The following is a 56138-nucleotide window of genomic DNA, read 5'->3' on the forward strand; positions in this document are numbered from 1 at the left end:
TGATGCGGCCGGCATAGGGCACCGAGATGGCGCCGTCGCGCCCGACGGGCTGCTCGGGGATGAGGGCGGACTTGGATCCGGCGGAGAAGCGGTCGGCGACGAGGGGTCCGGAGAACAGGCCGCCGGATCCGGCTTCCCAGACGGAGACCGAGACCATGTCGCCGATGCCGATCACCGGCTCGGAGGAGGGGCGATGGTCGCCGAAGGAGGCGAGCAGGCTGTCGAGGGGGCGGCCGCGCAGGGCCTCGACCACGGAGGGCGTGACGTCGATGATCTCGTAGCGGGCAAGGATCCCGCCGTCGGCCGTGGCGACCTCGGCCCCGGCCTGGATCGCGCCCGCCGTCGGACCCGCCGCGGGCATGTACGTGCAGCCGCCGGCAGATCCAGCCGCGAGGGCGGCCATCAGGGCGGTGCACGCCGTCTTACGCAGCATCACAAAGATTTCTCCTCGCCGAGCCCGCGCCATCGCTGGCCCGGGCCGGGATACCCAGTTTGACCGCCAAACGCTGCGATCGCTTTAACGACCGCGCCGGTGCGGCGGCCGCCGTGCGGACGGTCGCGCTATCCGCGGGCAATGCGTCACCAGCGTGGCACGGCCACGCTTATGCCGCGCAAGCTTAACCGTATCATGTCCCCGCGGCGATGTCCGCAGGTGCCGTCGCGAGGGCCCCGCGGAGCGCCCGACCGAGCTCGTCGGCGGCGATGTCGGCGCGGCGCGGGACCGCCTGCGGGCGGCCGAAGCGGAACAGGGCGTACTCGGTCGTTCGCCCGCCGAAGCCCGGCTTGCAGCTCGGCAGCGACGGTGCGTGGTCGCCGAACACGCAGAGCGTGATGGTCTGGCCGCGCTCGCGGGCGACGGCGTCCAGGCCCGCGACGAGATCCTCGACCATCCGCCCGGTATTGGCGACGTGATGGAGGTACTGCGCCTGCGGATCGTTGATGCCCGGCAGCCGCCCGGGCTTCCAGGGGCCGTGGTTCTCCATGGTCACGCAGAACAGGAACAGCGGCGCGCGCCGGGCCCGGACCTCCGCGAGGAGGCGCACGCCGAGGGCGACGTCCCCGACATAGGGCCCGACGCGCGGCGCCTCCGCGAACGCCTCGCCCATCACGAGATCGGCGAAGCCGAAGGCCTCCATCACCCGCGCCCGGCGGAAGAAGTCGCGGTGGAACGGGTGCAGGAACAGGGTCCCGTAGCCCCGACTCCCGGCGAGCCGGGCGAGGCTCGTCGGCTCGTCGCCGCTGCGGGACGTGTAGGGGTCGTAGCGGCCGAAGCCGAGGCTCTCGGACGGACGGCCTGTGAGCACCGCGTGCTCGCTGCGCATCGTGTAGGCGCCGTGCGCCGGAACCCGCAGGCGCCCGTACTGCGCGGCCCGGGTTCGGAACAGGTCCATCGCCGGCAGTTTCGCGCCGCCGAGCCGCTCCGGATCGACGAAGGATTCGAGCTGGATCACCACGACGACATCGTCGCCCGGGCCCTCCGGCAGCGTCGGCGCCGCGGGCACCGGCACGCCGCCCGCCATCGCGCGGGCGGTGTAGCCGAGGAGGCTCGCCGGGAGGCCGACCCGGGTCACGTCGGCCTCCAGGTCGGGCTCGGGGAACCAGCGGGCGATCAGCCGGGCGAGCGGCGGCCGCGGGGCGGCCTTGACCAGCAGCCAGAGCGCGAGCGGGAGGCCGAGCATCGCCAGCACCCGCGGCAGGGTCGCGGCGGGCAGCACGCTCGGCTCGATCCAGTACCACAGCGCGGTGAACGCCGCGGTGAGCAGGACCGGCACGGCGATGCGCGGGTCCCACAGGGGCGGGATGTAGTAGAGCTGCGGATGCCGCGGCACCTGGGGCAGCAGGGCGAAATCGCTGAACAGCAGCGGCTCGCCGATCACCGAGCGCTTCGCGCGGCTGACGACGATCAGGATCGCCACGGTGATCACGCAGGTCAGCCCCGCGAGCCAGGGCCGCCAGGAGAACTCGAACCAGAACAGCAGGATCAGCAGGTAGCCGAGCAGCCGCAGGCCGAGATCCCGGGGCGCGAGGCTCGCTCGGGTGATCGAGTCGCCCGCGAACACCTCCAGGGCGAGGCACACGGCGAGCGCGAGACCGGTGGCGATGAGGAACGTCGTCAAGACACGGGCACTCGGCGTGGGGCGGGCCTGCTCGCCGCCGGCATCCGGTCCGGCAGGAAACAGCGCGCGGGAGCAGGGGCTTGCGAGCCGTTCCTGATCCGGAATGATCGGAAACGGTCCCGGGGCGGGCGGTTGCGGGCGGACTCTAGCAGCGCGCGCTATCGCTTTGGTATCACATCAGGGTCTCGCGGAACCGGATTCGCGCCGCGCGCCCCGCCCTAGCGCGGTCCGCCGCCGGCCTCGCGGCCGACGCCGCGCCGGCTGCGCAGGGCCCGCACGACGGGATTGAGGAGGCCGTAGCGGGCACGCATCACCAGGTGGGCCGTCCGGCCGAGGGAGAGGGCGTTGCGCGGCGCCGCCGCCCGGGCCGCGCTGAGGCGGTCGAGGAGCTGTTCCGGCGTGCAGGGCTTCATCGCCACCGGGTCGAGGTAGCGCGCGTAGAGGATCATGGCGCCGGCCACCAGCTCATCGAGGCTCAGCCGGCGGCCGCGGTCGGCGCCCGGCGCGAGATCCTCCGACAGGCCCCAGCCGGAGTAGAACGGCCGGCCGTGGGTCGCCACGGTGAGGCCGCGGATCAGGGCCTCGAACCCGGCGAGGGACGTCATGGTCTCGACGTGATGCACCCGGTCGAGGAGGTCGACGATGCTGATGCCGCCCACGATCCGGTCGGCCAGGGTCAGGGCCTCCGCCTCCGGGATGAGGCCGGGCCGGAAGCCGGCCTCCACGTCGGGATGCGGCTTGTAGAGCAGGAACGCGTCCGGGTTGCGCCGCCGCGCCGCCTCCAGCAGCGCCCGGTTCGAGCGGACCAGCGGCGAGCCGTGGCGCACCGAGGCGTCGTCCTCCACCTGGCCGGGCACGAGGACGATCCGCCGGCCGGCCGGCCAGTCGAGCGCGGCGGCGTCGAGGCCGACATTGTACTTGCTGAGCCGGCGCGCCACGACCTCCTCGCGCAGGCGCCGCGCCCGGGCGACGAGGTCCGGGGTGAAGTCGGCTTCGGCGAGCAGCCGCTGCAGGCGGCTCTCCCGGCGCGGGTCGTAGTAGATGCCGAGGTCGTCCACCACGATGGAGGCGCCGGGCTGCAGGCTGGCGCCGAGCCCCACGGAGCGCAGGAACCCGTCCTCCACGCGGGCCAGCGGCAGGCCGGCCCGCGCGCAGGCTTCCTCGAGCTGACCGGGCGCCCGCGTCGCCCAGGCGAGGAGGCGGCCGCCGTGGCGCTGTCCCGCGGCGATCGCGGCCTCGGTGGTCATGGTGTGGATCGGCCGTCCGGCGGGGCCCGCGCCCAGGACGTCGAGGGCGGGCCGCTTCCAGCGCGACATCCCGACATAGACCACCCGCCGGTCGTTCTCGGCGAAGCGCGTGGCGAGCCACGCCACCCGCTCGGCGCAGGTCGCGCGGTCGATCGGCGCCCCGGTCCAGGGGTCGAGGTAATGGACGCCGCCCTCCCCGCCGAGAGGCGCCCCGTCGAGGGTGATCCGCAGGGATGCGAAGCCGGACTCCGGCGAGTCGTAGGGGCTCAGGAGCGGCCCGGGCGCGACCACGAGCCGGCGCCGCCCCGTCAGCGCCAGCAGGCGCCCGGCGAGGCTCCCCGCGCCCCAGGTCGCGCCGACGGCGCCGGGGCGCGCCGGACCGAAGGCGAGGCCCGTCGCGGCCTCGATCTCCGCCCGCAGGCGGCGGATCGTGCGGCCGGTCGCGTAGAGCGACGGGATCGGGTCAGCGGGCATGGTCGGTGCGTCCGGCTCCGGTCGGGTGAGGTGCGGAACAGGCCTGTAGCGCATTTTCGCCGGCATGGGATGGTGATGCAACGCGGGGACAACCTGAGCGCGCGTCGCCGTCGCCACGTCCTGGAAAGGATTTGGACATATCGTCGCCGCGATTGCCCGCCTATTCCGGAGGCTAGGCCGCAGACGCGGGACCGTTGCAGACGGGCCACGCCGGCGCGGAAACGCCATGCCGCGGCATGGCTTCGGATTGCGGGCTCGCCGGGCACCGTGCCACCTCAAGAGTCTCTCGCCGGTTCGGTTCATCCGGCCCAGGGTCAAGGACAGAAGCGCCGCGGAATGCAACAGCCCGCCCTCGACGCCCTCCGCGACCGCCCCGCGACCTTCCTCTTCCTGCAGGGCATCGCGACGCCGTTCTTCTCCGATCTCGGACAGGCGCTGCGCGCGCGGGGACACTCCGTCCGGCGCATCAATCTCTGCCCCGGCGACTGGCTGTTCTGGAGCGGCGAGGCCGACAATTACCGCGGTCGCCGCGAGGCCTGGGGCGAGTATCTCGACGCCTATCTCGACCGCGAGGGCGTGACCGACATCGTGCTGTTCGGCGATTGCCGGCCGTTCCACAAGGCGGCCCGCATGATCGCCGAGTATCGCGGCCTGCGGGTGCACGTGTTCGAGGAGGGCTATATCCGCCCGAACTGGATCACCTGCGAGCTGGGCGGCGTGAACGGCTTCTCGTCCCTCCCCCGGACGGCCGCCGAGATCCGCGCCCTGGCGCGGCGCCTGCCGCAGCCCGGCCGGGCGATGCCCTCCACGGGCGACATGGCCCGGCGCAGCGTCTGGGACGTCGGCTACAACCTCGCCAACGTCCTGTTCCCCTACCTCTTCCCCCATTTCCGCAGCCACCGGCCGACCCATATCGCGGCCGAGTATGCCGGCTGGATCAAGAAGTTCGCCCGCCGCGCCCATACCCGCCGCGAGGCGGCGCGCTGCGACGAGATCTACCGCGCGGTCGGCTGCGACTACTTCCTGCTGCCGCTGCAGCTCGACAGCGACTACCAGATCCGGGTCCACTCGCCGTTCCTCGGCGTCGAGGGATTCATGGACCGGGTGATCAAGTCGTTCGCGGACGGCTCGTCGGCGCCGACCCGGCTGCTGGTGAAGCTGCACCCGCTCGACAGCGGCCTGATCAACTGGCGCAAGTTCGCTCGCGCCTCCGCCCGCCGCCACGGCGTCAGCGACCGGCTCGACTTCATCGACGGCGGCGACCTGCCGGCCCTGATCAAGGGCGCGCGCGGGGTGGTCATCGTCAACTCGACGGTAGGGATGCTGTCCCTGGAGATGGGCTGCCCGACCCACGCGGTCGGCACCGCGATCTACAACATGGCCGGCCTGACCCATCAGGGCGACCTCGACAGCTTCTGGAAGAATCCGACGCCGCCGGAGACGGACTTGATGGCGGATTTCCGCCGCGTGGTCCTGCACCGGACCCAGGTCAACGGCGGCTTCTTCTCCAAGGAGGCGATCGACCGCGCGGTGGCCGGCTCGGTACCGCGGATGGAGGCCGCCCTCCCCGACGCGATGCTGGCGGCGGCGCGGGCGGTGAGTGAGGCGGCCGAGCGCGACGGCGAGCTCGCGCCGGTCTACTGACCGGGCTCGCCCGGCTCCCGGGCCGTCGCCATTCGGCGGCCTTTGAAGCGCGTTTAACCGCCGGTGAGCCGTTCCCGGCCTTGATCTTTCCCCGCGCGGCGGCGTAACCCGCCCCATGCCCCGCATTCTGATCACCGGCGCGTCGAGCGGCATCGGCGCCGCGCTGGCGCGCCACTACGCGCAAACCGGCGCGAGCCTCATCCTCGTCGGCCGCAACGCCGAGCGGCTGGAGGCGGTCGCCCGGGACTGCCGCGCCAGCGGCGCCGCCGTCGAGACCGCCCGCCTCGACACCCGCGACCGGGCCGCCACCGTGGCGCTGGTCCACCGGTCGGATGCCGAGGCCCCCCTCGACCTCGTCATCGCCAACGCGGCGGTGAACGGCGGCAACCAGGAAGGGCAGGTGGAGGCCGAGGACGTGGCCTTCGAGACCGCCGACATCAATTACACCGGCACGCTCAACGTGATCCTGCCCGCCCTGACGCTGATGCTCCAGCGCGGGCGCGGCCAGATCGTGCTGCTGTCGTCGCTCGCGGCCTACGCGCCGCTCCAGGACGCGCCGGCCTATAGCGGCGCCAAGGCGGCCCTCGTCGCACACGGCCTCGCCCTGCGCCAGAAGGTCGCGCCCCGGGGCGTGAAGGTCAACGTCGTCACCCCGGGCTACGTGAAGACGCCGATGGGCGGCGAGCTCAAGGGCTGGCGGCCGCTGGAGATCAGCGCCGAGGAGGCGGCCGTGCGGATCGCCAAGGGCATCGCGGCCAACCGCGACGTGATCGCCTTCCCGTACATCCTCACGGCGCTCGCCCGCACCGTGCTGCTCCTGCCCGAGAGCGTCCGCAAGGCCGGCCTCTACGCCTTCCGTTTCCAGCGCCGGAAGCGGCGCTGATGGCGCGTCCCCGGATCGCGCTGTTCGTCCTGGAGGCGCTGCCGAACGCCCGCGCGGTGCGCCGGCTCGTCGCCGATCTCCGGACCGACATCGTGCTGGTGGGGCTCTCGAACGCCGAGCGGCCGTCGAGTGGCGGCCTCACGGGACAGGTCCGCCGGCACCTCGCGCGCTCGGGCGCCGGGATCCTGCCCTACCTCGCGGCCAATTTCGGCCTGCCGGACCTGCTGCGGCCCCTGGCGCCCCTGACCCAGGCGGCGTCCGGAAGCGGCGACGCGCCGGAGGCGACGCCGCTCAGGACCCTGTGCCGCCGACTCGGCGTCCCGACCCTGACGGTCGACGACGTCAACGGTCCAGAGGTCGCGCGGGCGCTGCGGGACGCGGCGCCGGACCTGATCCTCACCTACCACTTCGACCAGATCCTGAAGCCCGAGATCATCGGCTTGGCGCGGCTCGGCGGCATCAACGGGCATCCCGGCCTGCTGCCGCGCCACCGGGGCCCGGTGCCGACGATCCACGCCCTGGCCGACGGGCCCGGGCAGTTCGGCATGACCCTGCACCGGCTGGCCGCCACGATCGACACCGGCGCGATCCTCGCCCAGGAGGCGCTGGCGCTTCCCGAGGGTACCACCGCGACCCGGGCCTCGGTGGCGCTCCACGCCCACGGGCGCGGGATGCTCGACCGGTTGCTCGAGGACGTCACCCGGAGCGGAACCCTGCCGGAGGGGCGGACCGCGCCGGTTCTGCCGTACTGCCCGTTCCCCGACCGCGCGATGCTGGCCGCGCTGCGCCGCCGCGGCCTTCGCCTGACCGACGGGCAGGATCTTCGGGACGCGCTGAGCCTCTCCGCGCGGGCGCCTTAACCACCGGTTAAGGCTGTTCGGAAAGGATTCGGTCAGATCCTCGCCGTCGACAGGGCCCGCGCATGCCGGATACCAGCGCCCTCAACTCGGCCGCTGGCGCCCTGGCCGCCGGCCGGCAGGTGCAGAGCGGGCGGATCCGCGCGATCTCCGAGAACCTCGCCAACGCCGATTCGGTCCCGACCACCCCGGGCGGTGCCCCCTACGCCCGCAAGATCGCGGTGTTCGCCCCGGTGGCGGCCGACAGCCCCCGCGACCCGGTCGGCCGGATCGTCCGCGACACCACCGGCTTCCGCACCCGCTACGACCCGACCAATCCCGGGGCCGACCCGAACGGCTATGTCCGTCTGCCGAACGTCAACGTCGCGGTCGAATCGGCCGACCTCCAGCGGGTGGTCCGGAACTACGAATTGAGCCTGAGCGCCTCGGCCTCGATCAAGACGCTCGCGCAGGCCACCATCAACCTGATCAGCTGAGCCGGCCGTGCCGCCGGCCGTAGCCGGCGTAGATCGCGAGGCCGATCGCCAGCCAGACCGCGAGGCGGATCCAGGTGTCGGCCGGGAGCGAGGCCATCAGCGTGACGCAGGACAGGATCCCCAGTCCGGCGATGAGGGTCACCGCCGGCACGCGGAACGGGCGCGCCCGGTCCGGAGCGGTCCGGCGCAGGATCAGCACCGTCGCGCAGACGAGGCAGAAGGCCAGGAGCGTGCCGATACTGACGATCTCGCCCAGGACGTCGATGGGCACGAGCCCCGCCACGGCCGCCGTGAACAGGCCGATCACCAGCTGGCTCGCCACGGGCACCCGCGTCACCGGATGGACCCGGCAGAAGATCCCCGGGAGGAGCCCGTCGCGGGCGATGGCGAAGAAGATCCGGCTCTGCCCGTAGAGGGCGGTCAGTGCCGAGGTGGTCAGGCCGATCAGGGCGCCGGCCTTGATGATCGTGGCGAAGCCCGTCAGGCCGATCACGTCGACCGCCTTGGCCACCGGGTCGGCGACGTCCAGGTCGCGATAGGGCACGAGTCCCGTGAGGACGGCCGCCATGGACACGTACAGGATCGTGGTGATCAGCAGCGACCCGATCAGGCCGACCGGCGCGTCGCGCTGCGGCGCCCGGCACTCGCCCGCGGCCGTCGCCACGGTCTCGAAGCCCACGAAGGCGAAGAACACCACCGCGGCGCCGCGGAACACGCCGCTCCAGCCGTAGGCGCCGAACGTTCCGGCATTCTCCGGCACGAACGGGTGCCAGAGTTCGGGCCGCAGATGGGCCACGCCGACGCCCACGAAGGCCAGGATGATCGCGACCTTGCAGGCGACCAGCAGGCCGTTGACCAGGGACGCCTCGGCGGTGGCGCGCATCAGCAGGGCGCTGAGCAGCAGCACGATCCCGGCCGCCGGGAGGTTGACGAGGCCGCCGGCGCCGGGCGCCCCGGCCAGGGCCGGCGGCAGGCGCAGGCCGAACTCCGCCGCGAGGGACTGCGCGTAGCCCGACCAGCCCACCGCCACGGTCGCCGCCGCCACGGCGAACTCGAGGACGAGGTCCCAGCCGATGATCCAGGCGGGAAGCCGCCCGAGGCTCGCGCGGGTGTAGGTGTAGGTCGATCCCGGCTCGGGGATCATGGCGGCCAGCTCGGCGTAGCACAGGCCGACGAGGCCGCAGGCGATGCCGCCGATCACGAAGGAGAGGCTGAGCGCCGGGCCCGCGTACTGCGCCGCCGCCGTCCCGGTGAGCACGAAGATGCCGGCGCCGATCGTGGCGCCGAGGCCGATGGCGACGAGGCCCGGCGCGGTGAGGCTCCGGGCGAGTCCGCGCCCCGCGCCCGCCCGTTCACCCGTGGTCACCGCGGACTCCGCCATCGCGTCCGTTCTCCCTCGCCCGGATCGTCATCCGGCACTTTTCATGCCCGGACGGCGGCCTCCGCGGAACCGCCCGGACCGGCGCCGCACCGTCCTCATCCCGAGTCGATACAGCCTACCGCCGCACCGCGCCCGCGGGATCGGGTTCAGGGGCGCCGCCGCGCGCTTCCGGGTCGCCCCCGCCGGGCGGGGACGGTGCGGCGGCGATCATCCGGGTGTCGGTCCGGAACGCCCGGGCGACGAGGCCGCAGAAGCGGATGAAGGCGCTGCCCTGCGGGGTGATGACGTAGCCGTCACCCGCTCGCGCGACGTTGCCGGAGGCCTGCTGCTCGGCCAAGCGCCGCTCCATCTGCCGGAACTCGCCGAGATAGACCCGCTCGAACACCGCCCGCGCCCGCTCAGGCGTGAAGCGCTCCCCGGGATGGGCGGCCATCTGCCCGAGCAGGAACACGCTGATCGACCGGTCGACCGTCACCGGCAGGATCACGAAGGCGCTGAGGTTCAGGGACAGCGACAGGACGCAGGCGCCGAGGGCGTCCCGTCGGCGCAATCCCCAGGCCCGGCCGAGCCCGGCCAGGGCCGCCGTGACCGCCAGGGTCAGCAGGAAGGCCACCGCGAGCAGGATCAGTCCGCGGTAGAACAGGATCGTCACGCCGGACCACAGATCCGTCTGGAACAGCAGCACGAAGCAGGCGAAGCCGACGACGACGGCGCCGGCCTGCAGCAGCGCCTGGGCGCAGAGCCAGCGCAGGGCCTGCCCGGCGCGCGGGCGGGTGGGTGCCGTGGGACTGGGTTCAGTCACGGAGATCCTCCACGGAGATCCTGGACCCGCAGGATCCGGACGAGCGGATCGGCGTAGACCGCGGGGCTGCGCCAGACCCAGGAATCCGGGCTGCTCCAGGGGGCGTCCTGCGCGGTGACGACCAGGGCGCCGATCCCGGCCGCTTCGGCGCGCCGCCGCACCTCGGCGCCGTCCAGGCGGTCGCGGAAGACCGGCGCGACGTCGGCGAGCCGCGACGTCACGGCGTCCGGCGGGGCGCCGAACAGGCGCGCCTCCGCGTCGGCCACGCCCGTCGGCTGGAGGCCGTAGAGCCCGAAATCGAACACCCGGTGCGGCACCGGCGATTGCTGCAGCACCAGGTCCCGGGGCAGGTGCGTGCCCGCCCAGGCGTAGGCCGCGCGCAGCGCCCGGTCGATATCGGGACGGCCGGCGAGGCGGGCGAAGGCGGGCCGGTCCGAGGCGGGATAGGCGCGCATCCCGACGAAGCCGTAGAGGGTCGTCGCGTAGCCGAGGATCAGCAGTGCGGCGAGGAGGCCGGGGAGCCGGAGCCGCCGCGCCTCGCTCAGGCGGGTCAGGGCCACCACGGTCCAGACCAGGGCCGCGACCTGCGCGAGCAGGACCACGCGCGCACCGAGGTCGTTGTTGAGGATCGCCGAGCGCAGGAAACCGCCGAGGAACAGGCTCGCCGCGGCGCAGAGCGTGAGCAGGCGCCCGGCCTCGCGCCCGTGCGCCTCCCGACGCGGCACAAGGCGCCAGAACAGCAGCGCACCGGCGGCGCAGACCCCCAGGGCCGTGTAGTAGTTCAGGGGCAGAAGGATCAGGCGGAGCGCGCTCAGGGCCGGCTCGTCGACGAGGCCGTCGAGCGGCCCGAATCGTCGGATCGAGAACCGGACCGGCGCGCCGCCGTCCGTCCGGTTGGCCAGGACGCTCAGCAGGTAGGGGGCGGCCAGTGCGGAGCTGAGCAGGCCGGCAACCGCCAGCCGGGCCGCGGCGCGCCAGCGGCGCTCTAGGCCGAGCAGCACCAGCCAGGCACCGGCCGCTCCCGCCGTGCCGAGGCAGACCCAGACGGACAGGCCCGCGCAGGCCGCGAAGGCGAGTGCCGCGACGCCGATCGCCGCCGTCTCCGCGCGCCTGTCCGGCCGTGTCCGGTCCGCGACCTCCGCCAGGGCCAGGAGTCCGAGCCACCCGGCCAGGGCGCCGGCGACGTGGTGCGGCACCCAGACCAGCGAGGCCGGCCAGTTGAGGACCTGCTCGTTCAGCCATTCCGGGACCGGCAGCCAGGTCCCGGACGTCGCTCGGTCGGCGAGGACCAGCAGGATGTCGAGGCTTCCGGCCGGCAGCAGCATCAGCACCGCGCGGCGCACGAGCCGGGGCACGGCGTCCGCGACGAGTCCGGTCGCCGCGAGCAGACGGTCGATCAGGCCGAGGAGCGCGAGGCCGGTCCAGAAGGCCATGCCCGCGAAGGCGGTCCGCCCGTCGACCAGCCGTCCGCCCGCCCAGTCGACCAGGGCGGTGAGCGTGTAGAAGCCGTAATAGTAGCCCGCCCGCTCGGGCCGGGCGAAGAACGGGTCCACCGGCGGTAATCCGTGCTCGACGATCGCGCGGGTCAGGGCGGCGTGCTTGACGAGGTCGATGATCGTCACGGGCCGGTAGAGGGCGGTGCCGGTATCGACGTCGATCAGTGCGTAGGCCACGACGCCGAGCCAGAGCAGCGCGAGGGCGAGCGCCGCCCGGTCGAGGGACTCGCGCAGGCTCCGCAAGACTGGCCGCAGTGCGGCGAGCCCGAGGGCGCCGGTCGCGAGGGCCGCGACCGGGACGCCGCCCGCCTGGATCAGCAGGCTGTCGAGGGCCGGCAGCAGCCCGATCCCGAGGAGCGCCCCGCACAGGAGGCGGTCGCCGGGCGCGAGCGAGCGGAACCCGAGGATGCCGGTCAGGCCGCCCAGGGCATAGCCCGGCAGGAGAACGAGGGGGATACCGAGCAGCGTCGCGACGGCGACGCCGCACGCATCCGAGAAGGTGCCGTTCATCGCCGGGCCGCGTCGCGTGAGCGGTTCCGGGTAGCACGGCGGCGTTAACCGTTCTTTGGACCAGCCCTGACAGCCGCGACGCGCCACCGCTGCGGCCCGCCCGGCTCGGGACTGGCATAACCGTCGGTTTCGTGTATGGATCGCGCGGCCTCGACCCGGGTTGCCGGGCGGGGCTTGAGCCGCTTGGCGCTGTGACCGTGCTGGACGACATCCCGGCACCGGCCGAACGCCGAGCCCGCGCGCGCCCGTTTGGGGCGCCGCATCCGACCAGCACAACCCGAAAGGCACGCGATGTCGATCACGGCAGAGCGCAAGACCGCGCTCATCAAGGAACACCGCAAGGACGCCAAGGACACCGGGTCCCCCGAGGTCCAGGTGGCGATCCTCACCGAGCGGATCACCAACCTCACCGGCCACTTCAAGACCCACGGCAAGGACAACCATTCCCGCCGCGGCCTCCTGAAGCTGGTCTCGCAGCGCCGCTCGCTGCTCGACTACGTCAAGCGCAAGGACGAGGCCCGCTACCGCGCCCTCATCGAGCGTCTCGGCATCCGCCGCTAAGGCACGTCTCGCGCGGTTCCGGGCCCGGCCCGGGGCCGCGTTTCACCATCGCGGGCTGCCGGAATGGGTCCGGCCTCCCGACAAACGGGCCGCTTCGAGGCGCCAGCGTCGGGGCAGGATCGCGAGACACTTCGCCGAGCGTTATCGGGCGCAGTGTCTCGCCGTCTTGCCCCCGGGCGGCGCCGGGCTTGGGCCCGCCGCAGGCAAGGAAGAGATTGAGAATGTTCGACGTTCAACGCGAAGAGCTGATGTGGGGCGACCGCAAGCTCGTCCTGGAGACCGGCAAGGTCGCGCGCCAGGCCGACGGCGCCGTCATCGCCACCTACGGTGAGACCTCGGTGCTCGCGACCGTGGTCGCCGCCAAGGAGCCGAAGCCCGGCATCGACTTCATGCCGCTCACCGTGAACTACCAGGAGCGCGCCTACGCCGCCGGCCGCATCCCGGGCGGCTACTTCAAGCGCGAGGGCCGTCCCTCCGAGAAGGAGACCTTGGTCTCCCGCCTCATCGACCGCCCGATCCGCCCGCTCTTCATCGACGGCTGGCGCAACGACACGCAGGTCGTCGTCACCGTCCTGACCCACGATCTCGAGAACGATCCCGACATCGTCGCGATGGTCGCGGCCTCCGCGGCCCTGACCATCTCGGGCGTGCCGTTCATGGGCCCGATCGGCGGCGCCCGCGTCGGCTACATCAACGGCGGCTACCGGCTGAACCCGCTGGTCACCGAGACCAAGGAAGAGTCGAGCCTCGACCTCGTCGTCGCCGGCACGCAGGACGCGGTGCTGATGGTCGAGTCGGAGGCCAAGGAGCTCTCCGAGGAGGTGATGCTCGGCGCCGTGATGTTCGGCCACAAGCACTTCCAGCCGGTGATCGAGGCGATCATCCGCCTCGCCGAGAAGGCCGCCAAGGAGCCGCGCGACTTCAAGGCCCCCGAGAACGCCGACGTCGAGAAGGCCGTCCTGGAGGTCTGCGAGGCGGAGCTCCGCGCCGCCTACACCAAGACCGTCAAGCAGGAGCGCTACGCCGCCGTCGACGCCGTGAAGGCGAAGGTGATGGCCGCCCTCTGCCCCGAGGGCGCTGAGAAGTTCCCGGCCGAGAAGGTCAAGGCCGCCTTCAAGGAGGCCCAGTCGAAGGTGGTCCGCTGGAACATCCTCGACAGCGGCGCCCGCATCGACGGCCGCGACGTGAAGACGGTCCGCTCGATCCTCTCCGAGGTCGGCGTGCTGCCCCGCGCCCACGGCTCGGCCCTGTTCACCCGCGGCGAGACCCAGGCCCTCGTGGTCGCCACCCTCGGCACCGGCGAGGATGAGCAGTTCATCGACGCGCTGGAAGGCACCTACAAGGAGCGCTTCCTGCTCCACTACAACTTCCCTCCCTACAGCGTCGGCGAGACCGGTCGGATGGGCTCGCCGGGCCGCCGCGAGATCGGCCACGGCAAGCTCGCCTGGCGGGCGATCCGCCCGGTCCTGCCGCCGGCCCACGAGTTCCCGTACACGATCCGCGTCGTGTCGGAGATCACCGAGTCCAACGGCTCGTCCTCGATGGCCTCGGTCTGCGGCGGCTCGCTGTCGCTGATGGATGCCGGCGTGCCGCTGCGCCGTCCGGTGGCGGGGATCGCCATGGGCCTCATCCTCGAGGGTGAGCGCTTCGCGGTCCTGTCCGACATCCTCGGCGACGAGGATCACCTCGGCGACATGGACTTTAAGGTGGCCGGCACGGACGAGGGCGTGACCTCGCTCCAGATGGACATCAAGATCGCCGGCATCACCGAGGAGATCATGAAGATCGCCCTCGCCCAGGCGAAGGACGGCCGCGCCCACATCCTGGCCGAGATGGCCAAGGCCCTGACGGCGGCCCGTCCGGAGCTCGGCGAGTACGCCCCGCGCATCGAGACGATGCAGATCCCGACGGACAAGATCCGCGACGTGATCGGCACCGGCGGCAAGGTGATCCGCGAGATCGTCGAGAAGACCGGCGCCAAGATCAACATCGAGGATACCGGCGTCGTGAAGATCGCCTCGGCCGACGGCAAGGCGATCAAGGCGGCCTACAACTGGATCCGCTCGATCGTGGCGGAGCCGGAGGTCGGCGTGATCTACGACGGCACGATCGTGAAGTGCATGGAGTTCGGCGCCTTCGTGAACTTCTTCGGCGCCAAGGACGGCCTGGTCCACATCTCGGAGCTCGCCGCGAACCGGGTCGCCAAGGTGACGGACGTCGTCAAGGAAGGCGACAAGGTCAAGGTGAAGTTCCTCGGTCAGGACGACCGCGGCAAGATCCGCCTGTCCATGAAGGTCGTCGACCAGCAGACCGGCGAGGACATCACCGAGAAGGTGAAGGCTCAGCGCGACGCCGACCGGGCCGAGCGCGGCGACGAGCCGCGCGAGCCCCGCGAAGGCGGCCGCCATCGTGGCGAGCGCCGCCGCGAGGCCGGCGAGTAAGCACGCGGGACGCCCGCGCCGGCCTCGGTCGGCGGGGATGTCTCAGACGGGCGCGGTCCTCCGGGGCCGCGCCCTTTTTGTTGCCCCGTCGAGGTCGGGTCACACCGGTCGTCGGCCGGGAACGGGGCGCCGGATGCCGCGTTCCCCCGCGACTTCCCAATCGGAGACCCTCATGGCCAACGACATGATGCACGACATCTTCAGCGGGCAGCCGAACCTGTCGACGACGGAGCGCGCCGTCTCGGTGGCGCTAGGCCTCGGCATCGCCGCCGCCGCCGCGCAGCCCCGTCCCAACAAGCTCCTGAGCCTGCTGGCGCTCGTGGTCGGCGTCGGGCTGGCGGTCCGGGGCGCGACCGGCCACTGCGCCGTGAAGGCCGCGTCCGAGCATCTCTGAGCCTCAGCCCTCGGAGGGCTTCGGCGCCTCCGTCTTTGCGAGCGCAGCGAAGCATTCCAGGCAGCGCGACGTTCGACGTCGTCGCGCTGCCCTGGGTCATGTCGCTGCGCTCGTTATGACGGAGAGCGCTGTGTTGAGACCCGCCACCGGAATGCGTCGGTCAAAAAAAGGGGCGCCCCGCGGGGCGCCCCTCGTCGTATCCGGACCTGCCGGACGGGTCAGTAGGTGGTGGTGCGGCGGCCGGCGATCATGCCGTAGATGAACAGCACCACCACGGCGCCCACGATGGCGCCGATGAAGCCCGCGCCCTGGTTGGGCCCGTACCAGCCGATGGCCTGTCCCAGGAAGGTCGCCACGAAGGCGCCGACGATGCCGAGGATCGTGGTTAGGATGAAGCCGGCGGGCTCGTTCGGGCCCGGCATGATGAACTTGGCGATGACGCCGGCGAGAAACCCGATGATGATGGTCCAGAGAATGCCCATGACTGACCCCAAGGCGTGATTGTCGATGGCGGCAGAACGCTTCGAGGCCCGCGACGGTTGCCCGCACCCCGGCCGCCGATGACGATTTTCCTCGGGTTCCCGCGGCGCGTGCGCGCGCGGCCCTTTACGGCCGGGCCGGTGCGGCGGCAGATACGCCGGTTCTCGAGGATGTGGAGACGGGTATGGACATTCAGCGGATCGAGCCAGGCAAGCGGATGTCGCAGGCCGTCACCTTCGGCGACATGGTCTACCTCGCCGGGCAGGTCGCGTCCGACACGGTCGGCACCGGGGTCACGATCCAGACCCAGCAGATCCTGTCGGAGATCGACCGGCTGCTCGCCGCGGCCGGCAGCGACAAGGCGCGGATCCTCTCGGCCACCATCTACCTCGCCGACATCGCGACGTTCGCGGAGATGAACGCCGCCTGGGACGCCTGGGTGTCTCCGGAGAACGCGCCGGCCCGCGCCACCGTCGAGGCCAAGCTCGCCGCGCCGGAGTACCTGGTCGAGATCGTGATCGTGGCCGCGAGGAGCCGGTGATCGGCCCGCGCCGGACCGTCCTGGCGGCGGCCGCGGCCGTCCTCGCGGGAGGGCTCCTGGCGGTCCTGCCCCTCGTGCGGCCGGCACCGGCCGCCGAGGAGCGGGTCGTCAACATCTACAACTGGTCGGACTATATCGACCCGCAGGTGCTCGAGGCCTTCACCCGCGAGACCGGGATCAAGGTCGTCTACGACACCTACGACAACAACGAGATCTTGGAGACCAAGCTGCTCGCCGGCCGGTCGGGCTACGACATCGTCGTGCCGTCGGGACCGTACCTGCAGCGGCTGATCCGGGCCGGCGCGTTCCTGCCCCTCGACAAGTCGAAGCTGAAGAACCTCGGCAACCTCTGGCCCGAGGTGACCAGCCGGCTGGCGGCCTACGATCCCGGCAACACCTACGCCGTCGACTACATGTGGGGCACGACCGGCATCGGCTACAACGTCGCCGCGGTGCGCGAGCGCCTGGGCGCCGGCGCGGCCGTGAATTCGTGGTCCGTCGTCCTCAATCCCGCTTCGGCCAACAAGCTGAAGGAGTGCGGGATCATGGTGCTCGACAGCCCCGAGGACCTGATCCCCAGCATGCTCCCGGCCTTCGGCGCGAAGGCGGATTCCAAGCGCTGGGACGACATGACCCTGGTGACCGACGCCCTCTACAAGGTGCGCGGCGCCGTGCGGAAGTTCCACTCGTCGGAATACATCCAGGCGCTGGCCAACGGCGATATCTGCCTGGCCGTCGGCTATTCGGGCGACATCATGCAGGCCAAGCGCCGGGCCGAGGAGGCCAAGAACGGGATCGACATCGCCTACGTCGTGCCCAAGGAAGGCGCCCTGATGTGGTTCGACACCTTCGCGATCCCGAAGGATGCCGCCCATCCGGCCGAGGCGCTGGCCTTCATCGACTACATGATGCGGCCCGAGGTGGCGGCGGCCAACACCAACTTCGTCTCCTACGCCAGCGGCAACCTCGCGGCGAAGAAGTTCGTGAAGCCCGAGATCCTGAGCAATCCCGGCATCTACCCGGACGAGGCGACGATGCAGCGCCTGTCCATCAACACCGCCTGGGACGACCGCACCCAGCGCTTCGTCACCCGCCTCTGGACCCGGGTCCGCACCGGGCGCTGACGCGGATCGGCGTCGGAGAGGGCCGTCAGCCTTCCGGATCCGCCGGCACGCCGCTGCGGGCGAGCCACGCGCGGACCGCAGCGCGGGTCTCGCGCCCGGAATCGTTCAGCAGGCGCTCGGGGGTGGTGAAGAAGTACGGCTGGAAGGTCTTTCGCTGCGCGTTGCGCAGGGTCGGGTCGATCCCGGCCTCGAGCAGCCTCAGCACCCAGGGATTGGCCGCGCCGACCTGTGCCGCCACGTGGAGCAGCGAGTTGCCGGTGGCGTCGACCCGGTTCGGGTCCGCACCGGCCCGCAGCAGCAGCGCGATCTGCGCCTCGCGCCGGTTCTGTACGGCGCGGAACAGCGGCGTCCACTGACCGCGCGGGCTCACCGGGTCGACCGGCGCGCCGTGGCGCAGCAGGATCTCCAGGTAGGTCGGATCCTCGACCATCGCCGCCATGTGCAGCGCGGTCTCCTGATCGAGCCCCGGCACAGACGGGTCCGCCCCCGCGTCGAGCAGGGCCGACAGCGCGCGCGGCCGCGCGTTCCAGATCGCCCATTCGAGCAGGGTGAGGTTCCGGCCGCCGCGGACGGAGAGATCCAGGCCGGGCGCCAGCGCGGCGATGCGCGCGACGTCACCGCGGGCGACCGCCGCGGCGATCGCGGCGAGCGGGGACGCCTCGAAGGCGCCGCTGTGGTCCCCGGTCGGGGTCTCCATGACCGTTCGCTCCTCGGCGTCGCCTGATTCGGCGCTGCGTGACGCGGGTCATGTGACCGATAAACACGGAGGCGCCGCAAGGCCCCCTCCGCAAGTGTCGCCGCCGATGCGCACCGCCGGCGCACGACGTGGTCAAGAAACGATCTCGCCGCGGCGCCGGTCGAGACCGTCCGCGGCGAGCCTCGTCGATCCCGGAATCGATGACCTAGTGCTTCAGATCGTCCGGAACCTTGCCGCCGTTCTCGGCGAGCTTCTGCATGACCTGCTTGTGCAGCCAGATGTTCATGCTGGCCGAATCGTCCTTGTCGCCGGTGTAGTGGAGCTCGTCGGCGAGCTGCTTGCGCGCGGCGAGGCCGGAATCGAGGCCCAGCAGCTTCATCAGGTCGACGATCGAGTGCCGCCAGTCGAGCGTCTGCGGGTTCTTCTCGGCGAGGCCGGTGAGCACCGCCGCGACGTCCACGGGCTCGCTGCCGCCGGCCGAGCCGGGGGCCGACGTGGAGGGCGTGCTCGTGCCGGCCTGGCCGCCGGAGCCGGCGTTGGGCGCGGGCGCGGCGTCCGCGGTGCCGCCACCGAACGGATGGAGGATCTTGCTGACGATGCTGCCGAGGAGGCTCATGGATCCGCTCCGATAATCGAGGCCCGATCTCCGCGTCGGGCGGCCATTCAACTGGCTGTGAGCCTTGGCGTTCCGCGATTCGGCAGGCTCGGGACGGTCGGCGCGGCGCGGCCCGGAGCGATCACGACCTCGGCCAGAGGGCGAGGACGAGCGCGGCCCGCTCCTCCGCGAGCGTGCCGTCCGGGACCGGGCGGCCCGCGCGGGCGTACCAGTAGCGCGCGTTGCCGTCGTCGCCCTCGACCCGGTGGAGATGGGCGTGGACCCAGGCCGCGTCGGACCCGCCGGCGTCCTGGACGAGGCGGTGCGCCCGCTCCCAGGCGGCGGAGGCCGGGCCGGACGCGTCCCGGGCGAGCCACCAGAGCGCGGCGAGCGGGGCGTCCCAGACGCTCGGCGGCTCGGACGCGGCGAGTGTCGCGGCGAAGGCGGCGGGGAGGCTCTCGGTCACGGCTGTCTCCTTCCCGGGCGTTTCAGCGGCCGGCGGCGCGCTCCGGCTGCCAGCGCCCGCGGCGCTGCCGGGCCGACCACGCGTAGCGGGCATCGCCGTCGAGGCGGTCGAGATGGTCGGAGAGGCGGTTGCGCTCGAGCCACGACAGGGCCGCCTCCAGCTCCGGGAGGGTCATGGTCGCGCGGCCCTTGCCGAGCACGCGCTTGAGAACGGCGTTGTAGCGGTGGGCGAGATTGCCGCCGCGGGGCACGCGCAGCGAGGTCTCGTCCTCGACCGCCTGGGCGGCCACCGCGGCGGCGAGCCGCTGGCGCAGGGTCCGCTCGGTGACGGAGGGCGGTTCGGGCGCGGGCGCCGCGGCGACCGGTTCGGGGAGGCGCGGGCGCAGCAGGGCGTAGCGCATCCCGATCGCGTTGCTCTCCAGGGGCGTGATCCCGCCCGGCTCGTCGTCGCGCCAGCGGGTCCGCTCCGGCACGACGGCGCTGGCCGGCCGCTCGCGGGGCGGCCGGACGCTGCTGCCCTGCTCAGTCTCGAGTTCCAGTCGGAACCGGGCGAAGAGCGGGTCGTCCGGGTGGAAGATCACTGCCTGCTGCCCGTCGTAGGGGCCGGCATGGGGATCGACCCGGGTGGCCCGGGCGAGCATCTGCTCGAGCCAGGGCCGGGAGCGGATATGGGTCAGGGCCGCGACCACCGCGACCTCCGGGGCGTCGAGCCCCTCGTACGCCATCGCCACCGTCACCAGCACGGCCGGTTCCGGCGTGAGCCGGAACGCTGCCAGAGCCGCGTGGGCGTCGCCCTGGCCGGAGGTCGCGAGACGGACATCGCGCGCGCCCTGCCCGGCCGGCATCCAGTCGCGCAGGGTCGCGAGATAGGCCCGCGCGCTCGCCTGATCGGGCGCCACCACGAGGAGCTTGCCGAGCCCCCGGGCCGGTTCGCCGGGCGGGAGATCGCGCTCCGCCCGGCGCCGGGCGCGCAGGCGCTTCGTGGCGAAGAACGCCTCGCTCAGAAGGTCGCGGGCGAAGCCGGTCCGCAGGGCAGTGAACAGCGCCGGCCGGGTGGTGATCCGGACCGCGCCCGCGCCGAGTCGGTGCGGCCCGACGCGCGGGCTGTCGCCGGCGATCCGGCCGCCCTCCAGCCAGCTCGCCTCGCCGTCGAGGGCGCCGAACGTCACCGGCAGCACCGCCCGCTCGGCCAGCGCCTGCGCCCGCGAGTAGCCGATGACCGCGAGGCCGGTCGCGTCGAGATCGAGTTCCGGTCCGCGGCCGGGCGCGGCGGGCTGGTAGGGCAGTCCGAGAATCCGCCGCCCGTCCGCCCGCTCCAGCGTCCCGGACAGGTACAGGCGCACGGTCGCCGCCTCCATGACGGGCAGCATCGCGCGGGACCACGCCCCCGCCTCGGCATCCTCCGCGGAGGCTTCGTCGGCGCCCGGGCGACCGGGGACCGGCAGGTGATGAACCTCGTCGACCACCAGCAGGGTGCGGTGCGCCCGCGCCTCCGCGAGGTGGAGCGCCGGGGCGGCGGCGACCGCCTGATAGGTGGTGACGTAGCCGGCCAGACCGCGCGCCGGATCGCGCTCGTTGTCGGCGGCCCGGACGCTGAGGGCGTGCCCGAAGGCCGCGCGCCACAGCGGGTCGGCGAAGGCTTCCTCGGCCTGCAGCCGCAGGGAATCCCGCGGCACCACCCAGACCACGCGCTCGACGAGCCCCGCCTCGATCAGCCGGTGCGCGGCGATGACCGGCAGCAGCGACTTGCCCCCGCCCGGCGTGACCGCCGCCAGGATCTTCCGGACATGGGCCGCCTCCCCGCTCGCCATGGCCGCGACCAGGGCCATCAGCGTGCGCTGGTGCGACCGCAGGGACGGGGCGGGACGGGTCAAGGGCCGGCGAAGCAGGGCGACATCGGCACACCGTGGCCGATCCGGATTCCTTTGTGAATCCCCGGAGTCGCGGAACGTTCGCGTTTTCGTCCCAATGGCGGAGCCGCGGGCACCGCGAGGCCGGAAGTGGGTCGACTCGGCAAGCGCGGCCGCCCGGATCGCGGCGACGCCGAGCGAAACCGTCCCGCTCTCCACGATTGCCGCGTCCGGCGAGGCGGATCGGTCCACCATAAGCGTTGACACCCGGCCCACCCCTCACCATAAGGGCGCCGCGGGCGATGCCCGCCTTGGGGGAATGTCCCGAGCGGCAAAGGGGGCGGACTGTAAATCCGCTGCGTAAGCTTCGTAGGTTCGAGTCCTACTTCCCCCACCAAGTTCTTCCCGATCCCGTCAGCCTTGTTTCGCCAGCGCGGCCTCGATGCGCGCGGCCGCGGCGGCCGAGAAGCCCTTCCCCTCGAGCCCTTGTCCCGCGGCCGCCTGACCGGTGAGCGAGCGGCGCTTGCCCCCCGGAAGGTGCGCCTGCCGCAGGGCGTGGGCGTCCCGGTGACTGGCATGGGTGATCGCGATGGCCAGCGCGTCGGCGGCGTCCGCGACGCGGAATTCGGCCTTCGGCAGGAGGAAGCGGACCATCGCCTGGATCTGCACCTTCTCGGCGTGGCCGGAGCCCGCGACGGTCTTCTTGATGAGGTTGGGGGCGTACTCGAACACCGGCAGTCCGGTGAGGGCCGGCACGAGCAGCGCCATCGCCCGCGCGTGGCCCAGCTTGAGCGTCGCCTGGGCGTCCTTGTTGACGAAGGTCTCCTCCACGGCGACCTCGTCGGGCCGCACGGCCTCGACGACGCGGCCGATCCCCTCGAACAGCTCCCGCAGGCGCAGTGCCAGCGGAAGCTCCCCGTCCGAGGTCACGACCCCGCAATCGCCGTAGGTGAGCTTCGTACCCTGCGCGGTGATCAGGCCCCAGCCGGTGCGGCGGAGTCCGGGATCGATGCCGAGAATGCGGACGGGGCTGGTCATGGGGCTCCACGGCTCGGTGAACGGCCCGAGGCTGCCGTACGTATCGTGAACGCTTGGTTTCACCAAGGTTCCGGCCGCGGAGGTTGCCACCTGTGGCCGTCCCGGCACGGTGCGCTGCCGCGCCGCTGTCACCCCCGGCGGCCGAGGAGGATCAGCGCCGTTCCGGCGAGGCAGACCGCGCTGCCCGCGAGGTCCCAGCGGTCGGGCCGCTGGCCCTCCGCGAGCCACAGCCACAGGACCGAGGCCGCCACGTAGACGCCGCCGTAGGCCGCGAAGGTGCGCCCCGCCGCCGGGCTGTCCACGAGGGTCAGCAGGGCCGCGAAGGCCGCCAGCGAGGCGAGACCCGGAAGCGTCCACCAGGCCGACCGTCCGAGCCGCATCCAGGCCCAGAACGCGAAGCAGCCGGCGATCTCGGCGAGGGCGGCGGCCGCGTAGGCGAGGAGGCTCATCGGGTCAGCTTGGCACGGCGCGCCGCGCGGCACGAGCCCGGCCCTGGGGGCGGACGGCGACCGGCATTAAGCTCCCGGCAACGCGGATCCGGTCGAGTGTCGCCATGAGCACGCACGCGAGCACGCACGAGACCCAGGGCGACCGGCTGCTGTTTCCGGGTGACGCCCGCCTTCGCGACGCCGTCCTGGCCTGGATCGAGGCGCTGGCGCGGGAGCGGCGGATGTCGTCCAACACCGTCGAGGCCTACGGGCGCGACCTTCGCCAGTTCCTCCACCACCTCGCGTCCCGTCAGGGGACACCGACGATCCCGATGCTGATCGGGCTCAAGGTGCGGGACATCCGCGGCTTCATGGCCGCGCGCCGGGGCGACGAGGTCTCGGGGCGCTCGCTGATGCGCATGCTGGCAGGCCTGCGCTCCTTCGCCCGCTTCCTCGAGCGCGAGGGCTTCGGCACCGTCTCGGCCCTGGGCGGCGTGCGCTCGCCCAAGGTTCCGCGGCGGCTTCCCCGTCCCCTGCCCGTCTCCGCCGCGGTGGCGCTGACCGATACCGCGATCCGCGCCGGCGAGGAGCGGGAGCCCTGGGTCCTCGCCCGGGACGCCGCCGTGCTGGCGCTGCTCTACGGCGCGGGGCTGCGCATCTCCGAGGCCCTGGGCCTGACCCGCCGTGACGCACCCCTGCCCGGGGTCGATCAGGTCACCGTGCTCGGCAAGGGCGGCAAGCAGCGCATGGTGCCGATCCTGCCCGTCGTGGCGCAGGCCGTGGCGGACTACGTCGCCGCCTGTCCCCTGCCGCTGCCGCCGGAGGGACCGCTGTTTCTCGGTGCCCGGGGCGGCCCGCTCTCGCCGCGCATCATCCAGTACACGGTCGCGCGCGCCCGCGGCGCTCTGGGCCTGCCCGAGAGCGCCACACCGCACGCCCTGCGGCATTCCTTCGCAACCCATCTCCTGGCGCGCCAGGGCGAACTCCGGGCGATCCAGGAACTCCTGGGCCACGCCTCGCTCTCCACGACGCAGCTCTACACGCAGGTCGACGCCGCCCGCCTCATGAGTGCCTACGCAGCGGCCCATCCGCGGGCTGGCCATTGAGCAAGATTGCTAAAAACTTCGACTTCGAGAGCCTTCATCATCGTCTATAGGCGCGTCTTCCGGTTCGCCCAGTGCAGAATCCCGCTCTTTAAGAGCTTCGTCACGATCTTCAGCCAATATGGGCAACGAACGGGATGGGGTTGGGCGGGCGTCATGGATCTTCAGGATGGGAGGGCGCCGGCACGTGTCGTAATCGCGGATTGCGATCCGGGCCGCCGCGCCTCCCTGAGAGAGATCGTCCTGCGATTCGATCCCAGCGCGGTGATCGATGAGGCGACCTCGGGTCAGGCGCTCTGCGACATCCTCCTCCGCCACCGTCCCACCCTGGCCTTCGTGGGAATGCAGCTCGACGATCTCAGCGGCCCCGAAGCCGTCGCCGTCGCGCGCCGGGCGGGTGCGGAGCCCCCGTGCCTGGTACTGGTGGCGACCCGCGTGCTGCCGCACTGGCAGGAGATCGCCACGAGCCTCGGCGCCTACGAAGTCCTGAAGACGCCCCTCGACCCGAGCCATATCGAGCCGCTGCTCCACGCGGATGCCCGCCGTCGCGCACCGACCCGGGCCCTGCTCGCCTGCTCGACTCCGGCCGGGCGGTCGGCCATCAGCCGCGTCGTGGCGCGCAGCGGGTTCGCGATCGAGCTCGACGAGACGGATGACGGCCGCCACGCCCTCAAGCAGCTGAAGCTCGCCGCCTACGACTTCGCCTTCATCGACGTGAAGCTCGGCGGCATCGACGGGCTCGAACTGGCCTGCCAGATCCAGCCCCTCGGCCTCCCGACCCGGATCACCCTGCTGACCACGTCCGAGCTGGAGCCCGTCGCTCAGGCCGGCCGCTACTTCGGCGTCGACGCCGTGCTGCGGATGCCGTTCTACGCCCGCGACATCGACCTCGCCCTGCACAACGCGCTGGGCCTGCGTCGGCCGTATCTGCTGAACGCCCTGACGGCCCCGCCCGCGCCGAGCGCGCTGCTGCGGATCGCCGACCTGCCGAATTCCAGGCGCAAGATCGCCTGACCCCGCGCCGGGTCGTCGCTCTGCGGGCCAGTCAGGTTCGAGGCGTGCGGTGTGTGACGGAACGCGAAGGCCCCCTTTCCCGCACGAGAGAGGGGGCCTTCGCGCAGGCGGTCGAGCCCGCCGAGGTAGCAATCCGCGCAGCCGTGGCCTGGCCCGTCAGACGTGGATGGCGCGCTTGTTGACCGCCAGCGCGGCTTCCTTGACGGCCTCGGTCAGCGTCGGGTGCGCGTGGCAAGTGCGGGCGATGTCCTCCGACGAGGCGCCGAACTCCATCGCGACCGCCACCTCGGCGATCAGGTTGCCGGCATCCGCGCCCACGATGTGCACGCCGAGTACCCGGTCGGTCTGGGCGTCGGCCAGCACCTTCACGAACCCGTCGGTGGTGCCGTTCGCCTTGGCCCGGCCATTGGCCGTGAAGGGGAATTTGCCGGCGTTGTAGGCCACGCCGTCCTTCTTCAACTCCTCCTCGGTCTTGCCGACCGAGGCGACCTCCGGGAACGTGTAGACCACGTTCGGGATCACGCCGTAATTCACGTGGCCGGACTGGCCGGCCAGCATCTCGGCGATCGCCACGCCCTCGTCCTCGGCCTTGTGGGCGAGCATCGGGCCGGCGATCACGTCGCCGATGGCGTAGATGCCGGTGACGTTGGTGGCGTAGTGGGAATCGGTGAGGATCCGGCCCTTGTCGTCCCGCTGGACACCGACCGTGTCGAGGCCGAGGCCCTCCGTGTAGGGCGTCCGGCCGATGCAGACGAGGACCACGTCGGCCTGCAGCGTCTCCGCCGCGCCGCCCGCGGCCGGCTCGACCGTGACCGTCGCGCCGCCCTTCTTGCCGACCTCGACGCCCGTCACCTTGGTGGACAGCCTGAAGGCGATGCCCTGCTTCGTCAGGATCCGCTGGAACTGCTTGCCGACCTCGCCGTCCATGCCCGGCAGCACCCGGTCGAGATACTCGACCACGGTCACCTCGGAGCCGAGCCGGCGCCAGACGGAACCCAGCTCCAGCCCGATCACGCCGGCGCCGATGACGAGGAGCTTCTTCGGCACCCGGTCGAGTTCCAGGGCGCCGGTGGAGGAGACCACGACCTTCTCGTCGATGGTGACGCCGGGCAGGCGCGCCACGTCCGAGCCGGTCGCGATGACGATGCTCTTCGTCTCGAGCATCTGGTTGCCGCCGTCCTCGGCGATGACCTCGACGCGGCCGGCGCCGGCGATCCGGCCGGTGCCGTGGAAGGTGTCGACCTTGTTCTTCTTGAGCAGGAACTCGACGCCCTTGGTGTTGCCGGCGACGCCCTCGGCCTTGAAGGCCATCATCTTCTTGAGGTCGAGCTTCGGCGTGCCGACGTCGATGCCGAGATCGGCGAAGTGCGTGTTGGCCTCCTCGAAGGCCTCCGACGCGTGCAGAAGGGCCTTGGACGGGATGCAGCCGACATTGAGGCAGGTGCCGCCGTGCGTCGCGCGCTTCTCGACCACCGCGGTCCGCAGGCCGAGCTGCGCCGCGCGGATCGCGCAGACGTAGCCGCCGGGGCCGGTGCCGATGACGACGAGATCGTAGGACATGAGGCTTCGCTTCCGCTCGGTCGTGCCGCGTGCGAGACGGGCAGGGAATGTCAGGTGGGGCTTGGCCTCAGCGGCCGCCGCCGATGTCGAGGATGGCGCCCGTGGTGTAGGAGGCCTCGTCCGAGAGGAGCCACACGATCGGTGCGGCCACCTCCTCGGCGGTGCCGGCCCGCTTCATCGGGACGCCGGGGCCGAGACGCTCGACCCGGTCCGGCTCGCCGCCGCTGGCGTGGATCTCGGTGGCGATGATGCCGGGCGCCACCGCGTTGACGCGGATGCCGTCGGCGGCGACCTCGCGGGAAAGCCCGATCGTCAGCGAGTCGATGGCGCCCTTGGAGGCCGCGTAGTCCACGAACTGGCCGGGGCCGCCGAGGCGCGCCGCCACCGAGGACAGGTTGACGATCGCGCCCCCTGCCCCGCCGCGCTTGATCGACATGCGCCGCACCGCCTCCCGCGCGCACAGGAAGCTGCCGACCACGTTGGTGGTCATCATGCGCTGCAGGCGGGCGACGCTCATGTCGGCGACGTCCGACTTCACGTCGACCACGCCGGCATTGTTGACGAGCGCCGCGAGGCGGCCGAGGCCGTCGGCCGCCTTGAACAGGGCGATGACGTCGGCCTCGTTGCCGACGTCGCCCTTCACGGCGAGCGCCCGTCCGCCCTTGGCCGCGATCGCGTCCACCACGCCCTGCGCGGCGGCGGCGTCCGACACGTAGCTCAGGCAGACGGCGTAGCCGCGCTCCGCCAGGAGGAGCGCCACCGCGCGGCCGATGCCGCGGCTGCCGCCCGTGACGATCGCGACCCTGTTCTCAGCGCTCGACATGGCTGCCTCAGAGGTCTAGCACGAGGCGCGCCGGATCCTCCAGCGCCTCCTTGACCCGCACCAGGAAGGTCACGGCCTCCTTACCGTCGACGATGCGATGGTCGTACGACAGGGCGAGGTACATCATCGGCCGCGCCTCGATCTTGCCGGCGCGGACCACCGGGCGCTCCTCGATGCGGTGCATGCCGAGGATGCCCGACTGCGGCGCGTTGAGGATCGGCGTCGACATCAGCGAGCCGTAGATGCCGCCGTTGGTGATCGTGAAGGTGCCGCCCTGCATCTCCTCGATGGAGAGCTTGCCGTCGCGGGCCTTCTTGCCGAAGCCGGCGATCTTCTTCTCGATGCCGGCGATCGACAGGTCGTCGGCGTCGCGCACCACCGGCACGACGAGACCCTTATCGGTGCCGACCGCGATGCCGATGTGGTAGTAGTTCTTGTAGACGAGATCCTGCCCGTCGATCTCGGCGTTGACCGCCGGCACGTCCTTGAGGGCGCCGATCACCGCCTTGGTGAAGAAGCCCATGAAGCCGAGCTTCGTGCCGTGCTTCTTCTCGAAGATATCCTTGTACTGGCTGCGCATCGCCATCACGGCCGACATGTCGACGTCGTTGAACGTCGTCAGCATCGCCGCGGTGTCCTGCGCGTCCTTCAGGCGGCGCGCGATGGTCTGGCGCAGCTTGGTCATGCGCACGCGCTCCTCGCGCGCGGCGTCGTCCGGCGCCGAGGGGGCGCGCGGCAGGGTCGGACGGGCCTCCTTGGCGGGCGCCGACGGGGCCGGCCCCTTGGCGATGGCGCCGAGCATGTCCCCCTTCGTGACGCGTCCGTCCTTGCCGGACCCGCTCACCGACGACGGGTCGACACCCGATTCCCGGGCGAGCTTGGCCACCGCCGGGCCGTTGTCGCCGACCGGGCGCTGCTGGGCCGCGGGGGCGGCGGCATCGCCGTGGTTGCCGTAGCCGGCGGACGATTCCTGGGCCGGGGCCTCCGCCTTCGCGGGCGCGGCGGCCTTCGGGGCCTCGCTCCGGCTCTCGGCCTTGGTCTCGGCGCTCTCCTTCGGGGCGGCCTTCTTGGCCGTGCCGCCGCCGGCTCCGGCCTCGACGATCGAGCCGAGCAGGGCACCGGGCTCCACGGTCTCGCCGTCCTTGACCAGGATCTCGCCGAGCTCGCCGGCCGCCGGGGCGTTCACCTCCAGGGTGACCTTGTCGGTCTCGAGCTCGACGATCGGCTCGTCGGCCGCGACCGTGTCGCCGGGCTTCTTGAACCAGCGGCCGATCGTGGCCTCGCTCACGGATTCGCCGAGGGTCGGGACGAGGATGTCGGTTGCCATGCTCTCTTCTGCCCCGCGGGGGGCCTCCTCTGGATGTCGGGCCGCGACGTCAGCGCCGCAGGATCAGGGATGGAACGGGCGAGACGGTGTACCGGAAGCCTGCCTGCGCCATCAGGACGGGATCTGCTTCGCCGAGCGCCTCGGCCCGGGCCGCGTCGTCGGCCTCGACCAGGGCCAGGCCCCAGGTGCCGCCGGACTCGAAGACGGGTCCGACCGCGATGGCGGTGCCGGCGGCCGCCTGCTCCATCCAGTAGCCGGAATGCGCCGAGAACAGCGCCTTCTCGGCCTCCGTCGCGTCGAACGGGAAGCTCGGGCGGGGCGGTTCCAGGCGGAGCAGGAAGTAGGCCATGGCCGGACGATCAGACCGCCAGGGCCTCGTTGAGGAAGGCCTGGAGCTGCGCCTGGTGCTTCGACATCTGGCCGACCGCCGTCGAGGCGGAGGCCGGACGGCCGACGTAGCGGGCGCGCTTCACCGCGGAGCCGGCCTGGCCGAGCACCCACTCGAGGTAGGGCTCGACGAAGGACCAGGCGCCCATGTTCTTGGGCTCCTCTTGGCACCAGATCACGTCGGCGTTGCGGAACCGGGCCATCTCGTTGGCCAGCGCCTTCAGGGGGAACGGGTAGAGCTGCTCGACGCGCATCAGGTAGATGTCGTTGAGGCCGCGCTTCTCCCGCTCCTCCAGCAGGTCGTAGTAGACCTTGCCGGAGCACAGCACGACGCGGCGGATCTTGTCGTCGCGCACGAGCTTGTTCTGCGCGCCCTCCTCCTCGGCGTCGTCCCAGAGGACGCGATGGAAGGTCGAGCCCTCGGCGAGCGCGTCGAGGTTCGAGACGGCGCGCTTGTGGCGCAGCAGCGACTTCGGCGTCATCAGCACCAGCGGCTTGCGGAAGTCGCGCTTCAGCTGCCGGCGCAGGATGTGGAAGTAGTTCGCCGGCGTCGTGACGTTGGCGACCTGCATGTTGTCCTCGGCGCAGGCCTGGAGGTAGCGCTCCAGGCGGGCCGAGGAGTGCTCGGGCCCCTGGCCCTCGTAGCCGTGCGGCAGCAGCAGCACGAGGCCCGACATGCGCAGCCACTTGCGCTCGCCGGACGCGATGAACTGGTCGATCACCACCTGGGCGCCGTTGGCGAAGTCGCCGAACTGGGCCTCCCAGAGGACCAGGGCGTTCGGCTCGGCGAGCGAGTAGCCGTACTCGAAGCCGAGCACCGCTTCCTCGGAGAGCATCGAGTTGATGATCTCGATCGCGGCCTGCCCCTCGCGGATGGCGTTGAGCGGCGTGAAGCGCTGCTCGTTCTCCTGGTCGATCACCACCGCGTGGCGCTGCGAGAACGTGCCGCGCTCCACGTCCTGACCCGACAGGCGGACCCGGTTGCCGTCGAGGAGCGTCGCCCCGAAGGCCAGGGCCTCGGCGGTCGCCCAGTCGATGCCGACCCCCGTCTCCACCGCCTTGGCGCGGTTGTCCATGAAGCGCTGGATCGTGCGGTGCAGGTGGAAGCCGGGCGGCGCCTGCGTGATCCTGCGCCCGATCTCCTGCAGGGTCCCGGCCGGCACGGCGGTGCGGCCGCGGCGCGGGTCGTCCACGTCCTCGTGCACGGCCTTCACGCCGGACCAGCGGCCGTCGAGCCAGTCGGCCTTGTTCGCCTTGTAGTTGTTGGCGACGTCGAGTTCGCTGTCGAGCATCCCGCGGAACTCGGCCTTGCGGGCGTCGAGCGCCTCCTGGGTCACCGAGCCGTTCTCGACGAGCTTGCGGCCGTAGCTCTCCAGCACCGAGGGATGCTTGCGGATCCGCTGGTACATCTTCGGCTGGGTGAAGGCCGGCTCGTCGCCCTCGTTGTGGCCGAAGCGGCGGTAGCACAGCATGTCGATCACGACCGGCTTGCCGAACTTCTGCCGGTACTCCACCGCGACCTTGGCGGCGAAGGTGACGGCTTCCGGATCGTCGCCGTTGCAGTGGAAGATCGGCGCCTCGACCATCTTGGCGACGTCGGACGGGTAGGGCGAGGAGCGGGAGAAGCGCGGATCGGTCGTGAAGCCGATCTGGTTGTTGATGATGAAGTGGACCGAGCCGCCGGTGCGGTGGCCCTTCAGGCCCGACAGGCCGAAGCACTCCGCCACCACGCCCTGGCCCGCGAAGGCGGCGTCGCCGTGGATCAGGAGCGGCAGCACCGTGCGGCGCTCGATGTTGGGCTTGGCCCACTGGTCCTGCTTGGCGCGGACCTTTCCGAGCACCACCGGGTCGACGATCTCGAGGTGGGACGGGTTGGCGGTGAGCGACAGGTGGACGTTGTTGCCGTCGAAGGCGCGGTCCGAGGACGCGCCCAGGTGGTACTTCACGTCGCCCGAGCCCTCGACCTCGGCCGGGGAGGCCGAGCCGCCCTTGAACTCGTGGAACACCGCCCGGAAGGGCTTGGCCATCACGTTGGTGAGCACGTTGAGCCGGCCGCGATGGGCCATGCCGAGCACGATCTCGCGCACGCCGAGCGCGCCGCCGCGCTTGATGATCTGCTCCAGCGCCGGGATCATCGCCTCGCTGCCGTCGAGGCCGAAGCGCTTGGTGCCGGTGTACTTGAGGTCGAGGAACTTCTCGAAGCCCTCGGCCTCGATCAGCTTGTTGAGGATCGCGCGGCGCCCCTCGGGGGTGAAGGAGATCTCCTTGTCCTTGCCCTCGATGCGCTCCTGGATCCACGCCTTCTCGGCGGGATCCGAGATGTGCATGAACTCGACGCCGAGCGTCTGGCAGTAGGTCCGCTCCAGGATGCCGACGATCTCGCGGACCGTGCCGAACTGCAGGCCGAGGACGTTGTCGAGGAAGATCGGACGGTCCCAGTCGGCCTCCTCGGTGAAGCCGTAATGCTGCGGGTGCAGCTCCTCGTGGTCGCCCCGCGGCGCGAGCCCCAGCGGGTCCAGCTTGGCGTGCAGGTGGCCGCGCATCCGGTAGGAGCGGATCAGCATGATCGCCCGCACCGAATCCTTGGTCGCCTGCTCCACCGACACGCCGGTGGTGGCGGTGACGCTGTCCTGCGGCTTGCCGGGCTTGGGCTCCTTGGCTTCCCGCGCGACGATCTTGTCGCCGATCGCCTTCTCCAGGGCGCCCCAGTTGCCGTCGAGCGCCGAGACCAGCTCGCCGTTGAGCGGCACCGGCCAGTGCGGCTTCTCCCAGGAGGCGCCGGCGGCGTTCTTCTCGACCAGGGTCTCGTCCTCGCCGAGCCCCTTGAAGAAGGTCTGCCACTCCGGATCCACCGAGGACGGGTTGCGGGCGTAGGCCGCCTGCAATTCCTCGATGTAGGCGGCGTTGGCGCCGTACAGGAACGAGGTTTCGAGGAGCGCTTCGTTCACGTCCTGGCGTGCCATGGTGCGTCCATCCTGATCGCGCGGGCAGGCTCCCCTGCCCTCCGGGCTCCCCGTCAGCGCGGCGGAGCGCCCTCGAACCGAAACGGGGCGGGTGACCGCCCCGCTGAGATCGTCTGCACGCCCGATATGGGCGTCGCAGCCCTGCGATGGCCGCGACGCAGGCGCGCGGGCCTTTAGCCCTTCAGCACCTCGACGAGCGTCGAGCCCAGCCGGGCCGGCGACGGCGACACGCGGATGCCCGCGGCCTCCATGGCGGCGATCTTGTCCTCGGCGCCGCCCTTGCCGCCCGAGATGATCGCGCCGGCATGGCCCATGCGGCGGCCCGGAGGCGCCGTGCGGCCGGCGATGAAGCCGACCATCGGCTTCTTGCGCCCGCGCTTGGCCTCGTCCTTGAGGAACTGGGCCGCCTCCTCCTCGGCCGAGCCGCCGATCTCGCCGATCATCACGATCGACTCGGTCTTCGGGTCGGCGAGGAACAGCTCCAGCACGTCGATGAACTCAGTGCCCTTCACCGGGTCGCCGCCGATGCCCACCGCCGTGGTCTGGCCGAGGCCGGCATTGGAGGTCTGGAACACCGCCTCGTAGGTCAGCGTGCCCGAGCGGGACACGATGCCGACCGAGCCGGGCCGGAAGATGTTGGCCGGCATGATGCCGATCTTCGACTCGCCGGCGGTGACGATGCCGGGGCAGTTCGGCCCGACGAGGCGCGACTTCGAGCCCGTCAGCGCCCGCTTCACCCGCACCATGTCGAGCACCGGGATGCCCTCCGTGATGCAGACGATCAGCGGCACCTCGGCGCTGATCGCCTCGCAGATCGCGTCGGCGGCACCGGGCGGCGGCACGTAGACCACCGAGGCCTCGGCGCCGGTGGCCTCGCGCGCCTCCGCGACCGTGTCGAAGACCGGCAGGCCGAGATGGCTGGAGCCGCCCTTACCGGGGCTCGTGCCGCCGACCATCTTGGTGCCGTAGGCGATGGCCTGCTCGGAGTGGAAGGTCCCGTTCTTGCCGGTGAAGCCCTGGCAGATGACCTTGGTGTTGGCGTCGATCATCACCGACATGATCAGGCTCCCTTCACGGCGGCGACGATCTTCTGGGCGGCGTCGTCGAGGTCGTCCGCCGGGATGACGTTGAGGCCGGAATTGCGGATGATGGCCTTGCCCTGCTCGACGTTGGTGCCCTCGAGGCGCACCACCAGCGGCACCTGCAGGCCCACCGCCTTCACGGCCGCGATCACGCCGTTGGCGATCACGTCGCACTTCATGATCCCGCCGAAGATGTTGACGAGGATCCCCTTCACGTTCGGGTCGGCGGTGATGATCTTGAACGCCGCCGTGACCTTCTCCTCCGAGGCGCCGCCGCCGACATCGAGGAAGTTCGCCGGCTCCTCGCCGTAGAGCTTGATGATGTCGAGCGTCGCCATGGCGAGGCCGGCGCCGTTGACCATGCAGCCGATCGTGCCGTCGAGCGCGATGTAGGCGAGGTCGTACTTGGACGCCTCGATCTCCTTGGCGTCCTCCTCGGTCTCGTCGCGGAGCGCCATGATGTCCGCGTGCCGGTAGAGGGCGTTCGAATCGAAGGCCATCTTGGCGTCGAGGCACTTGAGGTGCCCGTCGGCGGTCAGCACCAGCGGGTTGATCTCCAGGAGGCTCATGTCCTTGGCCACGAAGGCCGCGTAGAGCTTCTCGGTCAGCGCGGCCGCTTCCTTGGCCTGGGCGCCCGACAGGCCCAGCGCCTTGGCGACGGCGCGGCCGTGGTGGGGCATCACGCCGGTGGCCGGGTCGACCGCGATCGTGTGGATCTTCTCGGGCGTGTCGTGGGCGACCGCCTCGATGTCCATGCCACCCTCGGTGGAGACCACGAAGGCGACGCCGCCCGTGGCGCGGTCGACCAGCATCGAGAGGTAGAACTCCTCGGCGATCTGGGCGCCCTCCTCGATGTAGAGGCGGTTGACCTGCTTGCCGGCCGGGCCGGTCTGGATGGTCACCAGCGTCTGGCCGAGCATCTCGCCGGCGAACTGCTTGACCTCGTCGATCGACTTGGTGACGCGCACGCCGCCCTTGGCGCCCTCGGGCGCGCCCTTGAAGGTGCCCTTGCCGCGGCCGCCCGCGTGGATCTGGCTCTTCACGACCCAGACGGGGCCGCCGAGCTCCTTGGCGGCGGCCTCGGCCTCCGACGGGTTGAAGATGGCCACGCCGCGGGAGACGGGCAGGCCGAACTCCTTCAGCACGGCCTTGGCCTGATATTCGTGGATATTCATCGGAGCCTCGTAAGGAGGAGCGAATAGGTGGCAGCGGGCGGCGCGTAGAGAAATCGAGTGATCGAGATTCGAATCTCCGACCGCTACGCGCTGCCCGGTATCCGCTTACCGGTCAGGCGAGGCTGCTGTCGACGCCCTTGCAGGCCTCGATGAGTCCCGTCACCGAGGCGACCGACTTGTCGAACATGGTCTTCTCGGCCGCGTCGAAGGTCACCTCGAGCACGCGCTCCACGCCGTTGGCACCGATCACGATCGGCACGCCGATGAACATGCCCTTCACGCCGTACTGGCCGTCGAGGTAGGCGGCGCAGGGCAGGACCCGCTTCTTGTCGCGCAGGTAGCTCTCGGCCATGGCGATGGCGGAGGCGGCGGGCGCGTAGAAGGCCGAGCCGGTCTTGAGCAGGTTGACGATCTCGCCGCCGCCCTTGCGGGTGCGGTCGACCATGGCGTCGAGCTTCTCCTGGGTGGTCCAGCCGAGCTTGACGAGGTCGGTCAGCGGCACGCCCGCCACCGTCGAGTAGCGGGTCAGCGGCACCATGTCGTCGCCGTGGCCGCCGAGCACGAAGGCCGTGACGTCCTCCACCGACACCTTGAACTCCTCGGCGAGGAAGTGGCGGAAGCGCGCCGAATCGAGCACGCCGGCCATGCCGACGATCTTGTTGGTCGGGACGCCCGAGAACTTCTGCAGCGCCCACACCATGGCGTCGAGCGGGTTGGTGATGCAGATCACGAAGGCGTCCGGCGCGTGGGTCTTGATGCCCTCGCCGACGGCCTGCATGACCTTGAGGTTGATGCCGATCAGGTCGTCGCGGCTCATGCCGGGCTTGCGCGGCACGCCGGCGGTCACGATCACCACGTCGGCGCCCTTGATGGCGGCGTAGTCGCTGGCACCCGCGTAGGTCGCGTCGAAGCCCTCGACCGGGGCGGCCTCGGCGATGTCCAGCGCCTTGCCCTGCGGCACGCCGTCGACGATGTCGAACAGCACCACGTCCCCCAGATCCTTGAGGCCGGCCAGAAGGGCCAGGGTGCCGCCGATCTGGCCGGCGCCGATGAGCGCGATCTTGTTGCGAGCCATGTCGGATGTGTCTCCGCTGCGTTCGACTTTGGTGATGCGTTGCGCGAGGCCGGAGCCGCTCGTCCGTCAGGGTTCGAGGCCGGATTCGCCACTCTGAAATCTGCGCGGCTGTGTGGCCGAAAAGCACCGTGGCTTCAACCCGATGAGGGCCGCGCGGGCGGCGCGTCCGGGCCGTCGGATCGCCCTCGGGCGTCCCGACGGTGCCTCCGAAACGTCAACGTCGCGAGTGTTTTAGGTGCAGTGCACCCTGGCGCCGGACGGCCGCGAAGCCGTGATGACAGATCTGAAATCCTGTCATTTCGGGTCGCGGCGGGCGGCGTGCGGCGCGGGAGGGCGCACGAACGACGAAGGCCCGGACGGTCTGTCCGGGCCTTCGAGAGAGCCTGTGGGTGCGCGCCGGATCAGAGGATGCCGGAGCGCAGGACCCGCTGGATCGCGTGGATGACGGCCCCGAACCGGGCCTCGATCAGGTCGCGCGGCACCTCGGCATCGTGCTGGATCGCTAGCGGATGCGTGAAGCGGTAGCTCGCGTCGAAGATGTAGGCGATCGCCCGTTCCCGGTCCCGGGCCGAGAAGATCCCGGAGGTGATGCCCTCCTCGACCACGCGCTCGACGAGGCTGCGCAGCCGCACGCGGTGCCGCCGGGCGATCGGCCGTGCCGAGACGGTGGCGTCGAGATGGACCGCGAACAGGTTCGGCTCGTCGAACAGGGCGTCCCGCTGGACCGTCGCGAGGGCGGTCAGGAGGCGCTCGATCTTGTCGTCGGCGGGATCGGGCGCGTCGGCGATGCCGGCGAGCCGGGCTTCGACCTCGCGCAGCCAGCGGCCCGCCACCGCGTCGAGGAGCGCGTCCTTCGACGGGAAGTAGCGGTACACGTTCGCGTGCGTCATGCCGGCCTCGGCGGCGACGGCCACGACCGTCACGCGCTTGGGCCCGAGCCGCGAGAGGTGCTCGGTGGCGATCCCGAGGAGCCGCACGTCGGCCGCGACCGGCGCCCGCGGGCGGGCGGGACTGGCCGCCTCACCGCTCTCGCGGAGTGTGCCGGATTCGGCGTCGGCGACGGTGATCTTGGCCTTGGCGCTGAGCGCCTCCTCCTTGGACCCGTCGGACTCTGGCTTGAGGAAAGGAAGCGGAAGGCGGGAAGTGGACAGGTGGTAGGGCGAGACGGACCCCCATCATACCGGCTGAAGCGTCCCGGCGCTTCGCGTTGACGTTACGGCTTCCCCCCGGGAGCCCGGTTACCTGAGCGGATTAGGACCGCTTAAACACCCCTATGTGTCAGTTTGCCTTGAGAAGGCAACAAATTTTTCTCGTTATCACCTGCGTCAGAAGCGGTTCTTCCACGCCCGTAAGGCGACGAACACCGCCTCGGGATCGCTTTCCGGCGGAAGGTCGACGGATCGCGCCAGGGCCGGCTGCCCGCTGCGCAGGAACGGGTTGGTCGCCCGCTCCGCACCCATGGTCGAAGGGATGAGGAACCGCCCCTCCGCCTGGGCGCGCTCGGCCTCGGCGAGGCGCTTCCTCAGCTCCGGGTTGTCCGGATCGGCCGCCAGGGCGAAGCGCGCGTTGGAGAGTACGTAGTCGTGGCCGCTGAAGACCCGCGTCGCGTCGGGCAGGTCGTCGAAGCGCCGCAGGGAGCGGTAGAGGGTCTCGGGCGGGCTCTCCATCACGCGCCCACAGCCGAGGGTGAACAGGGTGTCGCCGGCGCAGACGAGGCCGGCTTCCGCGAACCAGTAGGTCACGTGGTCGGCGCAGTGGCCCGGCGTCTCCCAGACCTGCGCCCCGAGGCTGCCGACCGTGACCGTGTCGCCCTCCCGCACGGTCACGTCCACCTGCGGGACCGCGTCGCCGGCCCTGGCGGGGGCGACCACCCGGGCACCGGTCGCCCGCTTCACCTCCGGGATACCCTCGACATGGTCGGCGTGCCGGTGGGTCACGAGGATGTCGGTCAGCCGCCAGCCGGTCTCGTCGAGGGCCCGGAGGACCGGTCCGGCCTCCGGCACGTCGATCGCCGCGCAGGCGCCGGTCTGCGGATCGCGGATCAGCACGCCGATGTTGTCGCTGCGGCAGAGGAAGGTGCGAATCTCGGTCTCGGCGGCCATCGGACGGAGTCTCCCAAGAACGCGAACGGGCGCGAAGCGGCGCGAAAACTGTTGCCGTGAACAGGTGATGGTCCGGCGAGGTTCCTCCGGCGCTTGCCGCGCGGCGCGCGGCTCACCATTGGTTACGACGACCGTTCCGTCCGCGATCTCCTGTCCCTCCATGCGCCTCGACGTCAACGGCTTGCGGGCCTTCTACGCCAGCCCTCTGGGCCGCACGACGCACCGCGTGGTCGGCCGCGCGCTCCACGACTTCCTCGGCTCGGTCTCGGGGCTGCGCGTCCTCGGGATCGGCTACGCGACGCCGTATCTCGGGCCGGTCCACTGCATCGCCGAGCGCACCCTCGCCTTCATGCCGGCCTCGCAGGGCGTGGTGAACTGGCCGGGCACCGGGCGCTCCTGCGCGGCGCTCGCCGACCCCACCATGATGCCGCTGCCGGAGGCCGCCATCGACCGGGTCATCCTGGTCCACGCCCTCGAATCGGTGGAGAGCCCGACGGAGCTGCTGCAGGAGGTCTGGCGCACCCTGACGCCGGGCGGCCGCATGATCCTCGTGGTGCCCAACCGCCGGGGCGTCTGGGCCCGCCGGGAGGCGACGCCCTTCGGCCACGGCCAGCCCTACAGCCGCTCGCAGCTCGGGCGGCTCATGCGCGACACGCTGTTCTCGCCGGTGAGCTGGGCCGAGACCCTGTACATGCCGCCGGCCCGCTCGCGCCTGATGCTGCGCACCGGGCCCGCCTGGGAGTGGCTCGGCACCGGCCTGTCCCTGCCCTTCGCGGGCCTGCACGTGGTCGACGCGACGAAGCAGCTGTACCGGCCGGTGGCCGTCCAGCAGGTGCGGCGCGCCCGCCGCCTCGCGCCGGCCCGGGTGCTGGTGCCGGCCCCCTCCCCGGGCTGACCCCGATGAGCCTCGACTTCACCACCCAGCAGTTCCTGCTCGCCCTGTCGGCGCTGTTCTCGATCGTGAACCCGGTCGGGGGCGCCTTCATCTTCGCGCAGGTGGCGGGCGCCTTCAGCCACGCCGAGCGCGTGCTGCTGTCGCGCCGGATCGGCGTCTACGCCGCCCTGGTGATGCTCGGCGCCCTCTGGGCCGGCACGCCGATCCTGAACTTCTTCGGCGTCACCCTGGGCGCGCTGCGCATCGCCGGCGGCCTCGTGGTCATGTCGTCGGCCTGGACCCAGCTGAACCGGCCCGAGGCCCGGGAGGCGCGCAAGCAGGCCGAGGCCTCCGGGTCGGCGGGCCGCGGCCCGGCCCCCGCGGAGCCGCCGGGCGACCCGGCGCCCGGCCCCCTCTCCGACATCGCCTTCTTCCCCCTGACGCTCCCGTTCACCACCGGGCCGGGGACGATCGCGGTCGCCATCACCCTGGGGGCCAACCGGCCGGAGGCCTACGCGGAGCGCTTCGGCTTCTACATCGGCGTCACGCTGGCGGCCCTCGCGGTCGCCGCCACGGTCGCGGTTCTCTACGCCTCCGCCGACCGGGTCGTCGCCTTCATCGGCCCGGCCCGCGCCCGGGTGATGGGCCGCCTCTTCGCCTTCCTGCTCCTGTGCGTCGGGACCCAGATCCTGGTGAACGGCCTCATCGACGTGTTCGCCCCCCTCGCCGCGGCGCGGTGACGACCGGGTCACCGCCGACAGGGCCGGGCAAGGCCCGCATCCCAGATGACCCGCGCGGATTCCGGCCGGCCGAATCGATCGAATTGCGGACGATGTCCGGGATGTTGTGTGTTCATCCAGATATAATAGTCGTACTTCGCTCATCATTGCACCTTATATAAATATAAATCTTCATTAACGATCTCATACTAGAGCATTCGTCGAGAAAAGATCCGATTTTTCGCGGCTTGCGTCCTCCCTAGGTCCGAGCATGATCATGCATGGCCCTCGGCCGCGGCGATGAAGACTTGCGGCCGGGGCCGTCGGCGAAGCGGATCCAGCAACGGAGTGCAGATCGTGGCGACGGACGTCATCGCGGAACCCGAGCGTCGGCCGTCCACATCCGGGCCTCGAGCACGGAGTGGCCGCGCCTCTGCCGACCCGTGCGCGACCGGATCCCGCGCGTGATGCGACCGGCATCCCGGGCGCGCCGTCGAGCCCGCGCGCGCCGCGTCCCGCCCACGCGGGCCGTGCGGCCCGGCCCGAGCCCGTGAACCCCTGAGATCCCGCAGCCCGGTGCCGCGCGCGGAGCGCGCGCGTCCGGCGCCCACCCCGCGCGTATCAGCAAGGAGACACCGCATGACCGACACGACGCAGAGCAAGGTTCCGGCCTGGTACAGCCCGGACGAGATCCAGGACATCCAGCGCGATCTCCTGGGCGCCGCCGCGAAGGTTCTCGTGCTCTGCCTCGGCGGCAAGGGCGGCGTCGGCAAGACGACCATCGCCCTCCAGGTGGCCGATCTCTGCGCGGAGGTCGGTCCGGTCCTGGCGATCGACACCGACCCGGCCAACCGGCACTTCCACACGGCGCTCATGCAGGAGACCACGCCCGGCAGCGACAACTTCGTCCCGCGCCGTCCCGGCATCACCGCCATCCGGCAGCGCCTGCGCGCCGAGGACAGCACGGGCCGCGTCGACCCGACCCTGTGCCAGGACCTGATCGAGCGCGTGACCGAGGCGGCCGAGCGCCTCGTCGTGGTCGACTTCCCGGCCGGCGACACCGAGACGACCCGCCGCTGCACCGAGATCATCGTGGAGAGCTGCCGGGAGGCGAATGTCCGCCTCGCCGTGGTCGTCGCGGCCGGCGCGGTGGATCCCACAGCCCTGGAGGTCCTGCGCGAGCTCCGGCCCATGCTGATCGAGTGCGACCGGGCGATCCTGGCGAAGAACACCGCCCAGGCGACCAATTTCGACTATCTCGAATCGTCCGACCTCGTGCGATCCCTGCGGAAGCAGTCGAACTTTCGCGTCATCGAGATCGAGCGGATCGGCGAGCGGCTGATCGAGGCCCTGCGGGTGCAGAACACGACCTGGCAGGCCTTGGCGAACAGCGCGCCGATGCGCCTGCGGGTCGAGGGCCGCCGCCTGCGGCGCAACTTCCACACGGCGTGGCGGGATGCCCTCCGGCCGTGACCAACCTCGAGCGGTTCTACCGGTCGGTCCACGGCCGCGATCTCCAGCCCTGGGAGCGTCAGCTCGCCGTGCGGATCGCGGCCGCCCTCAACACCACGACGGACGACGACTTCGTCGTCCACCTGCTGCTGGTGTACATGTCCACCAACGCCATCACGAACATGTACAACGAGCTGGTGGCGGCGCGGAACGGTCTCGCCGAACACAACCGGGACCTCATCGGGACGCTGACGGCGGACCTGCGGCGCAACAGGCTGATCACCGCCGTTCTGCTCGGCGCGGCCGCCCTCGGCGTGCTCGTGAGCGTCGGGATCCTCTCCACTGTCCTCAACCTGTCTTACGGGTCCGCGGCCAGCGCGGCGCGCCTCGCCGCGGCGCTGGAATCCTGCGAGGTGCGCGGCCCGGCCGGCGCCCAGCGCGGCCTCGGTCGCTGAGCCGAGGGAACCCGCCGTCGGCTCACTCGAGGCGGACGGACACGCTGTCGCTGGCGCCGGTCGCGTCCAGGACCGAGATCCGCGCGAAGCCCGCGCCCCCCGGGGCCCACTCGGCCTTCCGCCGCGGCGTCTGCACGACCGGCTGACCGTCGACCAGCCAGGTGAGCGGCGGCACGCCGCCCAGGGCCTTGAGGGCGAGACCCGGGCCGCCCTCCGCGGCGCCGTGCCGGTCCACCGCGAGGCCGAGATCGATCCGCGCCCCGTCCGGCGGATAGGCGATCCGCAGCGCCGGTCCCGCCGCCTCGGCCGCCTCGCGCCGCAGGTGCCGCAGCGGCGGCGGCAGGCCCGCCGTCCCGACCACCAGCGCGTCCCGCGGCTGGGGGACCGGCTCGGGCTCGATCCCGAGGCGCGCGAAGGCGTCGAACAGGATCGGCGCCGCGACGGTGCGGCCCACGAGCCCCGGCACCGCGGCGCCGTCCGGGCGCCCGGCCCAGACGACGATCGTCGCGTGGCGGTCGAAGCCGGCGGCCCAGGCGTCGCGGTACCCGTAGGAGGTGCCGGTCTTGTAGGCGATGCGGTTCGGCAGGGCGTTCTCCGGCGGCGGTGTCCCGCGCAGGATGTCGGCGACGTACCAGGACGCCACGGGCTCGGCGACGCGGTGCCGGGATTCGGCCGCGACCCCGTCGGCGCGGCGCAGCAGGTCCGGAACCGCGCCGCCGCGGGCGAGCCCCGCGTAGAGCCGGGCGAGGTCGGTGACCGTGATGCCGAGGCCGCCCAGCGCGACCGGCAGCCCCGGGGCCGCCTCCCGCGGGAGCTGGATCCCGGCCCCGGCGGCGCGCAGCCGGGCGATGAAGCGGGCGGGACCGACCGCGTCCATCAGCTCGACCGCCGGCACGTTCAGCGAGAGCTGCAGGGCCCGCCGGGCCGTGACCGTGCCCTGGAAGGTCAGGTCGAAATTCTCCGGCGCGTAGCTCGCCGAGAAGCGCGCCGGGCGATCCTCCAGCAGGGTCTCGGGATGCGCGAGACCGTCCGCGAAGGCCATGGCGTAGACGAAGGGCTTCAGCGCGGAGCCGGGCGAGCGCACCGCCAGGGTCATGTCGATGGCGCCGCGCCGGGCGGGGTCCAGGTACCCGGCGCTGCCGACCTGGGCGAGCACCCGGCCGTCGCGGTTGTCGAGGACGAGGATCGCGGCCGAGAGGTCCGGGCCGGCGGCGGCGGCGCGCTCGGCCGCCAGGGTTTCCAGCCGCTCCTGCAGGCGCCCGTCGATCGCGAGGCGGATCGTGGCGGCACCGGGATCGGCCGCCACCGCCTCCTCGGCGGCGTGCGCCGCGAGCATCGGGAACGGCTTGCGCGTCGTCGGCACCGGCTCGGCCCGGGCGGCCTCGGCCTCCGCCGCCGTGAGGATGCCCCGCGCGACGGCCACCGCCAGGACCCGGTCGCGGGCGGCGCGGGCGCGCTCGGGGAACCTGTCCGGACGGCGGGTCTCGGGCGATTGCGGCAGGGCGACGAGCAGGGCCGCCTGCGCGGCGGTCAGCCGGACCGGCTCGCGCCCGAAATACGCGACGCTCGCCGCGCGCACGCCCTCCAGCGGGCCGCCGTAGGGGGCCAGCGCCAGGTAGAGGTCGAGCAGCCCGGCCTTGCCGAGGCGCCGCTCCAGCGCGACCGCCCGCACCATCTGGCGGAGCTTGGCCTCGAGCGACCGCTCGCGCCGCGGCTCGACGAGGCGCGCCACCTGCATCGACAGGGTGGAGGCGCCGGACACGATGCGGCCGCGCGTCAGCCACTGGCCGGCGGCGCGCAGCACCGCGGCCGGGTCGATGCCGGGATGCGCGGCGAAGCGGCGATCCTCGTAGGCGAGCAGCATCGCCCGGTAGCGCGGATCGACCGCCTCCGCGGTGACCGGCAGGCGCCAGCGCCCGTCCGTGGTCGCGAAGGGGCGCAGCAGCGTGCCGGACCGATCCAGCACCACCGTCGAGCGTGATTCGGCCGCGGCCAGGTCGAGGGGCGGCAGCGCGTCGGCGTAGCGCCAGAGCGCGGCGGTGCCGGCCCCCAGGAGGCCGAGACCGAGCGCCGTGGCCCCGAGGGCCGCGCGCAGGCCCCTCGCCCGCTCCCGGGGAGGCGCCGACGCGCGCGGATCCGACCCGTCGTGCGGCACGCATCCTCCCGGTCTCGGCTCCGACGGCGCAGGATCCCGTGTTCCCGCGCGCCCGGCAAGCCCCCGGCGGAGCCGGCCTCTAGGCCGTGCCGACGCCCCGCAGGTCCTCGAAGGCGGGGCGGTCCGGCCGATTCATTCGGATCGGGAACGGCACGACGTTGGAGGGCATCGCGGCGGCCGCTGTCTCAGGGGGCTGCGCCGCCTTGCGCGCCTTGCCGGGCTTCGCCCAGCGCTCGATCCGCTTGAAGTAGGTCCGCCTCGCCAGCCAAGCCGGAACTCGCCTGCCCTTCCGCATGATCTGTCCCTCGCCGTTGCGTACCGAGTCCCCCTCCAGACCCGCGCCCCGAACGCGTCAAGCGGTTCGAATCACGGCTGTATTCACGATACGAGCGGATCCCGGGGAGCCCCGCATCCCCCGTTTGGGTGACGCGGGAGGCCCGGCCGCGAGCGTCAGGCCGCCGCGTTCTCCTTCGCCCGCTCAAGCGCGAGCTTCGTGACGGCCACTTGGTCGACCTTGCCGGTGCCGAGCATCGGGATCGCGTCCAGCACCACAACCTCGGCGGGGATCGCGACGTCCGAGGCGCCGCGGCCCTTGGCGAAGCTCTGGTAGGCGGCCCGGGTCGCGCCCTTCTCCTGCGTGAACAGGATCAGCCGCTCGCCCTTGCGCGCGTCCGGCACCGCCGCGACGGCGCTCGGACGGTCAGGCCAGAGCTCGGCGGCCAGGGACTCGATCCCGGCGAGCGACACCATCTCGCCGGCGATCTTCGCGAAGCGCTTGGCCCGGCCCTTGATGGTCACGAAGCCCATCGGGTCGATCGCCACGATGTCGCCGGTGTCGTGCCAGCCGCCCGGCGGCGGCTCCAGCACGCCGGGCTTCTCGGCGCGCAGGTAGCCCAGCATGATGTTCGGCCCGCGCAGGGACAGGCGGCCGCCCTCGTCGATCCCAGGCACCGGCTCGAGGCGGGTCTCGATGCCGGGCAGGATCCGCCCGACCGTGCCGAACCGGTTGAACATCGGCGTGTTGAGGGCGACGACCGGGCCGCACTCGGTGACGCCGTAGCCCTCCAGGATGCGCAGCCCGAACTTCTCCGCCCAGGTCTTCCGGGTGGTCTCCTTCACGGCCTCGGCGCCGGCCACGACGTAGCGCAGGGAGCGCAGGTCGTAGGAGTGGGCCGACCGGGCGTAGCCCGTGAGGAACGTGTCGGTCCCGAACAGGACGGTGCTGTTCGAGCCGTAGATCAGCTCCGGCACGATCCGGTAGTGCAGCGGCGACGGGTAGAGGTAGACCGGCACCCCCGAGACCAGGGGCAGGACCAGCCCGGCGGTGAGCCCGAAGGCGTGGAACACCGGCAGGACGTTGAACACCTTGTCCATCGGGCCGAAATCGATCCGGGCCGCCACCTGCGCCACGTTGGCGAGCATGCAGCGGTTGGCGAGCACCACGCCCTTCGGCGTGCCCTCGCTGCCCGAGGTGAACAGCACCGCCCCCGGATCCTCGCCGGCGCGCGCCACCAGGGGGCGGCGCGGCGCCAGGAGGCCGCGGATCTTGTCCCCCGTCGTGATGCCGGCCCGCACGTCCTCCAGGTAGATCAACTCGACCGAGCCGCGGATCGCCTCGACGAGCGGGCCCAGCCGCCCCTTCTCGATGAAGGCCCGGGAGGTCAGGATCCTGCTGACCTCCGCCGCCCGGCAGGCCGAGAGCACGTTGGCGGGCCCGGCCGAGAAATTGATCATCGCCGGCACCCGGCCCGCGGAGGCGAGGGCGAACAGCGTCACCGCGGCGCCGTTGGCGTTCGGCAGCATGACGCCGATCCGACCGCCCACGGGCGCCAGCGGCATCAGCTTGCGGCCGAGGATGTTGGCGCCCATCACGAGCCGGCTGTAGCTGAGGCGGCCGCCGACCGGATCCTCCAGGGCGTTGCGGCCCCAGCCGTGGCGCTCGCCCGCCTCGATCAGCGCCGCCATCAGGCCGCGGTCGATGTCGGCGGTGCGGAACACGAGGTCCGACATGATCCCGTAGAGGGCGGCGCCCGCCGCCTGCCGCCGCGCTTTGCCCTTGAGCGCCGGGTCCACGGTCAGCCGCACCGGCGGCATCACCGTCACGGTCACCTTGGGCCACCAGCGGCGGCGCACCTGCCCGCGCGACAGCCGCGAGAAGACGGTGCGCTCCAGGCCGTCGAGCTTCACCGGGACGACCATCGCGCCCGACTTGTCGGCGATCAGCCCGGCGCCGTCGTAGACCTTCATCAGGCTGCCGGTGACCGTGAGCCGGCCCTCGGGGAAGATGATCAGGGTCTCGCCGCTCTTGACCGCGTTGATCAGCGTCCGGGTGGCGAGCGGCCGGGTCGGGTCGAGCGGCATCGCCTTGGTGATGCGCAGGAACGGGCGCACCCACCAGCGCTGCGCGATCCCGCTATCGATGGCGAAGACCGGCTCCTGCTCGAGGAGCGACAGCGCGAGCGGCGCGTCGAGGAACGAGACGTGGTTGAGGGCGATGATGGCGTTCGGGCCGGCCGCCGCGAGGTTGTCGAAGCCGCGGACCTCCAGCCGGTAGAAGGCCCGGAACAGGATCGACAGGAAATCGCGGAACGGGCTCGTCGGCAGGGTCGCGAACACGAGCGCGCCGACGATCAGGTTCAGCACCGCCACCACCGCGAGGAGGCTCGCGATGGTGAGGCCCGCGCCCTGCAGAGCCGCGAGCGCCAGGGTGCCGGCGACCATGAAGGCCGCCGTCATGACGTTGACCGCGCCGATGATCCGGGCGCGCATCGCCTTCTCGGCCCAGGCCTGCACGGCCGCGAAGGACGGGACGATGTAGAGGCCGCCGGAGATCGCGAGACCGAGGAAGTCGATCCCGGTGCGCAGGCCGTGGCCGGTCTGCAGGAAGCCGAGGGGGCCGATCGGCTCCGCGGGCGGCGCCGGCAGGTGGCCGACCGTCCAGGCGAGGTCGAGGCCGAACAGGCCCATCAGCACCGCGCCGACCGGCGTCGGCAGCAGCACGATCCGGCCGCTGGCGAGCCACGAGGCGAGGCCGGAGCCGACCGCGATGCCGATCGAGAACAGCGCGAGCAGCAGCGTGATCACCGTCTCGGTGCCGTTGAAGGCGCCCCGCACCAGCACCGGCAGCAGCGACAGCACCACCACGCCGACCAGCCAGAACCAGCTCACCGTGAGCGAGCCGCGCCACAGCCGCGTGTCGGCCCAGAGGTCGCGCAGCAGCGCGTAGGTCGAGCGGGCGACGTTCGGGTCGACGCGCAGGTCCGGGGCGCCCTCGCCGGTCGCCGGGATCATCCGGGCCGAGAGCCAGCACAGGACGGCGAAGCCCATCACCAGGACGCCGAATACGAGTCCCGAGCCGCCCATCGCCGAGGCCGCGCCGGCCGCGATCGTGCCGAGCAGGATCGCCAGGAAGGTCGCCGCCTCAACGAGCGCGTTGCCGGCGGGCAGCTCCTCGCGCCGGAGATGGTCCGGCAGGATCCCGTACTTGATCGGGCCGAACAGCGCCGCGATCGTCCCGAACAGGCCGAGCGCCACGAACAGAACCGGGATCGAGTGCAGGAGGAAGCCGAGCACGGCGGTGCCGGCCGCGAAGATCTCGGCGAACTTGAGCCGCCGCGCCATCAGCGCCTTGTCGTAGCGGTCGGCCCACTGGCCGCCGAGACCCGACAGGATGAAGAACGGCCCGATGAACACGGCGCTCGCGAGCGTCACGAGGACGCCGGCATGGGCGTCCGCCTGGCCGCCGATCCCGAACAGGATCAGGAAGGCGAGCGCGTTCTTCAGGAAATTGTCGTTGAACGCCGAGAAGAACTGGCACCAGAACAGCGGCGCGAAGCGCCGCGCAGACATCAGGGTACGGAACATGGCGATCTCTCGGTTCCGAACCTGACTGGCCCACGAGAGACCGTCAGGTCAAATCGGACCGAGGCGAACGCACAGGGATCGCGGGGGCCGCGCGGCCGGGCCGTGTGAACCGGCACGGCTCAACGCCGCCCGGCCGTCGATCCGCTCCCGCGCGTCAGGCCTTGGGGACGAGCCGGCCGCGCCGCGCGACGGCGGCCCCGGCATGCCGGGCGATGAACGCGTGCAGGGAGGCGCCGAGATCGTAGGACCAGTACACGTGGGCCGCGAGCGTCGTGAACACGAGGAGCGCGGCCCCGACCGCGCAGGCCGGCACGAGCAGCAGGCCGGTCAGGACCATCCCGACGGCGGTCCGCTCGGCCAGGGACGCCTGCGGCCAGGGATCAATCGGGAGCGAGAAGAGGGAGAAGCGTCGTCCAGTGCGCATGGCTGCGACCCTCGATGGTTCGGCATGACGCGGTACAGGCAGTCAACAGCGGCCGCGGTCGGACGTTGCGTCCCGGTCCGCGAAATCGGTATCGCGATCGGTATCCCCGTGACGTTCCGGCCCAATCGGGCGGCGCAACCGAGCGCGCCGCACCGTGTTGCCGGTTCGGTCTGTCGCGGATGAGGTCGGTATGGCACGGGTTGCGGTCGTTACGGGGGGCACGGCCGGAATCGGGCTCGCCACCGCGCATGAATTTGCCGCGCGCGGCTGGTCGGTCGCGGTGATCTCGCGGGATCCCGGCCGTCTCTCCGCGGCCGAGCGGGCGCTCGCCGCCTACGGCCAGCCGGTGCTGGCGATCGGCGCCGACGTCGCCGACCCGGAGGCCGTGGACGCGGCCGCCGAGCGGGTCGAGCGCGAGCTCGGCCCGATCCGCGCGTGGGTGAACAATGCCATGTCGACGGTGGTGAACCCGGCCGACCGAATCACCCCGGACGAGTACCGGCGGGTGACCGAGACCACCTATCTCAGCCAGGTCTACGGGACGCTCGCCGCCCTGCGCTACATGAAGCGGCGCGACCGCGGCGCGATCATCCAGGTCTCGTCGGGCCTCGCGATCCGGGCGGCGCCCCTGCAGGCGCCCTACTGCGCGGCCAAGTTCGCGGTCTCGGGCTTCACCGACGCCCTGCGCTGCGAGCTGCTGCACGACCGGGTCAATGTCAGCCTCAGCGTGATCTACCTGCCGGCGGTCAACACGCCGCAGTTCAACTGGGCGCGCAACCGCACCGGCCACCGCCAGTACGCGCCGGACCCGGTCTTCGACCCGCGGCTCTGCGCCGACGCGATCCTGTACGCGGTCGAGCACCCACGCCGGGAGGTCTGGGTCGGGCGGTCCTCGGTGATGATGGCGGCCGCCCAGGCGCTGGCGCCGGCGCTCGCCGACCGCAAGGCCGCCTCCATGTGGTCGGCCCAGCTCTCCGACGAGACCATCCCCGAGATGGCGGGCAATCTCGAGGCCCCCGTGCCCGGCCCGGCCGGGATCGACGGGCGCTTCTCCGGTCGGACCAAGGCGAGCCGCGCCGAGTTCGTCACGAGCCGCACCCGCGACGTCGTGGTCGGCGGCCTCGTCGGCTTGGCCCTCGTCGGCCTCGCCGGCACCGTCCACGCCGCCCGGTCGGCGCGCCGCCTGCCCGGGCGGACCTGACGGCTGTAACCGACCGCGCCGCCTGTTACACCCGTTCCGGTTGATAGGCGTGCCGCCGTCTCTGCGAGCGGAGCGAAGCAATCCAGCCGGCGCTACGCTCCCCGGTGTCGCGCTGCCCTGGGTCGCTTCGCTGCGCTCGCGATGACGGAGAGGGCGGCTGAACCGGGGCCATCTTATAGACACTGCCCCGAGGAAGGTCCCAGACGATGCCCGGCTATCTGCCCTTCGCGGGCGCCCTGAAGCTGCCCGCCTACACCTGCGACAATTGCGGGTTCTGGCAGCGGCACTTCGAGACGCCGGCCGCCTGCCCGATGTGCCTCGACGCCCGCCACGTCGTGCCGCAGGACGGCTGGCGCTTCCGCACCGCCCGCGAGGCGCAGGAGGCCTTTCCCTGCCACTGGCAGGAGCTCGAGCCGGGCGTCTGGCGCTTCTGGAACGAGCCGGTCTCCGGCATCGGGCCGTCCGCCTATCTGATCCAGACCGAGCACGGGAACATGGGCTTCGAGGGCTGCCCGGTCTTCAGCGAGGCCGCCCTCGACCAGATCGAGCGGCTCGGCGGGATGGCTGTGCTCTCGGCCTCGCACCCGCATTCCTACGGGGCGCTGACGCAGCTCCAGGACCGGTTCGACCCGGAGCTGTGCCTGCCGGCGGCCGACTTCACGTGGAGCGCGGCGCTGCAAGTGAGCTGGCCCTACGACGATTTCCTCGAGCCGCTGCCGGGGCTGGAACTGCACCGCACCGCGGGCCATTTCGATGGCCACGCGATCCTGTACGACCGTGGGCGAAAGATCTGCTTCTGCGGCGACGCCCTGAAGTTCGAGCTCGACCCGGCGGATTTCCGACGCGCCACCACGATCTCGGCCCACAAGGCCTTCGTGCGCGGGGTGCCGCTCACGCCGAGCGAGCTGCGCCGCTACCGCGACGTGTTCGAGCGCCTCGACTTCACCCAGACCTGGACGCCGTTCGAGCCCGCCCGCAATTGCGGGCGGGCCGAGGTCCTGGCGCTGCTCGACCAGCTGATGAGCGGCCGATCGCACGCCGCGCCGGTGCCGCTCGACAGCCTGCGGGTTTAGGGCCGGTAGAGCGGGTCGTTCTCCAGGCGGATCGGCTGGCCGTGGGGCGTCGCCTCCGCGGCCCGCAGGAAGGCCTCGGTCCGCGCCGCGACGCTCTCGGGCCCCGCCACGCCCCGCTCCGCCAGGAGCGCTTCCAGCGTCGCGAGCCACGCGCCGTAATCGGCCGCCTGCTCGGGGGCCTCGGTGGGGCGGATCTGGCGGCCGAGGCGGTCCGCCCATTCCGACCACGTGAACAGCCCGGATTCGCGCAGGGAGACCACCAGGGCGAAGACCTGCGCCTCCCAGGGCGCCGCGAAGGGGCTGGGCGACGGCGCGGTCACGCGGGGTCCAGGTACGGTTCGAAGGCCGCCACCGTGACGACTCCGCCCGGGTCGCCGCTCTCGCCCCACAGCTCCTGCGCGGTGAAGGCGACCGTGTAGAGCCAGGTCGGGTTCTCACCCGACCCGTAGGCGTTGGTGTCGGGGAAGACGTAGACCCCGTCGACGCGCACGATCCGGCCGCGCTTGCCGCGCACGTAACGGGGCAGCCGCGTGTGGCCGGTCGGGTGGCTGTTGCGCGCCAGGACGGCGTCGCCGACCGCGAAGCGCGCCGGGGCATCGGCGGCGCGGCTGCTCGGGAAGCCGGCCCGGAAGCGCTGCTCCAGGCCCTCGCGGGCCAGGACCCGCGCGACGGGCTTGGCCTTCTCCGCGGATCGGCCGCTCGCCAGTTCGGCCGGCGTCACCAGCCCGGTGCCGACGACCTGCTTCTCCAGCGCCCTGAGCCAGATCTCGTAGTAGCTCGACGCGAGATATTCCGCCGGCGGCAGGGATTCGCGGTTGGCCCGGCTGCCGTCGAGGTTCCAGGCGCCCGTGTAGCCCATAGCCATGGCCAGCGCGAAGACGCGGCGCTCCCACGCGGCGTGGAAGACCGGCTCGTCCGGCTCCGGCACCACCGGCCCGAAGCCGTGCGCCCCGCCGAGATCCTGGGCTCCGTTCATACCGGCATCTCCGCGGGCGCGACCGGGATCGCCCTGGGCAGGCCCGTACCGATCATGGAATCGCGGGTGACGAGGGCGGCCAGGGCCTCCTCGGAGAAGCCCTCGGTCTCGGCCGGGCGCATCGGCAGGACCATGTAGCGGGTCTCGGCCGTCGAGTCCCAGACGGTGATGCGGGTGGTTTCCGGCAGCGTCACGCCGAACTCGGCGAGCACGCCGCGCGGGTCGATCACCGCCCGCGCCCGGTAGGGCGGCGCCTTGTACCAGACCGGGGGCAGGCCGAGCACCGGCCACGGGTAGCAGGAGCACAGGGTGCAGACGACGAGGTTGTGGATCTCCGGCGTGTTCTCGACCACCACCATGTGCTCGCCGCCGCGGCCGCCGATATCCAACTCGGCGATGGCCGGCGTGGCGTCGGCCAGGAGCCGCGCCCGGAAGGCGGGATCTGTCCAGGCCCGGGCCACGACCCTGGCCCCCGCGTGCGGGCCGACCTTGGTCTCGTAGAGCTCGACCAGGGCATCGAGGGCCGCCGGGTCGACGTAGCCCTTCTCGGTCAGCAGCGATTCCAGGGCGCGCACCCGGGCCTCGACCGGCGACAGGTCGCTGCCGTGGTGGTGATCGTGGTGGTGATCGTCGTGGCCATGCGCGTGCTGCGCGTGATCGTGGGTCATCCCGCTCTCCTGACGCTGCGCACTCTGCATCGACCGGCCCGCCGCTGCCAGCCCGGGGGCCCGGATCCGGCCGCCGTTGTCACCCCGGTCACCATGCTTAAATTCCCTGTCACAATTGGGAGCGTTTGGCATCGGTTCAGGATTCCACCGCTACCGACGTTAGAGCTATTCCAGTATACCAGCGTTGGAGGCGGAAACGTTCATGACTGAGGACGCTGCGGACCGGCCAGACGGAGGCGCGGGCACCCGGGACGGGTCCGGCTACGCCGCTTCCATCGGCCAGCACCTCGCCCTGCCGATCCGGGAGTATTTCAAGGTCGTGGAGCTGGAGCCCCTGCCGGCGCAGCTCACGGCCCTGGTGTCCCGCTTCGAGGCGGCGGTCACGGCGCACGGCGAGACGGTCCCCTTCGACTTCCGCGGCGACATCATCAAGGCCCTGCCGGCCCTGCGCACCTTCGCCCTGTCGCTCGTGGGCGACGTGAGCCGCGCCGACGACCTGGTGCAGGAGACCTTCGTGAAGGCCTGGGCCAACCAGCAGCGGTTCCGGCCCGGCACCAACTTCACCGCGTGGCTGTTCACGATCCTGCGCAACCAGTTCTACACCGACCTGCGCAAGACGCGGCGGGAGGTGGAGGACGTGGACGGGACGCATGCCGGGCAGATGACCAGCCCGTCCGACCAGGAGGATGCCAGCACCCTCAAGGTCGTCTGGGAGCGTCTCGGCGACCTGCCCTCCGCGCAGCGCCAGGCGCTGCTGCTGGTGGGTGCCGAGGGCCACACTTACGAGGAGGCCGCTGTCATGCTCGGCTGCCAGGTCGGCACCGTGAAGAGCCGGGTGAGCCGTGCTCGGTCGTCGCTCCTCGACACGCTCGGCGTCGTCGTGGCCGGGCAGGCTCCGGCCGCGTGATCGATCCGTCCCCGAGCGGCGCAGCCTGACGCGGCCGCGCTCCGGCGCCGCCGCACGCAGGATGTGGATCCGCCGCTGGGTCCGCGCCGATCCTGTGCGCGTCCTCACGAGGACCGGACGCCGCGGCCCTTATGGTCGATGTCAATCATCGATTCGGGGGCGCACATGCAGCACGTGTCCGCAGACAACGACCGGGTGGCGCAGTGGTGCGCGGCGCATCCGGTCCTTCTCGCCTTCGGCCTGTGCGCGTTCGGCCTCGCCGTCGTCGCCGCGGTCTGGGGATTCGGGATCCTCACGCCGGCCACGGCCACGGTCATCGCCTTTATCTATGTGGCCTGCCTGGGCGGCTTCCTCATGGAGTACCTCGGGATCAATGAACTCATCAGAGGTGTGAGATTCCTCTGGTTCGTTCTGACGGGCGTCTGGTGGCTGTTGACCTTCTGGCGGGCGTGACGGGGCCGTGGATCCCGTCTCCGCGTCTCCGGATCGCCCGCGGTCTCCCGCAGGATGGGGGCGTCGGCAGGTCCGCTGCCGAACGCCGGAGGCGCCGAGACTCCGCGGGTCTCACACCGGCGGCCGGCGCAGGTGCCAGTCGGTCGCGCGCTGGTAGGCCTGTCCGATCCGCAGCGCCGTCGTCTCCTCGTAGCCGCGGCAGACGATCTGCAGCGAGAGCGGCAGCCCGGACGCGGTGAAGCCGTTCGGCAGCGCCAGGGCGCAGAGATCGAGCAGGTTGCCGAAACGGGTGAAGCGCGACGGGAGGTGCGCTTCGTCGACGGCGTCGAGCGCGACGGCCGCGCTCTCCGTGGTCGGCGTCAGGAGGGCGTCGATGCCCGCGAGGGCGGCGTCGTACTGCTGCTTCATCGTGGCCCGGCGGTGGAGCGTGCCGAGATACTCCTGGGCCGAGACGTTCGCGCCGGCCAGGATCCGGGCCCGGACGGCGTCGCCGAGCTGGGCGGACGGATCCTCCGCCAAATCCCCGTTGACGAAGTACGCCTCCGCGTTGGTGATCTGGCTCATGGCCACGCAGTCGCTGAACCGGAACGGCAGGACGACGTCGACGATCTCGGCGCCCTGCCGGGCCAGGAGGTCGAGGGCCGCGTCGTAGGCGGCCAGCATGTCGGGGGCGACCCCGTCCCGCTCCGAGGCCGGCATCCGGCCGAGGCGCAGGCCGCGGACCCCGCGGTTCAGCGTCGGCCAGGGCGCGTCCGGCGCGACCCCGCGGGTCGTCGGATCGCGGGGATCGGGGCCGGAGATCGCCTCGTAGAGCAGCGCCGTGTCCTCCACGGTGCGGGCCAGCGGTCCGGGCGTGTCGAGGGTCATCGAGAGGGGCACGATCCCCCAGGTCGAGACGCGCCCGACCGTCACCTTGAGGCCCGTCAGCCCGCAGAAGGAGGCCGGCAGGCGCACCGAGCCGCCGGTATCGGTGCCGATGCCCCAGGGCGCCATGCGGGCCGCCACCGACACGCCGGTGCCGCTGCTCGACCCGCCGGGGGTGCGCGGCGTCTCGGCGTCCCAGGGATTCCACGGCGTGCCGAGATGCTGGTTCGTGCCCCAGCCGCCGTAGGCGAACTCCACCGTGTGGGTCTTGCCGAGCACGATCATGCCCTGGCCGATGAGGCGCCGGGCGATCGTCGCGGTGCGCGCGGCCCGGCGCGCCCGGTGGGCGGCCGAGCCACCCATGGTGATCCGGCCTTCCAGGTCGATCAGGTCCTTGAGCACGACCGGGACGCCGTGGAGCGGCCCCACGGCGTGGCCGGACCGGATCGCCCGGTCGGCCCCCTCGGCAGCGAGGCGGGCATCGGCGGTGAAGACCTCCGTGAAGGCCTGGAGCTTCGGCTCCAGCCGGTCGATCCGGCCGAGGAGGGCGTCGACGGCGTCGACCGGCGAGAGGGTCCGCGCCTGGATCGCGCGGCCGAGCTCGGCCGCGGAGGCGTGTACGGGATCGATGTCGGGCATGGGGTCACTGCACGCTGACGAGGGTGAGGTCGACGAACCAGGATTGCGGCGAGACGAAACCCTGGACCTTCTTGGACATCCCGCGGGGATTGAGGTCGTGGACGACGAACAGCCAGGGCGGATTGTCCACGAGGCGCTCGTGGGCGACCTTGGTCTGGGCGTCGATCACCTTCGCGTCGGTGGTCTCGGCGAGCGCCTTGAGGGCGGCGTCGAACGCGTCGTCCTTCCAGTTGGGGAAGTTGAAGCCGGCCGGCGGGAACCGGTCCCCCGCGAAGTAGCGCGCCATGACGGCCGGGTCCGACGAGGGCGACGAGACGTTGAGCGCCATCGCGCCCTGGAGGGTCGGCGCGTCGGGAAGCGCGCGGCCGGCATTCAGCAGCACCTGCCACTCGACCACGTTGAAGGTCAGGTCGACGTTGCAGGCCTGCTTCAGGTTCTCCTGCAGGTACTCGTTCATCGGCATCGGCAGCATCTGCCCCGAGCCGGAGGAGGAGATCATCACCTTGAGGCTCAGCGGCTTCTTGTCGGTGTAGCCGGCCTCGGCCAGCAGCGCCTTCCCCTTCGCGGCGTCGAAGGTGTAGCGGTTCTTCGGGCTGCCGAAATTCGGGTCCCGGTCGTTCAGCCATCCGCTCGCGGGCTCGGCGGTGCCGTTGAGGAGCTCCACGATCCCGGCCCGGTCGATGCAGTAGTTCAGGCCCTGCCGGACGCGGACGTCCTTCAGCGGGCTGTCCTTGGCACCCATGTTGAAGAAATAGGGCCAGACATGCGGGTACGAGCCCGTGGTGATAGTGAAGCCCGCCTGCTTCATCGACGGGATCGCGTCGGGCGCCGGCACCTCGATCCAGTCGACTTGGCCGGCCCGCAAAGCGGCGACGCGGGCATTGGCCTCCGGGATCGGCAGCAGCCGGACCTTGTCGACCTTGGCCATCCGGTTCGGGTCCCAGTAGCCGTCGAACTTGGCGAGATCGACCGCCTCCCGCGGGGCGACGCGGGTGATCCTGAACGGGCCGGTGCCGGCCGCCGGCAGGGCCGCGACCTTGCTCCAGTCGCGCCCGGCCTTCTCGAAGGAGGCGGGCGAGGTGAAGAGCAGGTAGACCACCATGTAGGGGAAGTAGGAGGCGACCTGGGTGGTGGTGATCTGCACGGTCGAATCGTCGATCTTCCTGTAGCTCCCGACCAGCGGCGCCCGCGCCCGGGAGATGCCCGCGCCCTGCGGCTCGAATTGCGGGCTGTCGTTCTTGAAGTAGCGGTCGAGGTTCCAGATCACCGCGTCGGCGTTGAACGGCGTCCCGTCGTGGAACTTCACGCCCTGGCGCAGGTGGAAGGTCCAGACCGTCTTGTCGTTCGGGTCCTGCTCCCAGCGCTCGGCCAGCGCCGGGACGATGCCGGCGAGCTTGGTGGTGCTCTTGAGGTCCCACTGCACCAGCCCCTCGAAGATCGGGTAGCCGAGGAAGCGCATCCCCTCGAAGCCGTTGTTGGGCATGCCCGTCGTGGTGGGGATGTCGCTCGCCGTCATGGCGATGCGCAGGACGCTCTCGGCGCTGGCCGATCCCGTCAGGGCCACGGTACCCGCCAGGGCGGCGGCAATCAGGCGGCGAGATGTCATCCGGATCCCAATCGTCGAAGTTGCGGCGCGCCGGGCGCAATTCCCGCGCCACGCTCAGGCTTAGGCCCTGCGTCCGGCGAACAGAAGATGCCGGACGTCGCCCCTTGCGCGTGGCGCCCGCTGCGCCACGATAATAAAAAATGCGAGTCGCCAGCCCGGACGGCCGGCCCCCGAAGGAGACGCCCGTGACCGACGAGACGCCGCGCGCCATGAACGGGGCCGAGAGCTTGGTCCGGACCCTCGTGGAGGGCGGGGTCGAGGTCTGCTTCACCAATCCCGGCACCTCCGAGATGCACTTCGTCGCCGCCCTCGACCGGGTCGAGGGCATGCGCTGCGTCCTGTTCCTGTTCGAGGGCGGGGCGACCGGCGCCGCCGACGGGTACGCCCGCATGGCCGACAAGCCGGCCTCGACCCTGCTCCATCTCGGGCCCGGCCTCGCCAACGGGCTGGCCAACCTCCACAACGCCAAGAAGGCGCGCACCCCCGTCGTCAACATCGTCGGTGAGCACGCCACCTACCACCGCGAGTACAACGCGCCGCTCACCTCGGACATCGAGGGGCTGGCCCACCCGATGTCCTCCTGGGTGCGGACCGGCATGAGCGCGACCGAGATCGGCTCCGACGGCGCCGCCGCCATCGCGGCAGCCCGGACCGCCCCGGGACAGGTCGCGACCCTGATCCTGCCGGCCAACACCG

General features: G+C 71.8%; 51 protein-coding genes, 1 tRNA gene and 1 pseudogene (1 of these 53 running past the window's edge). 21 read left to right on the forward strand and 32 right to left on the reverse strand.

Annotated features, from left to right (window positions below; translation table 11 throughout):
* From ACLBX8_RS24105 to ACLBX8_RS24115, 3 genes and pseudogenes are all read right to left on the reverse strand, one after another.
* A pseudogene (locus ACLBX8_RS24105) lies at positions 1–433 on the reverse strand (polysaccharide biosynthesis/export family protein); the annotation flags it as partial.
* 193 nt (positions 434–626) lie between these two features.
* Positions 627–2117: an LTA synthase family protein gene (locus tag ACLBX8_RS24110; protein ID WP_447700406.1), complete on the reverse strand. Its 1491-nt coding sequence runs from the start codon at positions 2115–2117 to the stop codon at positions 627–629.
* Between the two features lie 218 nt (positions 2118–2335).
* The gene (locus tag ACLBX8_RS24115) at positions 2336–3838 is read right to left on the reverse strand and encodes a capsular polysaccharide export protein, LipB/KpsS family (RefSeq protein ID WP_447700405.1); all 1503 of its coding nucleotides are present in this window, start codon (positions 3836–3838) and stop codon (positions 2336–2338) included.
* A gap of 336 nt (positions 3839–4174) precedes the next feature.
* Between ACLBX8_RS24115 and ACLBX8_RS24120 the strand changes: the two genes are divergently transcribed.
* From ACLBX8_RS24120 to ACLBX8_RS24135, 4 genes are all read left to right on the forward strand, one after another.
* Positions 4175–5482, forward strand: a complete 1308-nt coding sequence (locus ACLBX8_RS24120) for a capsule biosynthesis protein (protein ID WP_447700404.1) — start codon at positions 4175–4177, stop codon at positions 5480–5482.
* Positions 5483–5597: 115 nt separating this feature from the next.
* Positions 5598–6365: an SDR family NAD(P)-dependent oxidoreductase gene (locus ACLBX8_RS24125; protein WP_447700403.1), complete on the forward strand. Its 768-nt coding sequence runs from the start codon at positions 5598–5600 to the stop codon at positions 6363–6365.
* Positions 6365–7225: a formyltransferase family protein gene (locus ACLBX8_RS24130; RefSeq protein WP_447700402.1), complete on the forward strand. Its 861-nt coding sequence runs from the start codon at positions 6365–6367 to the stop codon at positions 7223–7225. Before ACLBX8_RS24125 ends, ACLBX8_RS24130 begins: the two co-directional genes overlap by 1 nt.
* A gap of 62 nt (positions 7226–7287) precedes the next feature.
* Entirely contained in the window at positions 7288–7698 is a 411-nt protein-coding gene (locus tag ACLBX8_RS24135) for a flagellar biosynthesis protein FlgC (RefSeq protein ID WP_447700401.1), read from the forward strand.
* Here ACLBX8_RS24135 and ACLBX8_RS24140 read toward each other — a convergent pair.
* The 3 genes from ACLBX8_RS24140 to ACLBX8_RS24150 all read right to left on the reverse strand — a co-directional run bounded on the left by ACLBX8_RS24140 (position 7691) and on the right by ACLBX8_RS24150 (position 11887).
* A complete protein-coding gene (locus ACLBX8_RS24140; protein ID WP_447700400.1) occupies positions 7691–9079 on the reverse strand; it encodes an amino acid permease in 1389 nt (462 codons plus the stop codon). The two genes, ACLBX8_RS24135 and ACLBX8_RS24140, sit on opposite strands and share 8 nt — an antisense overlap.
* A gap of 115 nt (positions 9080–9194) precedes the next feature.
* Complete coding sequence (locus ACLBX8_RS24145) at positions 9195–9881, reverse strand: hypothetical protein (RefSeq protein WP_447700399.1); 687 nt, start codon at positions 9879–9881, stop codon at positions 9195–9197.
* Positions 9878–11887, reverse strand: coding sequence for a hypothetical protein (locus tag ACLBX8_RS24150; RefSeq protein ID WP_447700398.1), 2010 nt, complete (start codon positions 11885–11887; stop codon positions 9878–9880). Before ACLBX8_RS24150 ends, ACLBX8_RS24145 begins: the two co-directional genes overlap by 4 nt.
* A 291-nt stretch (positions 11888–12178) precedes the next feature.
* Here ACLBX8_RS24150 and rpsO point away from each other — a divergent pair, with 291 nt between their 5' ends.
* From rpsO to ACLBX8_RS24165, 3 genes are all read left to right on the forward strand, one after another.
* Positions 12179–12448 (forward strand): 30S ribosomal protein S15, encoded by a 270-nt coding sequence (rpsO, locus tag ACLBX8_RS24155; protein WP_012317943.1) that lies wholly within the window; start codon positions 12179–12181, stop codon positions 12446–12448.
* Between the two features lie 221 nt (positions 12449–12669).
* Positions 12670–14889 (forward strand): polyribonucleotide nucleotidyltransferase, encoded by a 2220-nt coding sequence (gene pnp / locus ACLBX8_RS24160; RefSeq protein WP_056525668.1) that lies wholly within the window; start codon positions 12670–12672, stop codon positions 14887–14889.
* A 172-nt stretch (positions 14890–15061) separates the two neighbouring features.
* Positions 15062–15283 (forward strand): YgaP-like transmembrane domain, encoded by a 222-nt coding sequence (locus ACLBX8_RS24165; RefSeq protein WP_020093742.1) that lies wholly within the window; start codon positions 15062–15064, stop codon positions 15281–15283.
* 218 nt (positions 15284–15501) lie between these two features.
* Here the strand turns inward: ACLBX8_RS24165 and ACLBX8_RS24170 are convergent, their stop codons facing one another.
* Complete coding sequence (locus ACLBX8_RS24170) at positions 15502–15765, reverse strand: GlsB/YeaQ/YmgE family stress response membrane protein (RefSeq protein WP_010685302.1); 264 nt, start codon at positions 15763–15765, stop codon at positions 15502–15504.
* Between the two features lie 182 nt (positions 15766–15947).
* On the opposite strand from ACLBX8_RS24170, the gene ACLBX8_RS24175 reads away from it, so the two are divergent.
* Together ACLBX8_RS24175 and ACLBX8_RS24180 are read left to right on the forward strand one after the other, a co-directional pair.
* Positions 15948–16304: a RidA family protein gene (locus tag ACLBX8_RS24175; protein ID WP_020093741.1), complete on the forward strand. Its 357-nt coding sequence runs from the start codon at positions 15948–15950 to the stop codon at positions 16302–16304.
* Complete coding sequence (locus ACLBX8_RS24180; protein ID WP_020093740.1) at positions 16301–17428, forward strand: polyamine ABC transporter substrate-binding protein; 1128 nt, start codon at positions 16301–16303, stop codon at positions 17426–17428. Before ACLBX8_RS24175 ends, ACLBX8_RS24180 begins: the two co-directional genes overlap by 4 nt.
* 25 nt (positions 17429–17453) lie before the next feature.
* Here the strand turns inward: ACLBX8_RS24180 and ACLBX8_RS24185 are convergent, their stop codons facing one another.
* The 4 genes from ACLBX8_RS24185 to ACLBX8_RS24200 all read right to left on the reverse strand — a co-directional run bounded on the left by ACLBX8_RS24185 (position 17454) and on the right by ACLBX8_RS24200 (position 21059).
* Positions 17454–18125 (reverse strand): ankyrin repeat domain-containing protein, encoded by a 672-nt coding sequence (locus tag ACLBX8_RS24185; RefSeq protein WP_447700397.1) that lies wholly within the window; start codon positions 18123–18125, stop codon positions 17454–17456.
* Positions 18126–18330: 205 nt separating this feature from the next.
* Entirely contained in the window at positions 18331–18741 is a 411-nt protein-coding gene (locus ACLBX8_RS24190) for a DUF3597 domain-containing protein (protein WP_091681242.1), read from the reverse strand.
* Between the two features lie 121 nt (positions 18742–18862).
* Positions 18863–19186: a hypothetical protein gene (locus ACLBX8_RS24195; RefSeq protein ID WP_042671911.1), complete on the reverse strand. Its 324-nt coding sequence runs from the start codon at positions 19184–19186 to the stop codon at positions 18863–18865.
* 22 nt (positions 19187–19208) lie between these two features.
* Positions 19209–21059 carry a DEAD/DEAH box helicase gene (locus ACLBX8_RS24200; protein WP_447700396.1) on the reverse strand — a complete coding sequence of 617 codons (1851 nt, stop codon included), beginning with the start codon at positions 21057–21059 and terminating at the stop codon, positions 19209–19211.
* 289 nt (positions 21060–21348) lie between these two features.
* Here ACLBX8_RS24200 and ACLBX8_RS24205 point away from each other — a divergent pair.
* A tRNA-Tyr gene (locus ACLBX8_RS24205) sits at positions 21349–21432 on the forward strand.
* Between the two features lie 17 nt (positions 21433–21449).
* Here the strand turns inward: ACLBX8_RS24205 and ruvC are convergent.
* The gene (ruvC, locus tag ACLBX8_RS24210) at positions 21450–22073 is read right to left on the reverse strand and encodes a crossover junction endodeoxyribonuclease RuvC (RefSeq protein WP_447700395.1); all 624 of its coding nucleotides are present in this window, start codon (positions 22071–22073) and stop codon (positions 21450–21452) included.
* 128 nt (positions 22074–22201) lie between these two features.
* A complete protein-coding gene (locus ACLBX8_RS24215; RefSeq protein WP_012317932.1) occupies positions 22202–22522 on the reverse strand; it encodes a YnfA family protein in 321 nt (106 codons plus the stop codon).
* 104 nt (positions 22523–22626) lie between these two features.
* On the opposite strand from ACLBX8_RS24215, the gene ACLBX8_RS24220 reads away from it, so the two are divergent.
* Positions 22627–23607: a tyrosine recombinase XerC gene (locus tag ACLBX8_RS24220; RefSeq protein ID WP_447700394.1), complete on the forward strand. Its 981-nt coding sequence runs from the start codon at positions 22627–22629 to the stop codon at positions 23605–23607.
* A gap of 261 nt (positions 23608–23868) precedes the next feature.
* Complete coding sequence (locus tag ACLBX8_RS24225) at positions 23869–24618, forward strand: response regulator (protein WP_020093732.1); 750 nt, start codon at positions 23869–23871, stop codon at positions 24616–24618.
* Positions 24619–24774: 156 nt separating this feature from the next.
* On the opposite strand, the gene lpdA is transcribed toward ACLBX8_RS24225, so the two are convergent.
* From lpdA to gloB, 10 genes are all read right to left on the reverse strand, one after another.
* Complete coding sequence (gene lpdA, locus ACLBX8_RS24230; RefSeq protein WP_091681247.1) at positions 24775–26178, reverse strand: dihydrolipoyl dehydrogenase; 1404 nt, start codon at positions 26176–26178, stop codon at positions 24775–24777.
* A gap of 67 nt (positions 26179–26245) precedes the next feature.
* Entirely contained in the window at positions 26246–27001 is a 756-nt protein-coding gene (locus tag ACLBX8_RS24235) for an SDR family oxidoreductase (RefSeq protein WP_020093730.1), read from the reverse strand.
* A 7-nt stretch (positions 27002–27008) separates the two neighbouring features.
* Positions 27009–28328 (reverse strand): 2-oxoglutarate dehydrogenase complex dihydrolipoyllysine-residue succinyltransferase, encoded by a 1320-nt coding sequence (odhB, locus tag ACLBX8_RS24240; protein ID WP_020093729.1) that lies wholly within the window; start codon positions 28326–28328, stop codon positions 27009–27011.
* 49 nt (positions 28329–28377) lie between these two features.
* Positions 28378–28677, reverse strand: coding sequence for a YciI family protein (locus ACLBX8_RS24245; RefSeq protein ID WP_042671905.1), 300 nt, complete (start codon positions 28675–28677; stop codon positions 28378–28380).
* 10 nt (positions 28678–28687) lie between these two features.
* Complete coding sequence (locus tag ACLBX8_RS24250; RefSeq protein ID WP_447693107.1) at positions 28688–31678, reverse strand: 2-oxoglutarate dehydrogenase E1 component; 2991 nt, start codon at positions 31676–31678, stop codon at positions 28688–28690.
* 173 nt (positions 31679–31851) lie between these two features.
* Positions 31852–32736, reverse strand: a complete 885-nt coding sequence (gene sucD, locus ACLBX8_RS24255; protein WP_010685286.1) for a succinate--CoA ligase subunit alpha — start codon at positions 32734–32736, stop codon at positions 31852–31854.
* Between the two features lie 2 nt (positions 32737–32738).
* Positions 32739–33935, reverse strand: coding sequence for an ADP-forming succinate--CoA ligase subunit beta (gene sucC, locus ACLBX8_RS24260; protein ID WP_020093726.1), 1197 nt, complete (start codon positions 33933–33935; stop codon positions 32739–32741).
* A 112-nt stretch (positions 33936–34047) separates the two neighbouring features.
* On the reverse strand, positions 34048–35010 hold the full coding sequence (gene mdh / locus ACLBX8_RS24265; RefSeq protein WP_042671902.1) for a malate dehydrogenase: 963 nt from the start codon (positions 35008–35010) through the stop codon (positions 34048–34050).
* A 401-nt stretch (positions 35011–35411) separates the two neighbouring features.
* Entirely contained in the window at positions 35412–35987 is a 576-nt protein-coding gene (locus ACLBX8_RS24270; protein ID WP_012317921.1) for a TetR family transcriptional regulator, read from the reverse strand.
* Positions 35988–36335: 348 nt separating this feature from the next.
* A complete protein-coding gene (gene gloB / locus ACLBX8_RS24275) occupies positions 36336–37112 on the reverse strand; it encodes a hydroxyacylglutathione hydrolase (protein ID WP_447700393.1) in 777 nt (258 codons plus the stop codon).
* Between the two features lie 160 nt (positions 37113–37272).
* Here gloB and ACLBX8_RS24280 point away from each other — a divergent pair, with 160 nt between their 5' ends.
* From ACLBX8_RS24280 to ACLBX8_RS24295, 4 genes are all read left to right on the forward strand, one after another.
* Entirely contained in the window at positions 37273–38007 is a 735-nt protein-coding gene (locus ACLBX8_RS24280) for a class I SAM-dependent methyltransferase (protein WP_042671901.1), read from the forward strand.
* A gap of 5 nt (positions 38008–38012) precedes the next feature.
* Positions 38013–38726: a MarC family protein gene (locus ACLBX8_RS24285; RefSeq protein WP_042671900.1), complete on the forward strand. Its 714-nt coding sequence runs from the start codon at positions 38013–38015 to the stop codon at positions 38724–38726.
* Between the two features lie 618 nt (positions 38727–39344).
* Positions 39345–40178, forward strand: coding sequence for a nucleotide-binding protein (locus ACLBX8_RS24290; protein WP_091979515.1), 834 nt, complete (start codon positions 39345–39347; stop codon positions 40176–40178).
* Positions 40175–40612 (forward strand): hypothetical protein, encoded by a 438-nt coding sequence (locus tag ACLBX8_RS24295; protein ID WP_447715852.1) that lies wholly within the window; start codon positions 40175–40177, stop codon positions 40610–40612. The genes ACLBX8_RS24290 and ACLBX8_RS24295 overlap by 4 nt, the downstream gene beginning before the upstream one ends.
* 22 nt (positions 40613–40634) lie before the next feature.
* Here ACLBX8_RS24295 and pbpC read toward each other — a convergent pair whose 3' ends face one another.
* The 4 genes from pbpC to ACLBX8_RS24315 all read right to left on the reverse strand — a co-directional run bounded on the left by pbpC (position 40635) and on the right by ACLBX8_RS24315 (position 47055).
* Complete coding sequence (gene pbpC / locus ACLBX8_RS24300) at positions 40635–42767, reverse strand: penicillin-binding protein 1C (protein WP_447715853.1); 2133 nt, start codon at positions 42765–42767, stop codon at positions 40635–40637.
* 79 nt (positions 42768–42846) lie between these two features.
* The gene (locus ACLBX8_RS24305; RefSeq protein ID WP_447715854.1) at positions 42847–43062 is read right to left on the reverse strand and encodes a hypothetical protein; all 216 of its coding nucleotides are present in this window, start codon (positions 43060–43062) and stop codon (positions 42847–42849) included.
* Between the two features lie 155 nt (positions 43063–43217).
* Positions 43218–46631 (reverse strand): acyl-[ACP]--phospholipid O-acyltransferase, encoded by a 3414-nt coding sequence (locus ACLBX8_RS24310; RefSeq protein WP_447715855.1) that lies wholly within the window; start codon positions 46629–46631, stop codon positions 43218–43220.
* A gap of 154 nt (positions 46632–46785) precedes the next feature.
* Positions 46786–47055 carry a hypothetical protein gene (locus tag ACLBX8_RS24315; RefSeq protein ID WP_447700388.1) on the reverse strand — a complete coding sequence of 90 codons (270 nt, stop codon included), beginning with the start codon at positions 47053–47055 and terminating at the stop codon, positions 46786–46788.
* A gap of 190 nt (positions 47056–47245) precedes the next feature.
* On the opposite strand from ACLBX8_RS24315, the gene ACLBX8_RS24320 reads away from it, so the two are divergent.
* The gene (locus tag ACLBX8_RS24320) at positions 47246–48256 is read left to right on the forward strand and encodes an SDR family oxidoreductase (RefSeq protein ID WP_447715856.1); all 1011 of its coding nucleotides are present in this window, start codon (positions 47246–47248) and stop codon (positions 48254–48256) included.
* Between the two features lie 206 nt (positions 48257–48462).
* Positions 48463–49329, forward strand: coding sequence for an MBL fold metallo-hydrolase (locus ACLBX8_RS24325; protein WP_447683081.1), 867 nt, complete (start codon positions 48463–48465; stop codon positions 49327–49329).
* Here the strand turns inward: ACLBX8_RS24325 and ACLBX8_RS24330 are convergent.
* From ACLBX8_RS24330 to nthA, 3 genes are read right to left on the reverse strand one after another with little or no spacing between them, the layout of a single operon-like run.
* Positions 49326–49649 carry a nitrile hydratase accessory protein gene (locus ACLBX8_RS24330; RefSeq protein WP_056525624.1) on the reverse strand — a complete coding sequence of 108 codons (324 nt, stop codon included), beginning with the start codon at positions 49647–49649 and terminating at the stop codon, positions 49326–49328. The genes ACLBX8_RS24325 and ACLBX8_RS24330 overlap by 4 nt on opposite strands.
* On the reverse strand, positions 49646–50305 hold the full coding sequence (nthB, locus tag ACLBX8_RS24335; RefSeq protein WP_020093712.1) for a nitrile hydratase subunit beta: 660 nt from the start codon (positions 50303–50305) through the stop codon (positions 49646–49648). The genes ACLBX8_RS24330 and nthB overlap by 4 nt, the downstream gene beginning before the upstream one ends.
* Positions 50302–50973, reverse strand: coding sequence for a nitrile hydratase subunit alpha (gene nthA, locus ACLBX8_RS24340; RefSeq protein ID WP_091681267.1), 672 nt, complete (start codon positions 50971–50973; stop codon positions 50302–50304). The genes nthB and nthA overlap by 4 nt, the downstream gene beginning before the upstream one ends.
* A gap of 202 nt (positions 50974–51175) precedes the next feature.
* Between nthA and ACLBX8_RS24345 the strand changes: the two genes are divergently transcribed.
* Together ACLBX8_RS24345 and ACLBX8_RS24350 are read left to right on the forward strand one after the other, a co-directional pair.
* Complete coding sequence (locus ACLBX8_RS24345; protein WP_447715857.1) at positions 51176–51880, forward strand: sigma-70 family RNA polymerase sigma factor; 705 nt, start codon at positions 51176–51178, stop codon at positions 51878–51880.
* A 165-nt stretch (positions 51881–52045) separates the two neighbouring features.
* Complete coding sequence (locus ACLBX8_RS24350; RefSeq protein WP_244539977.1) at positions 52046–52333, forward strand: hypothetical protein; 288 nt, start codon at positions 52046–52048, stop codon at positions 52331–52333.
* A 111-nt stretch (positions 52334–52444) separates the two neighbouring features.
* Here the strand turns inward: ACLBX8_RS24350 and ACLBX8_RS24355 are convergent, their stop codons facing one another.
* Positions 52445–53836, reverse strand: coding sequence for an amidase (locus ACLBX8_RS24355; protein WP_447683079.1), 1392 nt, complete (start codon positions 53834–53836; stop codon positions 52445–52447).
* A 4-nt stretch (positions 53837–53840) separates the two neighbouring features.
* Complete coding sequence (locus ACLBX8_RS24360) at positions 53841–55442, reverse strand: ABC transporter substrate-binding protein (RefSeq protein WP_447683078.1); 1602 nt, start codon at positions 55440–55442, stop codon at positions 53841–53843.
* Between the two features lie 209 nt (positions 55443–55651).
* On the opposite strand from ACLBX8_RS24360, the gene ACLBX8_RS24365 reads away from it, so the two are divergent.
* Positions 55652–56138 carry the start of an acetolactate synthase large subunit gene (locus tag ACLBX8_RS24365; protein ID WP_447700407.1) on the forward strand. It continues 1058 nt past the right edge of the window, so the window shows 487 of its 1545 coding nt (coding positions 1–487); the start codon lies at positions 55652–55654; its stop codon lies beyond the right edge, outside the window.

This window comes from Methylobacterium sp. D48H, from assembly GCF_053345715.1.

What these genes read in the sequence shown, in the direction of transcription:
- ACLBX8_RS24115 (WP_447700405.1), bottom strand. Translation starts at nt 3,838, where the DNA reads ATGCCCGCTGACCCGATCCCGTCGCTCTACGCGACCGGCCGCACGATC.
- ACLBX8_RS24120 (WP_447700404.1), top strand. Translation starts at nt 4,175, where the DNA reads ATGCAACAGCCCGCCCTCGACGCCCTCCGCGACCGCCCCGCGACCTTC.
- ACLBX8_RS24125 (WP_447700403.1), top strand. Translation starts at nt 5,598, where the DNA reads ATGCCCCGCATTCTGATCACCGGCGCGTCGAGCGGCATCGGCGCCGCG.
- ACLBX8_RS24130 (WP_447700402.1), top strand. Translation starts at nt 6,365, where the DNA reads ATGGCGCGTCCCCGGATCGCGCTGTTCGTCCTGGAGGCGCTGCCGAAC.
- ACLBX8_RS24135 (WP_447700401.1), top strand. Translation starts at nt 7,288, where the DNA reads ATGCCGGATACCAGCGCCCTCAACTCGGCCGCTGGCGCCCTGGCCGCC.
- ACLBX8_RS24140 (WP_447700400.1), bottom strand. Translation starts at nt 9,079, where the DNA reads ATGGCGGAGTCCGCGGTGACCACGGGTGAACGGGCGGGCGCGGGGCGC.
- ACLBX8_RS24150 (WP_447700398.1), bottom strand. Translation starts at nt 11,887, where the DNA reads ATGAACGGCACCTTCTCGGATGCGTGCGGCGTCGCCGTCGCGACGCTG.
- rpsO (WP_012317943.1), top strand. Translation starts at nt 12,179, where the DNA reads ATGTCGATCACGGCAGAGCGCAAGACCGCGCTCATCAAGGAACACCGC.
- pnp (WP_056525668.1), top strand. Translation starts at nt 12,670, where the DNA reads ATGTTCGACGTTCAACGCGAAGAGCTGATGTGGGGCGACCGCAAGCTC.
- ACLBX8_RS24165 (WP_020093742.1), top strand. Translation starts at nt 15,062, where the DNA reads ATGGCCAACGACATGATGCACGACATCTTCAGCGGGCAGCCGAACCTG.
- ACLBX8_RS24170 (WP_010685302.1), bottom strand. Translation starts at nt 15,765, where the DNA reads ATGGGCATTCTCTGGACCATCATCATCGGGTTTCTCGCCGGCGTCATC.
- ACLBX8_RS24175 (WP_020093741.1), top strand. Translation starts at nt 15,948, where the DNA reads ATGGACATTCAGCGGATCGAGCCAGGCAAGCGGATGTCGCAGGCCGTC.
- ACLBX8_RS24185 (WP_447700397.1), bottom strand. Translation starts at nt 18,125, where the DNA reads ATGGAGACCCCGACCGGGGACCACAGCGGCGCCTTCGAGGCGTCCCCG.
- ACLBX8_RS24190 (WP_091681242.1), bottom strand. Translation starts at nt 18,741, where the DNA reads ATGAGCCTCCTCGGCAGCATCGTCAGCAAGATCCTCCATCCGTTCGGT.
- ruvC (WP_447700395.1), bottom strand. Translation starts at nt 22,073, where the DNA reads ATGACCAGCCCCGTCCGCATTCTCGGCATCGATCCCGGACTCCGCCGC.
- ACLBX8_RS24215 (WP_012317932.1), bottom strand. Translation starts at nt 22,522, where the DNA reads ATGAGCCTCCTCGCCTACGCGGCCGCCGCCCTCGCCGAGATCGCCGGC.
- ACLBX8_RS24220 (WP_447700394.1), top strand. Translation starts at nt 22,627, where the DNA reads ATGAGCACGCACGCGAGCACGCACGAGACCCAGGGCGACCGGCTGCTG.
- lpdA (WP_091681247.1), bottom strand. Translation starts at nt 26,178, where the DNA reads ATGTCCTACGATCTCGTCGTCATCGGCACCGGCCCCGGCGGCTACGTC.
- ACLBX8_RS24235 (WP_020093730.1), bottom strand. Translation starts at nt 27,001, where the DNA reads ATGTCGAGCGCTGAGAACAGGGTCGCGATCGTCACGGGCGGCAGCCGC.
- odhB (WP_020093729.1), bottom strand. Translation starts at nt 28,328, where the DNA reads ATGGCAACCGACATCCTCGTCCCGACCCTCGGCGAATCCGTGAGCGAG.
- ACLBX8_RS24245 (WP_042671905.1), bottom strand. Translation starts at nt 28,677, where the DNA reads ATGGCCTACTTCCTGCTCCGCCTGGAACCGCCCCGCCCGAGCTTCCCG.
- ACLBX8_RS24250 (WP_447693107.1), bottom strand. Translation starts at nt 31,678, where the DNA reads ATGGCACGCCAGGACGTGAACGAAGCGCTCCTCGAAACCTCGTTCCTG.
- sucD (WP_010685286.1), bottom strand. Translation starts at nt 32,736, where the DNA reads ATGTCGGTGATGATCGACGCCAACACCAAGGTCATCTGCCAGGGCTTC.
- sucC (WP_020093726.1), bottom strand. Translation starts at nt 33,935, where the DNA reads ATGAATATCCACGAATATCAGGCCAAGGCCGTGCTGAAGGAGTTCGGC.
- mdh (WP_042671902.1), bottom strand. Translation starts at nt 35,010, where the DNA reads ATGGCTCGCAACAAGATCGCGCTCATCGGCGCCGGCCAGATCGGCGGC.
- gloB (WP_447700393.1), bottom strand. Translation starts at nt 37,112, where the DNA reads ATGGCCGCCGAGACCGAGATTCGCACCTTCCTCTGCCGCAGCGACAAC.
- ACLBX8_RS24280 (WP_042671901.1), top strand. Translation starts at nt 37,273, where the DNA reads ATGCGCCTCGACGTCAACGGCTTGCGGGCCTTCTACGCCAGCCCTCTG.
- ACLBX8_RS24285 (WP_042671900.1), top strand. Translation starts at nt 38,013, where the DNA reads ATGAGCCTCGACTTCACCACCCAGCAGTTCCTGCTCGCCCTGTCGGCG.
- ACLBX8_RS24290 (WP_091979515.1), top strand. Translation starts at nt 39,345, where the DNA reads ATGACCGACACGACGCAGAGCAAGGTTCCGGCCTGGTACAGCCCGGAC.
- ACLBX8_RS24305 (WP_447715854.1), bottom strand. Translation starts at nt 43,062, where the DNA reads ATGCGGAAGGGCAGGCGAGTTCCGGCTTGGCTGGCGAGGCGGACCTAC.
- ACLBX8_RS24310 (WP_447715855.1), bottom strand. Translation starts at nt 46,631, where the DNA reads ATGTTCCGTACCCTGATGTCTGCGCGGCGCTTCGCGCCGCTGTTCTGG.
- ACLBX8_RS24315 (WP_447700388.1), bottom strand. Translation starts at nt 47,055, where the DNA reads ATGCGCACTGGACGACGCTTCTCCCTCTTCTCGCTCCCGATTGATCCC.
- ACLBX8_RS24320 (WP_447715856.1), top strand. Translation starts at nt 47,246, where the DNA reads ATGGCACGGGTTGCGGTCGTTACGGGGGGCACGGCCGGAATCGGGCTC.
- ACLBX8_RS24325 (WP_447683081.1), top strand. Translation starts at nt 48,463, where the DNA reads ATGCCCGGCTATCTGCCCTTCGCGGGCGCCCTGAAGCTGCCCGCCTAC.
- nthB (WP_020093712.1), bottom strand. Translation starts at nt 50,305, where the DNA reads ATGAACGGAGCCCAGGATCTCGGCGGGGCGCACGGCTTCGGGCCGGTG.
- nthA (WP_091681267.1), bottom strand. Translation starts at nt 50,973, where the DNA reads ATGACCCACGATCACGCGCAGCACGCGCATGGCCACGACGATCACCAC.
- ACLBX8_RS24345 (WP_447715857.1), top strand. Translation starts at nt 51,176, where the DNA reads ATGACTGAGGACGCTGCGGACCGGCCAGACGGAGGCGCGGGCACCCGG.
- ACLBX8_RS24350 (WP_244539977.1), top strand. Translation starts at nt 52,046, where the DNA reads ATGCAGCACGTGTCCGCAGACAACGACCGGGTGGCGCAGTGGTGCGCG.
- ACLBX8_RS24355 (WP_447683079.1), bottom strand. Translation starts at nt 53,836, where the DNA reads ATGCCCGACATCGATCCCGTACACGCCTCCGCGGCCGAGCTCGGCCGC.
- ACLBX8_RS24360 (WP_447683078.1), bottom strand. Translation starts at nt 55,442, where the DNA reads ATGACATCTCGCCGCCTGATTGCCGCCGCCCTGGCGGGTACCGTGGCC.